Source organism: Varibaculum sp. C0165D1 (genome assembly GCF_056590355.1).
The window spans coordinates 115,344-162,377 of sequence record NZ_JBWPVY010000005.1 but is presented as its reverse complement, the minus strand read 5'-3'; the positions used below and the strand labels follow the sequence as shown (position 1 = coordinate 162,377).

The following is a 47,034-nucleotide window of genomic DNA, read 5'->3' as shown; positions in this document are numbered from 1 at the left end:
CCTGCGGGGATGATCCCTTTGATTGGCCGATTATGAATGTTCCGGGTTCAAGTGCCCCGCACCTGCGGGGATGATCCTAACCGCCCTAGTACCGCTCTTAATAATCTATGAAGTGCCCCGCACCTGCGGGGATGATCCCCCGCCAAGCAGCTGCGGCAACCGCCCAATTAGAAGTGCCCCGCACCTGCGGGGATGATCCCGAGGCGTGACCAGTTGACCGCGGATCATATCAAAGTGCCACGCACCTGCGGGGATGATCCCATTCTCTGTAGAAGTATCCGGGCGCGGGACTGAAGTGCCCCGCACCTGCGGGGATGATCCCGCGCCTTTAGCTTCAGCTCTCCTATAGGCAGCAAGTGCCCCGCACCTGCGGGGATGATCCCGCGCTAGAGACGATATAAGAACTGAAGTCGGCAAGTGCCCCGCACCTGCGGGGATGATCCCCCGGAGCTTTGGGGCTTTCATCCCGCGCTAGGAAGTGCCCCGCACCTGCGGGGATGATCCGATCCCTTTAAATACTTGGAAGATTCCGGTTAGAAGTGCCCCGCACCTGCGGGGATGATCCCCCTTTTACTACACCTAGCGGAACCAATCGGGGAAGTGCCCCGCACCTGCGGGGATGATCCCTAAGGGAAATAACCAAAACCGCGATCTACAAAAAGTGCCCCGCACCTGCGGGGATGATCCGACCTGACCCCTGTAGAAGCCGCCGCAATGGCAAAGTGCCCCGCACCTGCGGGGATGATCCCGATGACGACGCCGCGACTTTATATAAGCGGCTAAGTGCCCCGCACCTGCGGGGATGATCCGGATATTCCTCGGGACGAACTGGTAGCCGCCCTAAGTGCCCCGCACCTGCGGGGATGACCCCCAGAATTACGAAACCAGCAAACATACTCAAAGAACCGGTGGTGGTTACCAGGATCGCCTGCCGGGCAGCGGCGCGAGAGGCGCGTTCCTCAGCCTGATGCCCGATCAAAATAAAAGAACTGAGAGTGGTGATTTCCCAAAAGAAATAGAGGGTCATGGTGTGATCTGCTAAGACCAGACCCGACATGGAGGCCGCAAAACCGAGGAAAGCCGCAATGAATTGACGCAGGCGCGGGGAATCCTCCGAAAAATATTGCGCGCAGTAAACCAAGATGAGGCTGCCCACCAGGTTGATTACGATTAGCATTAGCCAAGATAGGCCAGTGAGGCGAAAACCGATTTCTAGTTCCAACGCGCTGGACCACTGATAAAAGTCAGCTAAACCCGCTGATCCGGTTCCGAAAGCTTGCCGGGTGTGCGAGAGCGTCCAGATCAGGGCGCCAAGGGGCATCAGAGCGGCAAAGTAAAAAGTGCGCTGCCTAAAATACTTAACTAGCTGCGGAATCAGGAGTGTAGCCAAGAAGTAGCACACGATTAGCGGGGCGGCCTGGTCCCACAAGATCATAGCTATTTCCGTTTCACTTTCTTGATTTTCCGTCCCACATGTTCCGGCTGTCACTCAACTGTACCGTGAACTATTTTTTATGGGGGCTAGGCAATAATTTTTTAGACAGATATCTATATGTGAGCGAGAACACTTTCTAGTGGCGCAATAGGCAAAAATATGCGGTACTATAGTCCTATATCTTGATGTCAAGGTACTTAATGAGAGGACGTGCAAGTGGACCTTTACGAATATCAGGCTCGCGACCTTTTTGCGGCTCACGGAGTTCCCGTGTTAGCCGGGATCGTAGCCGAAACTCCCGAAGAAGCAGAAAAAGCTGCCGAGAAACTCGCCCAGCCCCTAGTGGTGGTAAAAGCACAGGTAAAGACGGGTGGCCGCGGAAAAGCTGGCGGGGTTAAACTCGCTCGCAGCCCCCAGGAAGCCCGCGAAAAAGCCGAAGAGATCTTGGGGATGGATATTAAGGGACATACCGTGCACCGGGTGTTGATCGCCGCGGGTGCCGATATCGCTTCTGAATACTATTTCTCGATTCTTCTTGACCGCTCAAACCGCCGCCATCTGGCAATGTGCTCCAAAGAAGGCGGCATGGAAATTGAGCAGCTGGCCAAGGAACGCCCGGAAGCATTGGCGAAGGTACCGCTGCCGGTTACTGGCATTGACGAGGGTATCGCTCGGAACATTCTCAAAGAGGCCGGTTTTGAGGACGAAGAACTCATCGCTAAAGCCGTACCGGTACTTGAGGGGCTTTGGGATGTATATCAAGGCGAGGACGCCACCCTAGTAGAGGTAAACCCCCTGGTATCCAGTGAAGAGGGCGAGATTATTGCCCTGGATGGGAAAGTTACCCTGGACGATAATGCCCGTTTCCGTCACCCCGGTCACGAGGAACTAGTAGATAAACGCACTGAAGATCCTCTGGAAGCCAAGGCTAAAGAAAAAGGTTTGAACTATGTCCACCTAGAAGGCCAGGTGGGGATTATTGGTAACGGTGCCGGTCTAGTGATGTCAACTTTGGACGTGGTGGCCTACGCCGGAGAAGAATACGGAGTGAAACCCGCTAACTTCCTGGATATCGGGGGCGGTGCCTCCGCACAGGTGATGGCCGATGGCCTCGATATTATTCTCGGTGACCCCCAGGTTAAATCGGTGTTCGTAAACGTGTTCGGCGGGATTACCGCCTGTGACCAGGTGGCTACCGGGATCGTGAAAGCAATCGAAATGTTGGGCGATAAAGCCACGAAGCCGTTGGTGGTGCGCCTAGACGGCAACTCGGTTGAGGCCGGTCGCCAGATTTTGAAAGCAGCCAACCTGCAGCAGGTGACCATGGTAGAAACTATGGATGCTGGCGCCGCCGAGGCAGCTAAACTCGCTGCCGGAAAATAAGAATCGGTAAAAGAATAAGGAGAAACAATAATGTCAGTATTCCTTGATTCCTCAGCCCGGATTGTCGTACAGGGCATGACCGGTTCCGAGGGGCGCAAGCACACCCGGCTGATGCTGGGTGCCGGCACCAATGTGGTAGGCGGCACCAACCCTAAAAAAGCAGGGCAAACGGTTGATTTCGATATCGTCCCGCTAGGTGAAGCCGCAGAAAAGAAAGGCGTGAAAGCCGGAACGGTTTCGGTACCGGTTTTTGGCACCGTCAAAGAAGCGATGGAGAAAGAGGGCGCGAATGTTTCAGTAGTGTTCGTTCCTCCTCGTTTCGCTAAAGGCGCGGTGTTAGAGGCCGTCGAGGCCGGAATGCCCCTAATCGTGGTGATCACCGAGGGGATCCCGGTGCAGGATTCCACCGAGTTCGTAAATGCCGCCCTGGAGAAAGGCTGCCGGATTATCGGCCCGAACTGCCCCGGAATTATTAGTCCCGGACAGTCCAATGTGGGGATTACCCCCGCCGATATTACTGGTTCTGGTCCCATCGGTTTGGTATCCAAGTCCGGTACTTTGACCTACCAGATGATGTTTGAGCTGCGCGATATTGGCTTTACTACCTGTATGGGGATTGGCGGTGACCCGGTGGTGGGCACCACCCATATTGATGCTCTCGAAGCTTTCGAAAAAGATCCCGACACCAAGGTAATCGTGATGATCGGTGAAATCGGGGGAGACGCGGAAGAACGCGCCGCCGACTATATCGCAGCTAATGTCACCAAACCGGTGATTGCCTATGTAGCGGGCTTTACTGCTCCTAAAGGTAAAACCATGGGACATGCGGGGGCTATCGTCTCCGGCTCGGCAGGGACTGCCCAAGCTAAGAAAGAAGCTTTGGAAGCTCACGGCGTGAAAGTGGGGAAGACTCCTTCTCAAACTGCTGAACTGGCGCGGGAAGCTTTCAAAGCCCTTAGCTAACTGGCAAAAGCGGCCAGTTAGCCAAGTTACCTGAAGGTGACAGGCTGGAAGCTAAAATCTGAATACCTGTAAATGTTGTGGGGGGCGGCGCTAAGCGCCGCCCCCCACTGATTATTTGGCGTCAGTCCTACCCGGGGGGTTAACAAAGGATCGCGGTGCGCCTAAATGGTAAGAGAGCGAAAAAGTGGACAATAGTAGGGATGTTGCGCCGGCCTAATGTTCCAAAAATTCCTCGGCAATCTGCAGAAGCCAGGAAACCAGTCGCGCATACCGCCACGGGAAAAACCGCCAGTGCGACCAGAAATATCAAGCGGAAGTCGAAAATTCAGCTCCCGGGGCTAAACAAACAACAATCAACCTCAAAAGTTGCTTCTAAAGCTCGCAAACAAGCGGCTAAAGTCGCGAAGAAGGGGAAAGTCGGATGGGCAGAAAAACTGCGCTTACCGACCAAAAAAACTCGTTTAGCCTCTGGTAAAGACACTGGCAAGGCTGCCGGCTCTAAACCGGAGACGAACTCTGCCGAACAGCGGCGAACTTTTACTCTGCGGATTCCTCGCGGTATCACCCGGATGGTGGCCGCTGCCCTCCTCACCTGCATACTTCCCTGGTTCCTATTCTTGGCTGTCAGTGCCGGCGTGTATTTTTCCACCTCGGCTAACCCCTGGATGGCAGATACTGTCTGGACAGATTCCTTAGCGGTAGGATCCAGCATTTGGGCTCTCGGCTTCGCGGTTCCCTTGCGGGCTGGTTTGGGGCAAGCCGCCACCTTATCGGTGATACCCCTGGGGTTATGGATATCCTATCTGTGGTTGGGGGGCCGGATAGCGCGCGCGTTTGTCCTCGAAAGCCGGGCAGTGCTGTGGGTCTACCCCTTTGCGCAGGCGATAGTTGCTTCCCTGGTGGGGTTAGTGGTGAGGGGAGCCTACAGTTTCGGGTCACTGTTCTTTTGGGCATTAATCCACGGCTTTGCCACCGTTGCCTACGCCTTTTACCTATTTGATCGTGACCAGCGTCGAAATGGCGATAAACCTTCGATGCTCCACCCTAAAGCGCGTTTTACCTTTGATTTTGGACGCTTCACCACTTGGGGCCGGACGTTAATCCTCCGTCTACGCCAACCCGACCGCGGCTATAGGCAGGATTTGGAAAACCGGCGTCTGGGGATTGATCGGGACGAACGCAGCTGGGACGGAGCCAATAGCACTTGGACGGTTCCCGGCTGGGTGGTGTCCGGGGTGCGTGCCGGATGGCAAATGTTCATGTTCTTCGGGCTAATCACCTTTATTCTGGTGCTGGCCCAAGTGTTTTCGCATTTCGCGGCGGTAAATAAAATCTATGAACTCTACGGGGTGTCCCTGGGCGCAGGCGCCCTCATCTGGTTGGCGCAACTGCTGTATCTGCCTACCGTGCAAACCTGGGCGTTAGCCTGGATTATGGGGCCGGGATTTCAGCAGGGCAGCGGAACTATCCGTTCTTTAACCCAGGTCAAAGCCGGTCCCATTCCGGCGGTACCTATCTTAGGGGCACTGCCTGAGCAAACTCCCGGGTATTGGGTTCCGGCGTTGATCGTAGGGCTTAGCCTAGTGTTTGGTTACCTGCTGTATACCGCTATGGCGCGAGTAGATTTCTTTTCCCATGTAGCCTCGTTCCTGGTAGGGACGCTATTATTTACATTTTTGACCGTCTGGTTCTGTTTCTTATCCTCCGGCTCCATAGGTGCGGGACGGATGTCCGCCTGGGGAGTAGGACCGCTTACAACCGCGGCAATGGCATTTATATTGGTGTGGATACCTATCCTGCTGGTAGCAACGGTTGCCCACCCTCGTGCTCGCGCCTACCTGGCCGAGAACTTCTTCAAGGCGAGGAGGGCGAGTGTGCGCGTTAGCCGCCAAGGGTTAGCGGCAGCTAAAGAAAAAGCGAAAGAGTTGCAGTCCCGAAATCCCCTCAGTGCCGAGTCTGATGTTAAAGATGAGGACGAGGCACCAGAGGCTGCAGAGTCGCAAGCAGCCCCAACTGGGGAAACCGTAGAAAGCGCAGAAATAGCGCAAACGCACGACGAGAGCGACGCTGACGGGGAAGCAACTCCCGCTGATGATGAAAGTCAGCGCGAGGATGAGGGGGAAGAAACTGCCGAAAATATCCCCGAAGAAAACACCCCCGAAACCGTCGGTGATCCGGAAACCAAATCAGAAAGCGAGCAGGAGAATTCAGAGCCGCCCCCCCAGACTCCGCCAAAACCGCAAGAAACTTTTGCCCGCTCGCGAGGAGCGCTTCCGGCTGACACCGAGGAAATCAAAGATTTAGTGACCGATTGGGCAGAACGCAAAACCGATGAAGTGATTGCGAAAGACCAACAGGAACTGGAAAAAATAAAATCTTCTGCCCAGCGGATTCCGGCAGCGGAACTGGCGCGACCAGCGATAAAGCGTTCACTTTTCAAACGCGGACGCCTCAAAGCCGGCAAGCCGCGCCACGACGCCGACGACACCTCCACCCAAGCCATCGAACTCCCCGACCAAGACTAACTTTCCCCGCTGGAGTGGGCGGGGTAAACTGACACTAACGTGACTGGCGAAAAAAGTGGATTACCACTGGGGAACGCAAAAGGACAGTCGCTCGCCTGGGCTGGACAAAGAATGCAAGAGAAGGATCCCGCGTCATGAGCGAAATTAAACCCATTAAACGTGCCCTGGTCAGCGTGTACGATAAGACCGGCCTGGATAAACTGGCAAAAAGCCTGCAGGCAGCTGGGGTAGAGATTATTTCCACCGGCTCCACCGCCCGCCAGATTGCCGCTGCCGGGGTAGAAGTAACCGAAGTTTCCCAGGTAACTGGGTTTCCCGAATGCCTCGACGGGAGGGTAAAAACCCTGCACCCGCTGATTCATGCGGGGATTTTGGCTAATCGGGAGCTGCCTACTCACGTTGCGCAGCTGAAAGAACTAAAAGTAACCCCGATCGACCTGGTGGTTGGTAATCTTTATCCTTTCGCAGACACCGTAGCTTCCGGCGCGGGGTTTGCGGATTGCATCGAAAAAATCGATATCGGAGGCCCCTCGATGATTCGGGCGGCCGCCAAGAATCACGCCGATGTGGCAGTGATTGTTGATCCCAGTTCCTACGATGACCTTGCTGCTGCCTTGGAGCGTGGCGGATTCACTGCGCAGGAGCGCCGGGAACTGGCAGCGCGGGCCTTTAACCACACCGCTATTTATGACACCCAGATTTCTTCCTGGTTTGCTAAGCAACTCCCGGGCGAGGACGAGTCTACCGCCAGCAACTCCCTGCCCAACTTGGAAGAGTGGAAACCACAGCTCAAGGAACTGCACAGCTTGCGTTATGGGGAAAACCCCCATCAGGAGGCCGCGGTTTACCGCTTCACCGATGAAGAGGGCGGCCTGGCGCAGGCGGAACAACTGGGCGGCAAACCCATGAGTTACAACAACTACACTGATGCCGATGCGGCTTGGCGCGCTGCCACCGACCATAGCGAGCCCTGCGTAGCGGTAATCAAACACGCCAACCCCTGCGGGATTGCGATTGCCGAGGACGTAGCGCAGGCACACCTGTTGGCGCATGGCTGTGACCCGCTGTCGGCCTATGGCGGGGTGATTGCCTGCAACCGTGAAGTGACGCTAAAAATGGCGCAGCAGGTAAAACCGATTTTCACTGAGGTTATTATTGCCCCTGACTATGAAGCAGAAGCCTTAGAGCTGCTGCAGACTAAGAAGAACCTACGGATTTTGCGGATTGACGCGGATGCTCCAGTGGAATGGGAGTTCCGCCAGATCAGCGGGGGAGTGCTGGCGCAAACTCGTGACCGCCTGCAGGCCGAGGGTGATAATCCGGAAAACTGGACTTTGGCCGCGGGGCCGGCAGCAGATGAGCAAACCCTGGCGGATCTGGCGTTCGCTTGGAAGACCGTGCGGGCAGTAAAGTCGAACGCTATTTTGCTGGCGAAGAATCAGGCCACAGTCGGCATTGGCATGGGGCAGGTGAATCGCGTTGATTCTTGTGCCCTGGCGGTTCAGCGCGCCAATACCTTGGGGCAGGCGCCGGAAGGCGAGGCCGCTCCCGAGCGGGCGCGTGGCTCGGTAGCCGCTTCCGATGCTTTCTTCCCCTTCGCTGATGGTCCTCAAACCCTGATCGATGCGGGCGTAAAAGCCATTGTGCAGCCAGGTGGTTCTATTCGCGATGAAGAAACCATCAAAGCCTGCCAGGACGCAGGGGTAACTCTCTACCTGACTGGTACCCGCCATTTCTGGCACTAGGGTGTTTAATCGCGGCTGGCAGCAAGCTGGTCACTGATTTTAAAGCCGCCAGCTGATCGCCAGGCGAGACTGGCAAACGCGAAGCCTGAGCGATAGATCTGACAGCGGTACTGATAACCTGGGGACGCTGACCGGCGTCCCCAGGTTATTTTGATTTTCCAGGTGTGCAGTTAGGAGAGCGTAGATGATTATCGCAGCAACTGATGGTTCTTCCCTCGGCAATCCCGGTGCCGGCGGCTGGTGTTGGTATTTGTCACCTGATTGTTGGCGAGCCGGCGGTTTTACCCGGGGAACTAATAACCAGGCAGAGCTGATGGCGGTAGCCGATCTACTGACCGAAACTGCCGAAATAGACGATGATTTATTGATTCAGGCGGACTCTCAGTACGTGATCAACATTTTGACCAAATGGCGGTTCGGGTGGAAGAAAAAAGGCTGGAAAACTGGAGGCGGCAAACCGGTAGCCAACCTGGAACTGGTGAAACGCCTCGACCAGCTGCTATCTGACCCCCGTAGGCGGGGAAAAGTTAGCTTCGAATGGGTAAAGGGACATGCTGGTCACCCCCTGAACGAACAAGCGGACAGCCATGCGCAGGCAGTCGCGAGAGCCTATCAGTCAGGTACTCCCAGCGAGCAGGACCTGGGGCCAGGTTGGAAAGCCGGGAAGAATATGAACCAGGGCGAATCCTTTGACCTTCCCGCCACCAAGGCCGCTGCGTCTGCACGCAACCAGCAGCCAGGGCTGTCGCAATCTTCGCGCACGGAAAAACCTGCTACCCCCCCGGTGCCACCTGCGCGCCCTCTTTACCCGCATTTAGAACAAAATCCGAACCCTAAAGAATATCGCCAAGGACGCTACCTAATCCGCGAACACGTCCTGACTGTGCCTCTCTATCATCCAGAAGTAGCGTTAAACCTGTTCCCGGACTCGGCAAAAAATCCGGTAGTAAACCTGGCGCGCGGGGCAGATAACCAGGAGAGCGGGGTGCAAAGTGAACTTTTTGCAGTTTCTCCCAGCGAAGAGTCCGCTGCCGAATCGCCGGAAAAACCGGAAATTCCGGAACCGGGCGACCAGTTCCTGCCCCCTTGGGTGGACGCGGAAATTGAGAAAACCAATATCCAGATTTATGCCCGCGAAATTGCCCGCGACGATGATGAAACCCGACCTTACCTAATCTTTTTCCAAGGTGGGCCCGGGTGCAAAGGGTCTCGTCCTGCCGACTGGGCTGAACCCTGGTTCGGAGCGGCGCTCGAAAAATACCGGATAATTATGCTTGACCAGCGGGGAACCGGACGCTCCACCCCGCTCGATAACGTAACTATTCCCGCTTTGGGGTCCCGCGCCGGAGCCTGGCTGCGGCTAATGCGCGCCGACCAGATTGTAGGGGACGCCGAAGCGCTGCGCCGCGCCCTAGGAATAAAAAAGTGGACGGTAATGGGGCAAAGTTTTGGCGGCTTCATTATTACCGCCTATCTCTCCCGTTTTCCCGAGAACATCGAAAAAGCTTATATCACCGGAGGCCTGCCGGGACTAACCAAGGTTAACCGCATCTATGAGCGCACGTTTGCGGCCACCGCCCGGCGCTGCCAAGAGTTCTATGCTCTGCCTGGCATGGAAGAGGCCGTACGACAAACCTGTGCGCACGTGTTAGAACACGATGAATACCTGCCCAATGGAGAAAAACTTACCCCCAATCGGATTCGGCAGGTAGGTCTGGAGCTGGGACGCACCTACGGTCTAGAGAACCTGCGCTATCTCTTCGAGGCGCCGTTTGTGCAGCTGGGAGGCCGGCGGCACCTCACCCAAGAATTTTTAGGACAGGTAGGAAGCCGGGTCAGTTTTGCTTTAGATCCCCTCTACGCCCTCTTGCATGAAACTATTTATGGCAACGCGGTGCCGCAAAGCGAAGTGGAGCCGACTGCCTGGGCGGCAGATCGGATTCGCGAAAATGCTCCCGGGTTCGCGCAAAACGCAAATCCTCTCGACCATGAACAACCCTATTACCTGACCGGGGAACACTTTGGTAGCTGGGCATTTGCGCAAGATCCCGCGCTTAAATCCCTAGCTGACCTAGCAGATGATTTGGCGGCGGAAACTGACTGGCCGGTACTCTATGACCCGCAGAAACTAGCGGAAAACCAGGTGCCAGTACATGCGGTAGTCTACCGGGACGATATTTTCGTTCCCCGCACCCTGTCTCTTAATACCGGCAGGGTTATGGGCGCGAATATCCTAGAAAAAGCCGATCTACACCACGACGGGCTGCGCGCCAGCGGAAACCTGATCATTTCCTGGCTGCTATCGCATTAGCGAAAGCAGAGCTACCGGCAGCTGATAGAGCAGCTACCGGGATGCCCCTAAATTCCGGGTGGTAGAACTGACTAGCAGCCCGCTAACGGTGCACAATTACCGGAGTGCCAACGGGTGCCCAAGCATAGAGGGATTTCGCGTCCTCCGGAAGCATATTTACGCAGCCATGCGAAATCTGTTTTCCGGGTACTCCAAAGAACCATTGGCCATGGTTAGTGCTATAGGCTCCATGCAGAGCATATCCTCCGTGAAAATACATCGCATAAGGAATGCCGTACTCGACATAGTTGCTGCCGCGCATGGTCTTAGATTCGTATTTTCGTTCAATGGCGAATTTGCCTTGAATAGTAGGCGTAGAGGGTTTCCCAATGCCTACTGTGAACTTCCCCTTTGCTGGGGTGGCTCCCTCATAACCAATGACGGAGTAATTAGACAGGTTAACGTCAATCCATTTTTCTCCAGGAGCCGCCATATATACCAGATTCTCTGCCCCCTCAGCGAGGGTTTTATCTTCAATATTCGCTTTATCTACCTGGGATTTATAGGCGAGGGAAGAATCCTTTCCGGCGTTTAGGTTAGCGGCAATTTCCTTGGTGAGTTCCTCACTGTTAGTGACTTTAACTCCGTCCTTCGGCTCAACCTCTGTCTTTAGAACCTTTCCCGCGCTGGTAACATAGCGTTTCCCATCAACTTTCTGTACTTCCACCGCGTCTTTATTCTCATTTACCCAATCAGCAATAGTTTTACTGTCGGCGGTGGGTTTCGCCGTTCTGGTGACTGCCGGAATAGCTACGAAACCAACCTTTGTGGTTTGATCAGCAGCGATTTCCTTATCCCCGGCTTTTATCGTCACCTGGGGCTGAATAAATTTTTGGGCTGCATCTGCCAAATTTTGTGCCAACTTAATATCCACCAGCGGCTTGATCGGTCCCACAGCTAATTTTAGGTTCTGATTCTGTTGCGTAGACACGACCTTATCGGCTGCTTTGATCAGGGCCTCGGTATCTGCCCCAAATCCGTCCTTGCCAGGAACTACTTCAAATCCGTTACCTTGAGCATTGGGCTTGACCGCAGGCTCGATCGCCGGCTTAGCTTTTGGAATTTCTTTGGAAATTTCCTGCGATAGTTTATTGGTAACCGTAGGATCGAACTCATGAAGAATCGGAATTTTGTGAGAAGCAAACAGGCTGGTTACGTAGCTAAAAGCACTGCTGCGCGCAGTTGCTCGCTGCGCGGTTTCTTGCGACTGAACCCGGTAGCCGATTTCTTGGGGAGTAAATGATTCTTGTTTGATTCCCTCTCCCGAAAAAGTTGCTTTATAGGAGGTTTGGGCTGCCTCCAGCTGTTTTTGGATCTGGGAGCTGGTCATCCCGGATACTTTGACCTCGCCAACCATGGTGCCCGGCAGCGCCTTTTTCCCCATCGCGTAGTAGGTAACATAAAGCGCGAACGCTGCTACCAACGCCACCAGCACGCCAACAATAACGGCAACGGTAATTTTTGCTTTCTTAGACATTTATCTGGGCTTCCAAAATGGGTGAATCACAACAACATCTTTATCTTAACCGTGTTTTTCAAACTATCTATATTGAGGTGAAGATAAGACAACCCAAAATAGTGGTCAAACTGCCTTATAAAAGGTATCCCAGCGATTCCAATCGCTGGGATACCTGATTAGAACTGTATCTAGCTGTGAGACACTACCGGGGTTCCGATTGGTGCCCAATCGTAGAAATCGCGCGCCCCGCCCACTGGCATATTCACGCAGCCGTGGGAACCACCCGGGCCTCCCCATCCAAAGGAGCCGCGCCAAGGAGCCCCGTGCAAAGCGTATCCTCCCGAAAAGAACATTGCGTAGGGGACGTTCGGAGATACATAGCGGCTGCCGTCAGCGTTGTTTCCCCGCATGGTTTTAGAGCGATATTTTCGCTCGATAGCGAAGTTGCCCTTAATGGTGGGGGTAGCAGGGGCCCCCGGCACCATAGAGACCGGTCCTTTCACTACGGTGGCGCCCTCGTACCCGGTCACCGTGTAGTTGGAAAGATTGATATCAATCCATTTTTCTCCGGGACCCGCCATATAGACTAGCTTTTCAGCACCATCCGCGATGGTCTTGTCGGTGACCTTAGCCTTATCAACCCGGGTTTCATAGCTGACAGTGGCATCTTTACCGGCCGCAAATTTCTTAGCTATTTCTTGAGTGATTTTTTCAGCATTGCTGACCGTCACGCCATCTTTAGGCTCGGTCTCCGTTTTCACGACTTTGCCGGCACTGTTGACAAAGCGTTTCCCATCAACCTTCTTAACTTCGATTTCTTTCTTATTACCGTCTACCCATGCGCCTACAGCTTTTTGATTCGCTTCCGGCTTCGCATTTTTGCTGATGGCGGGAATAGCTACAAAGCTAACCTTAGTTTTTTGATCAGCGACAATATTTTTTTGACCAGCATTAATAGCTACTTCACTTTCCGTGAGTTTGGTGGCGGCAGCTGCCATTTGCTGGGCAAGATCTGGGCTGGCCAAAGGTTTAACTGCACTTGCCTGTAGGGAAGACTGTTGATCCTTTTGCGTGTCCATAACCTTGTTGGCAGCCATCACCAAAGTTTGAGTGTCCGCCCCGAATCCATCTTTACCGGGAACTACTTCAAATCCGGTGCCCTCTCCATTCGCTTTCACCATTGGTTCGCTAGCAGGTTTGGCTTCGGGAATATCTTTGGAAAGGTTCTGCGACAACTTGTTAGTAACTACCGGATCGATATCGTGAACGATCTCCACCTGGCGGGAGGTAAATAGGCTACTGATGTAGCTGAAAGCGCTGCTGCGGTCAGTGGCGTTCTTCGCGGTGGTTTTTGAGTCCAGCAAATACCCGATTTCTTTCGGGGTGAATGAGCTTTCTTTGAATCCCTGTCCCGAGAAGGTGGCTTTATAGTTGGTCTGCGCAGCTTCCAGCTGGCTTTGGATCTGGGAGCTGGTCATCCCGGATACTTTGACCTCGCCAACCATGGTGCCCGGCAGCGCCTTTTTCCCCATCGCGTAGTAGGTGACGTAAATCGCGAACGCTGCTACCAAGGCCACTAGCACGCCAACAATAACGGCAATAGTTATTTTTGCTTTCTTATTCATCGATATCTGTGCTTCCAAATGGGATTTTTTAATAACATCTTCATCCTAACGGCGTTTATTGGTTCCAACACCCCCCAGGTTGGGTAAGTCTGCTCACAGTGCAGGTAGAGTCGGTTTTCACCTTGCTTGACCAGCGTTAACAGTCAATAAGACTTCCTGGCGTTATGAGATTGTTATCAGATTTATTTTTCGGATGGTGAACTAAGCCATAAACTGGTCCAGCTGAAAGGTCACCCGCACCACATTTTGCCCCAGAACTGGCGCCGTTACTGCGGGAAGTGGCATAATCTAATCCGGTTCCGGTTCACCTTTTGTAACCTGCATTTGGACCCGGCGCCCTGAGAACCTCAAGGAGAAACCATGAAGCAGGGAATTCATCCCGAATATGTCCCCACTACGGTTACTTGTACCTGTGGGAACACTTTTGAAACCCGATCTACCATTAAGTCCGGCACCATGCGGGTAGACGTGTGTTCCGCCTGCCACCCCTTCTTTACCGGCAAGCAAAAGATTATGGATACCGGAGGGCGCGTTGCTCGCTTCGAAGCCCGTTACGGCAAGCGTCAGCGCAACAAGTAAGTTTAGCTTTCAGTGTGGCCGGCCAGCGTGCCGGCCACACTTTTTATTTTTAGCTAGCTCAATTTGCGCCTGGCGCGGCGAAAACTATCACCAATCGACAGTCTTGGTTTTCTAGCCCCGCTCAGGCAACGTAAAGTAGAAGTCAGTTCGCTAAGAGTTATAAGGAGCAACTGTGGGATCGCCGATTGACGAGGAAGCTGTGCAAGCCCTCATCACAGAAAAAACTGAACTGGAAATGAAGATGGGCGATCCTCAGGTGCAAAAGGATCAACAAAAGGCCCGCCAGATAGGTCGCCGCCACACCCAGTTGGCGCAGATAGCGAAAGCCTATGAGACCTGGAAGAGCGCCGAGGGTGACCTCCAGGCTGCCAAGGAACTGGCGAAAGAAGATTCCGACTTTGCCGCTGAGATTCCCCAGATGGAACAGGCCGAAAGTCAGGCGCTAGATAAGCTGCGCAAAATATTGGCTCCCCGGGATCCCGATGATAGTCGCGACGTGATTATGGAAATCAAAGCTGGTGCCGGTGGGGATGAATCTGCCCTCTTCGCGGGGGATCTGCTGCGAATGTATGAGCGTTATGCGGAAACCAAAGGCTGGAGCCTGCAGGTACTAGATTCCACGGTTAATGATCTGGGGGGAATTAAGGACGCGCAGATCGCGATTAAAGCCAAAGGAAACGTAGCTCCTGAGGACGGGGTATGGGCGAACCTCAAATACGAGGGCGGGGTGCACCGAGTACAGCGGGTGCCAGTCACCGAGTCGCAGGGACGCATCCATACTTCTGCCGCCGGAGTGCTAGTAATGCCGGAGGTCGAAGACGCGGGGGAAGTAGAGATCGACCCCAATGAAGTCCGCGTAGATGTCTTCCGGTCCTCCGGACCCGGGGGACAGTCGGTTAATACCACCGATTCCGCAGTTCGCTTGACCCATATTCCCACCGGAATTGTGGTCAGTATGCAAAACGAGAAGTCGCAGATCCAAAACCGGGAGGCGGCGTTCCGGGTGTTGCGGGCGCGCTTAAAAGCGGAAGAAGAGGCGAAGCGGGAGGCCGAGGCGGCCGAGCAACGCCACTCGCAGGTGCGGACGGTGGATCGCTCCGAACGTATCCGCACCTATAACTTCCCAGAGAACCGGATTGCTGATCACCGCACCGGATACAAGGCCTATAACCTTGACCAGGTACTTAACGGGCAATTGCAGCCCGTGATTGATTCGGCCATCAAACTCGATGAAGAACATCGCTTGGCGCAACTCTCCGGGCAGTCGGACAAATAAGCGCAGCGATTCCCCGATGAACGAGGCCGGTTTTTCTCGCCAAGAGGCATTTTCCTGGGCGCGACAGCGTTATGCCGCAGCTGGAATCGAGCCGGCACGTGAAATCATGGCGCTTTATTGTGCGGCCTGTGAAGCCGATGAATTTCTATTTGCTCCCCAGGTTTTATCTCCCTCCCAGGAGCTGGTGTTTCGGGATCTGGTGGAACAGCGCTGCACTCACCAGCCGCTGCAGCATTTGCTAAAAGAAATGTATTTCGGTGCTTTTCGCCTGATTTCCAGCCCAGACGTTTTTATTGTGCGCCCGGAAACTGAATATCTAGTAGAACTGGCGCTGCGTCCCCGAGGCGCCAAGCAAGCGAAACTAGCTGCGGATTTATGTGCCGGATCGGGTGCCATTGCCTTGACTCTTGCCCGAGAGTTGCCCACATCCCAGGTGTTTATGGTGGAGATAAGTGAAAAAGCTTTAGGGGTGGCCCGGAAAAATCTGGAACGTTATCCAGATTTAGCGGATCGAATCACTGTCAGCTGCGGCGATGTTGCTGACCCGGGGCTTTGGGAGGAGCAGGCAGGAACTTTTGATCTGGTCGTAAGCAACCCGCCCTATGTGCCGCCCGGTACTATTACCCAGCCGGAAGCGTTAAAGGATCCGCCACTCGCCCTTTGGGGCGGAGGCGAGGATGGCCTCACGATTCCGAAACGAACCGTTAAACAAGCTTTCCGCCTGCTGGGACAAGACGGGATTTTCGCGATGGAACATGACCCCACCCAAGGGGAAAAACTGCGCGATTATGCTGGGGAAATAGGATTTTCTCGGGTGAGGACGCAGCCGGATCTCAGCGGGCGTCCTCGCTACCTATTGGCACGAAAGTAAAGGCAGGCTTAACGAGTACCTTAAATGATGCTAACGTTAAGGTAAAGTGGCTGCACACTAGGAGAAAGGGGCGGCTATGTCGAGTGGATTTCGCGCGGCAGTAGCAGTAGCTGCCGTGGCGTTGCTACCTGCATTCGTCACCACTACCGCTTTCGCCGATGACCCTACTCCCAAGCCCACTTTGAACTATGTGGAGGCGCCTTTAGATCGCCCTCCCAGCACTACCGCGAAAGAAGTGGTTAGCGCGGCTGGAGCGGAGGCAACCACTCCAGCGCCCTCCCCAAAAAATAGCGATCCTAATCCTGCGCCCGAAACGAGCACTTCCGCCCCGCAAACTGGCGAGCCGGCCGATTCCCCGCAGTTAGCGCAAACCGGAGGCCAGCGTGATATCTGGCTGACCGGATTTTCCCTGCTGTGCATCTGGACGGGAAGTGCTGTCGTTACCTACGGGCGTGAGCGTAACCTAAAACGCTAATATGCAAGTATGCGAACTCCGCTAAGTAAACAAGACATCGCTAGTCTAAAAAAACAGATAGCAGCCGGGAAGCTGCTGGTAGTACCGACAGATACCGTCTATGGGATCGCGGCGAATCCGTTTTCTTCCTCGGCCGTAGATAGGCTACTAACCGCTAAAGGCAGAGGGCGTGACTTTCCCTCCCCGGTGCTGGTCAGCAGTATTTCGCAAGCCAGTGCACTAGTACTCGAAATTTCTGCCTTAGCCAGGACTTTCATGGAGAAATTTTGGCCCGGAGCTCTTACTGTAGTCTTGCCGGCACGGAAAGATTTACCGCTCGATCTGGGGGTAACTGGAGGAACCGTAGCGGTGCGTCAACCCGACCAAAGCGATCTTTTGCAGTTACTGGAGGCCAGCGGACCGTTGGCGGTAACCTCTGCGAATCTGCATGGCTTGCCGCCAGCGCAAACGGTTACGCAAGCGCAGAAATATTTCGAGAATAAAGTCTCCGAATACGTGGACGCGGGGCCCAGCCGGATTGGCGAACCCTCCACCATAGTTAAGGTGGAGGCAGAAGACTATTTTGTGCTCCGCAGCGGGGCGATTCCGCCGACGCAGCTGCGCACGGTGGCCGGGAAAGCAGCGAAGAACTAGGGAGAGAGCGTGAAAGCCTATCTGTTACTGGGGGTAATCGCCTGCGCGATTACTTTCTTGGTGACCCCGATAGTGCGCCGCGTCTCCCGAGCACTCCACGTTTTAACCCCCGTGCGCGAGCGCGATGTCCATACGGTACCCACCCCACGACTAGGTGGGGTTGCGATGCTTTGCGGACTCCTTGGAGCATTTCTGATTTCGCGGCAAATGCCCTATTTTTCCCAGTTTTATGCCGATCCCCAGGTATGGGCGCTAATTTTTGGCTCGATCGCGATTACGCTGCTAGGGGTAATAGACGACATCTACGACTTGAACTGGTGGACAAAACTTTCCGGACAGGTATTGATTGCGGCCGCAGTAGCGTGGCAGGGGATCCAAGTGGTTTCGTTTCCCATTTTTGGAATGACTATTCCCTCCACCCGGATGTCGATTCTGGTAACCGTGCTGATCATAGTGTTTTCTACCAATGCCGTGAACTTCGTGGATGGTCTCGATGGCTTAGCCGCTGGGATTACCATGATTGGGGCGGGAGCATTCTTTATCTATTCCTACCTTCTAATTCGCCTCACCAATGCCCAAAGTTATGCGTCCTTTGCGGCCATGATTGGAATCGTAATCGTGGGAGTGTGTCTAGGGTTCCTGGCCTCTAACTTTCACCCCGCAACTATTTTCATGGGAGACTCCGGTTCGATGTTGCTGGGTCTAACTATTTCCTGCATGTTCATCGTGGTTACTGGGCAAATTGATCCGCTTTCTTTGGGGAGATCTCAGTTTTTGCCAGCAGCAATCCCGGTGCTTTTGCCGCTCGCGGTAATGGCCTTGCCATTTGTGGACATGGTGATGGCGGTGATCCGCCGCCTGGCAAACGGACACAGCCCCTTCAAACCCGATCGCCTCCATCTGCACCACCGGCTATTGAAAATGGGGCACTCGCATCGACGGGCGGTCTTGGTGATGTATCTGTGGGCTTTTTACTTTTCGGTGCTGGCGGTTTGTCTATTAAAGCTGAACTGGATATCAGAGCTTATTCTGGCCCTGGGAGGAGGGGCGCTATGTCTAATAGTGACCATCTCCTTTTTGCCAGGCCTGCGTAACTACTATTGGGTGGGCCCGGATCCCTACCCCCGGCACCTGCGAGAAAAGGAAAAATTGTGAACCAGGACGAGCAAGATATTGCAGGAGAACCGCAGGTAACCGCGCTTAACCGGCATAGTGGGGGCTCCAAGAAGACAGACCCGCAGAGGCCGGATTTCGCTTCTGTCCAGGATCGCTATGGAGCGCGGGCAGCTATCCGGAAAGGAAACCGCGCAGTCGTCTTGATTTTGGTGTTTTCGACGCTGGTTTCGGTACCGGTAGCAGGAATACTCCGTGCTTGGCCAGGGGCGCTAGCGGCCCTGGCAGCGATGGGGATCATGTGGATTGTGGCGGCAGTGGGAATCGGAGCCAACCAATTAGTATTGCGCGATCCCGAGCGCACTTCCATGTATGTGTTTGGAGCCTATTTAGTGAAACTAGTCATAGTTTTAGCGGCGGTGGCGCTACTGCGGCCGGTGTCAAAGCTTGACAGCCAAGTAATTTTTCTGGTGTTAGTAATTACGATTTTACTAACCACCATAGGAGAGGCGCGGGTGGTCGCCAAAACTAATAAATTGACTGTTGGAAGGGTTTAGAACGGGTAAAACTATCGAATAATTCTCACGGGACCCCGGTCCTATGTTAAGTTAAATCTAAGACAGTCGGGCATCCGTTTCAAAACCTGAAATAAAGCGTTAGAATGGAATCCGAGTCACAGTTTTCGGCCACATCGGCAGAAATGAAGGGAACAGATAGTGTCACCGATGCTTAGTGGGTTAACCACCCTGGTACCGCAAGAATTCGAGCCACCTGGCATTGATGAGTTCTTCCCCTCGGTGATTGCCTTGGGTGGCACCCCCTTCGAGATGAATCGCATTACCTTGGTGCGCATCATCTTGCTGGTGGCTTTCCTGATTTGCGCGGTGCTTTACACCCGGCGGGCAAAAATGGTACCCGGTACCGCCCAATCCACGATGGAGTACCTTCTGGATTTTTGCCGCACTAACATCTCTGAGCAGGTAATGGGGAAAGAATACGCGAAGAAATATAACGGTTTCGTGTCCGCGATTTTCTTTACCGTCCTCTTTATGAATATCGGCGGAATCATCCCGGGGCTAAATATCGCCGGTAGCGCGGTAGCAGGGATCCCGTTGTTACTAGCCATCTTCGTTTGGTTCCTATTTATTATCGCCGGAATTCGGGCTCAGGGCGCGGGGGGCTTCTTTAAATCCGCGCTCTTTCCCCCCAATGTTCCTAAGGCGCTCTACATATTGCTGACCCCAATCGAGTTTTTCTCGACCTTTATTGTTCGCCCCTTCACCCTGTTCGTCCGTCTTTTGGCCAATATGATTGCCGGGCACATGTTGCTGGCGCTTACCATCTTGGCCTCCAACTATTTCCTGCTGCTGGCAGCAGGGGGCATGAAGGTGTTCTCGGTGATCACCTTCGTTGCTGCGATTGCGGTAACCGCTTTCGAAATTTTCGTTGCTTTCCTGCAGGCCTACGTATTCGCAGTCCTTACTGCGGTTTATGTAGACCAGTCGGTGCACGCCCACTAAGACTTCCGCTTCCGGCGGGAAAACCCACAAATAAAGAAAAGAAAGAGAAAAAATGACTATAAATATGGCTGTCCTAGCTACTCTCGGATACGGCCTGGCTTGTATTGGCCCCGGTATTGGGCTGGGTATCTTGATTGGTAAGACTCAGGAATCTCTCGCACGCCAGCCTGAACTTGGTGGGCGTCTGACCACCAATATGTTCATCGGTATCGCGTTCGTAGAGGCGTTGGCGCTGATCGGTTTGGTAGCCGGCTTCCTGTTCAAGTAGTAAAAAGGAAACTTAATGTTATACCTGATTCAGCTGGCAAAACCGTCAGGTGGGGCAGAAGAACACAATGTCTTGCTGCCCGCGATTCCGGAGTTAGTCTGGTCCGCGATCATTATCGTGATCTTCTTCTTCGTGATATTGAAGTTCATGTATCCGAAGTACAAAGAGATCACCGAAAAACGGGCCACCACCATTAAAGATGGTTTAGAAAAGGCGGAGCAGGCGAAGAAAGAAATCGCCGACGCCAACACCCAATCGGAACTGGCTTTGCGGCGGGCTCATGAGGAGGCTGCCCAGATCCGCTCCGAGGCGCAGGATAGCGCGAAGCGGATCGTGGCAGAAGCCAAAGCGCAAGCAGTCGAGGACGCTGACCGCATCAGTTCCAATGCGCAGCGACAGGTGGAAGCTAACCGGCAGGCCGCAGAGATTTCTCTGAAAACTGAAGTCGGAATGTTGGCTGCAGAACTGGCAGAGAACATTGTGGGCGAGCAGCTGACTGACCGGGAACTATCCGCGAGGGTAATTGAGCGTTTCCTGGATCAGCTGGAGGCGTCCTCGCAAAAGGAAAGTGTTAGTAAATAATGCGCGCATCCAGTAGGCAAGCCCTCCAGCGGGGCAAAGAGGTTCTAGCCGAGCAAACCGGCAGAGATGCCGAAACTTGCTACGACTGGGCAGATGACCTTTTTGTCCTCTCTGACCTGGTGCAAGGCTCCTCTCGGGTTGCTTTGGCGCTTACCGACTCTGCTCGTAACCTTGGGGACCGAGCCGCGTTGCTAGACGCCTTAGCAGGAAACCTGTCAGCAGTGGCGAGGCAAGCGGTGAAGGCTGCCATCAGCGAAGTGCCCAGCGAGCGGGAACTGGCCACTGTCATTGAGCGCCTAGGCGAATATGCGGTGCAAAATGGTGCGCAGGTGCAGGGCAAAGCGATCGAGGTCGCCGACGAAGTGTTCTCATTGGAACAATTCGTGCGAGCTAATCCGCAGGTGCGCTCCGCACTTTCGGACCGTAACCGCGACAGTAAATATCGGATCCGGCTGCTAAAGGAGCTAGTCGGTTCGGCGCTTTCGCGTCCGGCAGCTACCTTAGCGGCCCGGGCGATCAGTGCGGTCAGCCGCGACGCCAAGATAGAAGGTTCGGTGTCCCTGACGGGGACGCTGCGCCATATGCGCCGCGATTTGGCAGCCGCTGGTGACAGCTTGGTGGCTACCGTGCAAGTGGCTATGCCACTAGCGGACGCACAAGCTGAGCGCTTGCGGGATATCTTGTCCCGCCGCTATCAGAAAAACATTCACCTTCAGGTGAGCGTAGATCCTTCGGTGATAGGGGGCATGAAAGTTCGGGTTGGTTCCCAGATTTTCGACGGCTCTCTAGCCACCATAATTCAAGAAACTAAGCAGAAACTGGCCGGGTAGTACCGGAACGTTAGGAAAAGGCAATTTCATGGCTGAACTTCAAATCCAACCGGAGAAGATTCGTGACGCCCTCGCGGACTTCGTAAGCTCCTATGAGCCCACTCGCTCCACCCAGGACGAAATCGGGCACGTAGTGATGGCGGCTGATGGTATCGCTCGGATCGAGGGCTTACCGGGGGCGATGGCGAACGAACTTCTCAAGTTCGCTGACGGAACCACCGGATTGGCAATGAACCTGGAAGATCGCACTATTGGCGCGATTGTGCTCGGTGACTTCTCGGGGATTGAAGAAGGCCAGCCCGTGCGTCGTACCGGAGAGGTGCTATCCGTTCCTGTGGGTGACGGATACCTCGGGCGCGTAGTTGATCCCACGGGTCAGCCCTTAGACGGCCTGGGCGAGATTCAAGATATTGAGGGGCGCCGCGTCCTGGAGCTACAGGCTCCCGGGGTAATGATGCGTAAATCCGTGCATGAGCCCCTGCAGACCGGCCTAAAAGCAATCGACTCGATGATTCCGATTGGGCGCGGACAGCGACAGTTGATCATTGGGGATCGCCAGACCGGCAAGACCGCGATTGCGATTGATACGGTACTCAACCAGCGTAAGAACTGGGAAAGTGGTGACCCGAAGAAGCAGGTGCGCTGCATTTACGTGGCCGTTGGTCAAAAAGGTTCGACCATCGCCAGCGTACGCGGTCAGCTAGAGGCTGCCGGAGCCATGGAATACACCACCATTGTGGCGGCTCCCGCCTCCGATTCGGCTGGTTTTAAGTATTTGGCTCCCTATACCGGCTCGGCTATCGGTCAGCACTGGATGTACCAGGGTAAACACGTCCTGATCATATTTGATGATCTTTCCAAGCAGGCAGAAGCTTACCGCAGCGTTTCCCTATTGCTGCGCCGTCCGCCGGGGCGCGAAGCCTACCCGGGCGATGTGTTCTACTTGCACTCCCGGTTGTTAGAGCGGTGTGCGAAGCTTTCTGATGATCTGGGCGGAGGCTCGATGACCGGATTGCCTTTGATCGAGACTAAAGACAACGACGTGTCGGCCTACATTCCGACGAACGTTATTTCCATTACCGATGGACAGATTTTCTTGCAGTCGGATCTGTTTAACTCCAACCAACGACCCGCGGTGGATGTAGGTATTTCGGTTTCCCGTGTAGGTGGAGATGCCCAGGTTAAGGCGATGAAGAAAGTCTCCGGTACCCTGAAGATCACTTTGGCGCAGTACCGTGATATGCAGGCATTCGCCATGTTTGCTTCTGACCTGGATGCCACCACTAAGCGGCAGCTAACTCGGGGTGCGCGTCTGATGGAGCTGTTGCGTCAGCCGCAGTCAACTCCCTATGAGGTCGAGGATCAAGTTTGCTCGATTTGGGCCGGCACTAGCGGATATCTAGATGACATCGAGGTTTCCGATGTTCACCGCTTCGAATCAGAGATGCTCGCTTATCTGCACGCGAATTCGGATGTGCCCAGCAAGATCAAGGAAACGGGGCAGTTTGATTCCGAGACCGAGCAGGCCCTGAAGGAAGCGGTTGAGAACTTCCGGCGCGGATTTGTTTCGTCGCAGGGAGTGCTGGAATCGGAAGTTCATCTTCCCGAAGAGGTTGTCGAAGCCGAGCATGACAGCGAACAACTGGTGGTAGACCGCCATAAGAAAGATAAAAAGGATTAACCTTGAGCGGAAAGCAGCGGATATATAAGCAGAAGATCCGAGCCACGGAAACACTGGGCAAGGTCTTTCATGCTATGGAGCTGATCGCGGCCTCGCGTATCGGGAAGGCTCGCGAAGCTGCCACTCAGTCCACGCCCTTTGATTCGGCGATTACGCAGGCTTTGGCGGCTTTAGCAGCTCACTCTTCGTTCGATCACCCGATAACGCGGGAGCGCACGGATACCGACCGAGTAGCGGTCATGTGCGTGACTTCCGATCGCGGTCTGGCCGGGGCCTATTCAGCCTCGATTCTTCGCGAAACCGAGAAACTGGTGGAAGAGCTGGAAGAGCAGGGTAAAGAGCCGGTGCTTTACGCCTATGGGCGTAAAGCCGAGAGCTACTTCCGATTCCGCGGAGTAGCGGTGGAAAAATCCTGGACGGGTAACTCGGATTCGCCTACGGTAGAGCAGTCTTACGAGATAGCTGATGCTCTCACCGACGCCTTTTTGGCGGATGTGGTGCATGAGGGGGTCTGCGAGGTCTACCTGGTGTTTACCCGCTACGTGAATATGGTCAAACAGGTGCCGCTAGTGCGCAAGATGTTACCGCTGGAGGTTATCTCGGAAGAAGAAGCTGAAGAGATGGATATCAACCTGGATAAACCCCATGGCAAGGTGCCTCCTCTCTATGAATTCGAGCCCAGCCCCGAGGCGGTATTAGACCAGATTCTACCTATGTATGTACGCTCGCGGATCCGCTCGGCGCTGTTGCAAGCAGCAGCCAGTGAGCTCGCCAGCAGGCAAACCGCGATGCACACCGCAAGCGATAACGCTCAAGACATGATTGAGCGCTACACCCGCCTGGCTAATAATGCACGTCAGGCAGAAATTACTACTGAGATAACTGAGATCGTCGGCGGGGCAGAGGCCTTGGCCGCTGGTCGCTAGAGGAAACAAGGAATAAGGAGACTCTAATGAGTGATACCGAACGGACTACGGGCGTGGGACGGGTTTCCCAGGTGATCGGCTCGATTGTGGACGTGGAGTTCCCGCCGGATCATCTGCCCGAAATGTACAACGCGCTGGAGACTATGATCCAGATTGAGGGGGAAGCCGCCCCTCACAAGCTTACCTTGGAGGTGGCGCAGTTCCTGGGTGACGATGTGGTTCGCTGCCTGGCGCTCAAGCCCACTGACGGATTGGTGCGCGGACAAGAGGTTACCGATACTGGGGCCGCCATTTCGGTTCCAGTAGGGGACGTTACTAAGGGCCACGTATTTAACGTGACCGGCGACTGCCTGAACCTGGAAGAAGGCGAAACCCTCGAGATAAAAGAGCGTTGGCCGATTCACCGCGACCCGCCCGCTTTTGACAAGCTGGAATCCAAGACCCAGATGTTCGAGACCGGGATTAAAGTTATCGACTTGCTAACCCCCTACGTGCTGGGCGGCAAGATTGGTCTTTTCGGTGGCGCGGGCGTAGGCAAGACCGTGTTGATTCAGGAAATGATTCAGCGCGTAGCCCAAGATCACGGCGGCGTGTCCGTATTTGCCGGGGTGGGCGAGCGTACCCGTGAGGGTAACGACCTTATTCACGAAATGGATGAAGCGGGAGTCTTCGATAAGACCGCACTGGTCTTCGGACAGATGGATGAGCCTCCGGGGACCCGTCTGCGTATTCCGCTAACCGGTTTGACCATGGCGGAATATTTCCGGGATGTGCAAAACCAGGACGTACTGCTGTTTATTGACAACATCTTCCGTTTCACTCAGGCCGGCTCGGAGGTATCGACCCTGCTCGGGCATATGCCTTCGGCGGTAGGCTACCAGCCGAACTTGGCCGATGAGATGGGTCTGCTCCAGGAGCGGATTACTTCGGTTGCGGGACACTCGATTACCTCGCTGCAGGCCATTTACGTGCCCGCAGACGACTACACTGACCCGGCTCCGGCTACTACCTTCGCGCACCTAGATGCCACCACCGAGCTTTCGCGTGACATTGCTTCGCGCGGCCTCTACCCGGCGGTTGACCCCCTGTCGTCGACCTCGCGTATTTTGGACCCCACCTACGTGGGTGAAGAACACTATGAGGTAGCCACCAAGGTGAAGTCGATTCTGCAGAAGAACAAAGAACTGCAAGATATTATCGCGATCCTGGGTATGGATGAGCTTTCCGAAGAGGACAAGCTTACCGTTAACCGGGCACGGCGAATCCAGCAGTTCCTGTCGCAGAATACCTATATGGCAGAGAAGTTTACCGGGGTGGAAGGTTCTACCGTTCCGCTATCGGAAACCATCGAGGCGTTTAAGCGTATTTGTGAAGGCACCTACGATCACATTCCGGAGCAGGCGTTCTTCAATATCGGTGGTATCGAGGATCTGGAACGTAACTGGGCGCAGCTGCAGAAAGAAGCGGCGTAATGAGTTCGCTTTCGGTTCGCTTAGTTACCCGCTCTGGGGAGCTGTTTAGTGGGCAGGCGGGATTCGTCTCCCTGCCCACTACCGAAGGTTCGTTGGGTATTTTACCTGGTCACTTACCGCTTTTGGCAACCATTACCGCGGGAAAAGTAAAAGTAGGTAAGCAGGAAAACGACCCGGATGCTCGAGAGTTTGAGATAGTTCCCGGATTTGTTTCTGTTGACGAAGATAAGGTAACCATCGTCGTCGATGGGCTATAAACCGAAAAGAATCGTCTATAAGGGTTATAGTTAGGCCATGACGGCGCTAAAAATTTTTCTGCTAATCATTTTGGTGATTGCCGCCCTAGTGGCTTTAGTCGCCGCCTATTTTCTGTGGCGCATGAATCGGCTATATCGCCAAGGGGCTTTTCTCTGCTCCTATCGCCCGGATGTTACCTCCGGGTGGACAGAGGGCTGTGCAGTCTATGAGGCCGAGTCTTTGAGCTGGTATAAAGCGGCGGGCCTTTCTTTTCGCCCTGATAAGACCTGGCCGCGCCGGCAGGTGGAGTTGGGCAAGGTCCATAACTATTTATCAAAAAAGGGTGTGCGCAACGTGGCGGTACCGGTTAGCGTCGGTACTCATCGTTTTTGGTTGTTTCTTTCCGAGGACGACCACGCGGGCCTAGTCTCTTGGGCTGAGGCTGCGCCTCCTCGTGAAATCCCCCAAGCTTGGGGTTAAGGTTTTTCCTTTACAATAGGTTCCCATGCGCGTCCTTTTCGCTAATTGCTCTGTCGAATACAGCGGCCGCCTTAATTCTTTTTTACCGATGGCCCCGCGAATGATCATGGTAAAAGCCGATTCTTCGGTGCTTATCCACTGCGATGGGGGCTCCTATAAACCCCTTAACTGGATGGCGGGCCCGGCCACTATCGAAGAACTGTCAGTGTCCTCCGAGGACGAAGCAGCGGGAGTTCAGCAGATTTGGTTAGTAGAGTCGGCAAAAACTGGGGATCAGCTAAAACTGCGAATCGGGGAGATTTTCTCGGAAACTAGCTGCGAACTGGGGATAGATCCGGGACTACAAAAAGACGGGGTGGAGGCGCACTTGCAAGAGCTGCTAGCTGCCCAAGTCCCGGAAATCCTCGGCACCGGATGGGAGTTAATTCGGCGCGAATACCCCACTCCGGTTGGCCCGGTGGATCTACTGGTTTTTGACCCGGAACTAAACCACGTCGCTATCGAAGTGAAACGGCGCGGGGAAATCGACGGTGTCGAGCAGTTGACCCGCTACCTAGATTTGCTTTCTCGCGACCCGATTATGCCGGAAGTGCGGGGAATTTTTGCAGCGCAAGTAATCAAACCCCAGGCCAGGACGCTAGCCGAGGATCGGGGAATTCGCTGTCTAACCTTGGATTACGATACGATGCGAGGAGTAGACGACGCAGAATCGCGCCTGTTTTAAGCAATGAAAATAGAACTTATCGGGCAGGAGCATTTTAGCTATGAATGAAGTTTTCGCCATCCGCGGACGAGTAGTCACCGCGAATCGCATTATTACCGATGGGGCAGTGGTAGTTTCCGGAGATGCCATTGTGTGGATCGGGGAATCAACTGCGGCAAAAGAAGCTGGTTTTGGTGACGAAATTTTGGCCGCCACCGCCCCTAGCGATGATCGCTACGTGCTTCCCGGTCTGATTGACGTGCACTGCCATGGCGGCGGGGGCGTCTCTTTCCCGGATCTCCAAACTGAAGACCAGGCATTGGCCGCGGTAGCAGAACATCTGCGCTGGGGAACAACCTCCCTGGTAGCTTCGTTGGTTACTCAATCCCCGATGGTGCTGCGGGAAAAAGCAGAGCTATTGGCCGGAATGTGTGAGGCAGGCAAACTCGCGGGCATCCATTTCGAAGGTCCTTTCATTGCGCAGGGGCATTGCGGAGCGCAAGATCCGGCACATATTCAATCCCCCAATGCGCCCTTAGCCCGGGAACTGCTGATTGCTTCGCGCGGCTATGCGGTGTCGATGACCTTCGCTCCCGAAAAACCTTACGCGATGGGACCTTCTGGAGTGGCGGAGACTTTGATCGCGGGCGGAGCGGTTCCTTCTTTCGGACATACCGATACCAGCTCCCAGAAGATGCGGGATGCTCTGGTGGAAGTGCGGCAAACCCTGCAGCATTCTGCGCGCGCCCGCTGCGCGCATGCCACCGTCACCCACTTGTTCAATGGGATGGCGCCGATGCATCACCGTGATCCCGGCCCGGTTCCGGAGATCCTGGCGGACGCTGCGGGTGGAGGCGTCATTGTAGAGATCATCGCTGATGGTGTCCATGTCGCTCCCTCGCTGGTACGCAACGTCTACGAGCTGATTGGGCGGGAACAAATGGTGTTGGTCACCGATGCGATGGCCGCGACCGGTTTGGGAGATGGCGACTACGTCCTCGGGGGGCAAGCGGTAACCGTTAAAGAGGGCGTAGCTAGGCTCAGTCAGCCAGGCGGAGGGCTCGCCGGGGGAACTTCCCACTTGATAAACCAGGTTAAGATCGCGCATCAGGCAGGAATTCCGCTGGTAGATGCGGTGTATTGCGCTTCCACGCAGGGAGCAAAAATCTTAGGTAATCCCCAGTTGGGGGAAGTGGCTCCTGGGAAGTTTGCTGACTTGCTGGTTACCGATGCTGATTTGAACCCCATGGAAGTTTACAAACGCGGATCCCGGGTCTTTTAAAATGGCTAGACGCTCTCGTAAGCGTCCCTGGGGCGAACAGCGGCCTTTAAGGATGGATTCCCTGGCTTCGATGCCCCGCGCGGTTTCGCGCGCGGATGGCGATTTCCAGGTGCAGTATCTTTCGCAGGCACGTAAAACCTATCGTTGCCCTGGGTGTAGTCAAGAAATCCAGATTGGGCAGGCACAGGTGGTGGCTTGGCGAACTGACTCTATTTTTGGTACCCAAGCCGGTCTCGACCAACGCCGCCACTGGCACCGCTCCTGTTGGGAACGCGGCCTCTAACATTGTCCATCCTGGCGGCTTCTGCAAAACCCGAACCTCAAAATCCCCAACTTTCGCGCCGGTTAACGCGAGCAGGCCCGCGAAGCTGTGCGAAGATAGTTTTATGAACGTGGCGATCTTTACGCGTGATGCGCATAGAATGGCGGGCACCCCCGCAGTGGTTTTATTGGCGGCTTTCCCCTATGACCATCGAATGTGGGAGGGAGTAGCCCGTCGTTTCGAGGGTGTGCCGGTGATCGCAGTCGATCCCCCGGGGTTTGGCCATTCTCCGCTCCCGACTGACCCGCCCTCTTTAGAAATCTATGCCGATTATGTAGCCCAGGCAGTGCGCGCGGAGGGGGCCGAAAAAGTACTGGTGTGCGGGAACTCTATGGGGGGACACACCGCGCAAGCGATGATCGAGCGTCATCCGCGGCTGGTAGGTGGAGTGGTGCTGGTAGGTACCAAGGCTGATATTGACACTCCTAAGGCGCGGGCTGCCCGCACGGAGATGGCGGTAGGTGCACTGGTAGGCCGGGCGCAAGAACAGTTAGTCGAGGGCATCCCCACTATGCTCGCCAAAGAAACTCTCACGGATTTCCCTAAGATTCCGGAGTTGATGGAGAAATGGATTAATGAGGCTCCCGGGGAGGCGATTTCTTGGGCGCAGCGGGCCCTAGCGGCTCGTCCTGGGCGCCTGGAAACCCTGGAGCGGGCCCACATACCGGCAATGGTGGTGCGCGGGGAGCAGGATCAAAGTTCTACGGCTGCCCAAGCCGAAGCCATGGCTAAGGCTCTCGGAACTAGGGTGGTTTCGGTGCCGCGCGCGGGGCATCTGGTGCCTTTAGAGGCACCTTCGGCGGTGGCGCGGGCAGTGATGAGTGTTTATCGGCGAATCTCTTGACCTTTGCTGCCGGAATTAACTTCTGGTGAGGGGCGGGGGAGGGGCTGCGTCCTCCCCGGCAGATTTTGCGAGCCAGCATTCTAAAACAAGTTGCTGAAGGCAGCCTGAGAAGTTTGGTATTTACCTGCATAAGCCGGGAAAAATCGACCGCAGAGTGAGACTAGAAAGCACGGGTAGTGCCCTGCCCCCTACCTTAAAACTATGAGTTCGTATTCTGACTTTGACCTAGCGCTGTCTAAGCTACATCCCCATATGTTTGGCAAGTATGTGTTCTTGTCGGAGCAGGATGGTTTACCCGCGGGGTTGGAGTCATTTGCCCAGATCAAAGAGGAAGAAGGACTCACCTTAGTGGTGCCCTTGGAGCAGGCAAAAGCTGCGGGAATGGCTGAGGGAAAAAAGATCTACCGCCGTATCACTCTGGACTGCGACGTTTCCTTAGAAGAAACCGGGCTCACTTTCACGGTGGCTTCCCAGCTGGCCAGCCAATCTATTCCCTGCAATGTTTTATCCGGTCTACACCACGATCATCTGATGGTGCCGGCAGCGCGGGCGCAAGAGGCGCTATCTTTACTGCAGCAGCTCTCTCAACAAGCAAAGGGCTGGCTCCAGTACTAGCGGATTTGCGCTTAGCTAGGGTGCCAAAGCTGCGCTGATTTGGGAAAGGGTCGCGTCCTTGCCCCCTACGAACACATTCTCAGTATTGTGATCCGCTCCCGGTTTACCGACTTTCTTCCCCTGGGGATCATAGATCCCAATTTTTGCCCCCACATAGCGGCGTTGCGAAAACGAGAACTTCTTTACCTGGGCAAACCCGGCCTCTAAGATGGCATTAATCATCTCCTCTTCGCTGATCCAGGCTTCATCGTTATAGGAAACCACGATGGTTTTGGCGCGTACCCGCCCCAGTAGGGAAAAGAAGCTTTGCGCCATGGTGCGCTTGGAGTTAAAAACAGAGCGGTGCTTATCGCCGCGGGCATCGACCCGTTTGCGCGCCACCCCGTAGGTTTCCGGGGCATCCCAGCGCACCAGGGTTTCCCAAATATGGTAATTCGTGAAGTAACGGTGCTGGTTGTAAGGAGGATCGAGGTAGGCAAGGTCGACTTCGCCTACCTGGTCAACTAGCTGTAGGGCATCGCCTTGCAGCGCCTGTCCCTTGCCGGACAACAGCTGCGGTAAACGCAGTTCTAACTGGTTATAGGAGCGCGGCGCCCACTTTTTTAAATATGCCATTTGGACCCCGGTGGTGGAGTCTACCCGGTCGGCGGCCTCTATCAGGGAAGTTAGTAATATCGGGAAGAGAGGATCGCCCGTCAGGGGAACCAGGTACTCCCGGCAAGCATCGATGCGGGCTCCGTTGTGGGGTTGGAAAAACCTGGCCTGCCGGCAAAAAGTTTCGGTGAAATAACCCTCTTTGCCCTCTAAGGCGCTCATTTTTGCTAGATGCGCGCGCAAGGCTTCAAGGTCAACGGTGTCCGCATCGGTTTCGATATAGGTGCGCGCCAATTGGTAGCTATAGGAGGCAAGGTCGCAGGCAGTCGTGAAGATTTCGCGGCGTTTGAACTCTTGGGCAACCCGGGTAGTGCCCGAAAATAGGTCGAGGGCAGTGCGGGCACCGGAAGCGGTAGCAATAGTACCTAAAGCCGGCACCAGGTTCCGTTTGGAGCCCAAATATTTAATCAACTGCCCTCCTTTCCTCCCCGCTCACTATAAACCAGACCCGTAGCATTTGACGCATCTGACTTACACGCGCTGCGGGTCGGCGAAAAATGGGCGCGGACAACTAGGGTGGAAGTATGGCAAAAGAGGAAGCAGCATCGGCACGTGCCCTAGTTAAACTGGCAGATGGAACCGTTAAACAGCGAAATCAGTTGACCGGAACCGAGGTGTGGACTGTTCCTGGTCGCGGGCATCGTCCCCTGTCTAAGCCGCAGGTTAACCCAAAGCCTATTACCGCCAAAGACCACACCGCCAGTTGCGCTTTCTGCTCGGATCGCTATCTAGAAACCCCACCTGAAAAATCGCGGATTGTCCTGGGGGATCAAGAACTTCCGGCAGACAAGACTACTAGCTGCGGAGATTTTCGGATTGTAGAAGGGCTAGCGGCCAATCAACTAGGCCAATACCCGGCAGATTTCCGCCGGATTCCCAACCTGTTCGAGATTGTTGCCTATCAATATTGGAACCTTAATTATGGCCATGAGCCTTCCGATAAGGAACGCCAACATATGGCAGAGTACCTGTCTACGCCTACCGGGTATGACCATGTGCTGCGGGTAGTGCGCGCTAAGCTGCATCAATACGGGATGAATGACGCCGAGATTGATAGCCTGAGCGAACCGGAAATGTTGGGGCAGGCCAACTCGTTCTTTTCGGGTGGGCATGACTTGATCGTGGCTAAGCGACATTTTGTTCCCGGAGCAACTGATTCTTCCCAGCTGGCTTCGGCCGGTACCCTTACTCCCGAGGAACATAATGCTTATACCGCTTTTACTGCCCGTACCTTGCGCGACCTGTACGACTTGGATCCGGCAGTTAAATATGTGGCCACTTTCCAGAACTGGCTAAAACCGGCGGGTGCCAGTTTCGATCACTTGCATAAACAGCTGGTGGCGATTGACGAGTTTCCGGTTCAGACCGCGCAGGAACGCAAGCGCTTGCGTAAAGACCCCGATATTTACCATACGATTTTGAAGATTCGGGCTTCGCGCGGCCTGATCTTGGCGCAAAATGAGGACGCGATTGCGATGGCCGGGGTCGGACACCGTTATCCCACGATTGCAGTCTGGCCACTGGGCAGGCCCTGTAATCCCTGGGATGCAGGTGAAAAGAAAGTGCGGGCAGTATCCGATATTTTGCACGCTATTCATGCTGCTACCGGGGCAGATGTCCCCTGTAATGAAGAGTGGTATCACCGTCCGCTTTCGGTTTCGACTCCCATGCGCTGGCGAATCTTGCTGAAATGGCGGATTTCAACTTTGGCGGGATTTGAGGGCGGTACCCGGATTTACTTAAACACGATTGATCCTTGGGGTATTTCTCGGCGAGTGGTGCCGCGGCTGAAGGAGCTGCGGGCCGCCGGGAAGATCGCGGATATGCGCATTGGGGACGAAACAAAAGTTTCCCCCTCCCAACTGGACTAACTGGGAATTTGTGCTCTGGAAAGTGCAATTTTAGAGCCTAGAGCGGTTTAGGAGACTAGACATAAAGGGATCGGGAGGCGGTTGCCTCCCGATCCCTTTTATATAACTAATTTAAAGTTCAGTTTTCTCTGGATTTACTTATCGCTAGAGAAACCTTCCTTGATTTTTTCGGCGGCAGCCTTCAGGTTTGCGCCGGCTTCTTCGGCCATGTCCTTGGCCTTATCCGAGAATTCGGAAACCTTATCTTTGATTTCCGCACCCACCTGGTCAGCTTTGCCTTCGGCTTCTACATTCTTGTCTCCACTGAGTTTACCGGCAGCTTCTTTAGCCTTGCCACCCAAGTCTTCAGCGGTATTCTTAATCTTGTCGTCTAATCCCATTTTGTTCTCCTTTTATTTCTCGGAATCTACGCGATCCGCAGATCCTAAGTTACTTCGCCAGTTCGTGGTTAGTCGTACCAGAATCGGCATGTTTATTCCTAAAACTTGATCGAGCCTAGCTATTGCCTGGTCAAGCTCAGCCTTTACTTCTCGAGGATTTGCTCCCTTAAAAACCGCGGCGCTCAGCAGCAGTCCGGGCCGTTTCTTGACTTCCCAAGACGCTACTTTCAAAGACGAGATCCAGCGACTATCGCTGATTTCGTCCTCGATAATCCCCTGGAGTAGCCCCAGTTCGGCGGTAATCTCACCCTTTTTTTCTGAATCTTTCCCGGCTGCATTTAAAGCCAACGAGCGAATCTTGCCGCCTCCCTGAGAAAAGATCCAGCTGAGCAGCAAAAGGGCGACAATGATCGCGATCGCAATCAGTCCCACCTGCACCCAGAAAAACTGGTGTCCAGACACCTTAAAGGTTGCTTGCTGAGCTAGCGAAGCGTATTCACCATCTAGGCGCGAGCGATATTTGAGTACCAGCTCGCGCAGCGGCGGATAGGTTGCTGCTCCCACCAGCGCTGCTCCGGTGGCTAAGAAAAGCAGACCGAAAACAAACAGTAAAATCCGGTTTAATGCCCGAGGTAGTTTCCTCATTTTTCTAGCCTCCCCTCTTGGCTGACCTTAATTGCGGTTTTTAGCCGGGGCTGCAGCTGCCAGGAAGCAGCTTCGTCCTTCGCGAGCTTGAGCATTTGCTCTTGGTCAATCGGGCGCCCGGTAGTGGGAGTGATGGTGCTTAGCGAGCGGCGTTTACTAACCGCGGTAGACACCGTTCCCTGGGGGAGCCCGGCTTCTTCGCGCATCAAGCGGGAAATTCCGGAAGCAATTACCGAGTCATCGGCCACATAGGCAACGCGCTCGTCTTTTAACGCGTGTTTACTTAAAGTCCCGGGGAGAATTGCCTTAGCAAGTAATCCCAGGCCGAAGAGCCCCAATACTATCCCTACGATAATTACTAGGGGGCGATATTTCTCCTGCAAAGCGGCAGGGGCGTGCTCCCACAAATCTTGGGGAGTGGCCAGCAGGGGAGGGCGGCCGAGCGCGGCCAGCACTCCTTCGGTAGCTAAATATCCTAGCCCCGCCATCAAAAGCAGCGCCACGATGACGCTGATTAGGGCCCGGGAGGAATGAGTTTCTCGCCGGACTAGATAAGACACATAAGGACCGGATTTGCTGGATTGCTTACTCATTGCAGCTGCCTCCGTTCCTGATGTTTATAGAGTCCAGTTAGCCGCAGGTTTACCCGCCCAACTTTTACCCCCGCGATTTCGCTAACGCGGTTAACAATGTCTTGGCGTGCCTCGCCTGCCAGTGAAAACACCGAAGCGTCCGGGGTTTGCCCAATGGTGTCCAGGGCGTCATAGTCCAGGGGACAAGAAATATCTATCCCCAATAATCCCTGGTCATCATGGGTAGTGACTTTTATCAGCTTATCGGGTACGCTGACTCGGCGTCCGGTTGTGGCGGCCACAATGGTTTGGATTGCTCGCGCAGAAACCGTGGTGATTCCCGCTAGATCCGCCTGTTCCTTATCGGATTGCATTACGCCTCCTTTCTAATCGGAGGTGGTGGTGTGCTTGCCGATCAGGGCTTCACCAACGCCTTTCAGATCTAGCTTCCCAGAAGCCGCCCTGCCTAATACTGCCCCGATGGCCATAAACAGGATGGCGACTAAAAATCCGAAGAATCCGTGAGCTACGGCCATATAGGCCAGAAAAGCGCCACAAAAAATACCGGCTATGGTGGTCATTTTATTTTCCTTTCCGGCGAAGGCTACTTCAGATCCTTGCTTTCTTTGTCTTCTTCTTTTTCTTCGTCACTGTCGGGTACGTGCACATCGGTAACCTTGATGTTTACTTCGGTTACTTCCAGGCCTACTAACCCTTCAACAGACGAGAAAATCGCTTCGCGGACTTTGTCGGCTACTTCGTGTACCGGGTAGGGGTATTCCACGATTAGCACTACGTCCAGCGCGGTTTGGGTCTGTCCGATTTCTACCGAGATTCCCTGGGTGATGCTTTCTGAGGCTCCCACCTTGGAGCGCAAAGCCCCCAGGGCGCGGGCGGCGGAGTTACCAAGATCGTAGACTCCCGGAATCTCTTTAATGGCGAGACCGGCAACTTTGGCCACCACTTGGTCGGCAACGGTGGTTAGCCCCTGGCCCTGATCCTCGGCAACATTATTTGCAGGGATGAGTTCCTTGGCTTCTTCCGTGGTGGGTACTACAGTCGGGGTCTTCTTATCTTGTTTGGTATTTGCCATTATCTCTATCCCTACTTTGTTGGGTGACTATTACTTTCGAAGGCCGTTAACCAGCTATTTTATAATCCTGATTTTCAGCGACCTGTTTCCAAGGTATCGGAAATTTTGCCAGCTCGCGACCGCTGAAACCAGATGAATGAGTATATAACCGGGTATTCCCGGTAGTATCGCCCTATGAGTAATGAAGAAGATAATAAAGAAACGGCTGGGCATGGCTTAGCTGATGCCGATACGAGCGCCGAGGCCCAGAACAAGCTTTCGCCGGCGGCGAACGGGGAGGAAAGTCCCTCGCCACAAACCCCCGAGGAGGACGAGAAACAGGTTTCCGCCCCCACTCTGGAGGGCGAAGATCCGGATACGGAAGCTCAGCACCCGGATCAGTCAGAGGAAGTAGATAATGACACCGCTGACACCGAAGATTCTGATGATTCTGATGACTCAGAAGCCGCCGAAGACGGCGATGATGCCGGAGCTGCTGAAGATAGCGCAGACGCCGCAGATAGCGATGATCTGGAGGATACAGTCTTGCGCAGCGGCGAGGAAAATAGCGACGATCAGCAGTTCCAGGTTCCCGAAATTTTACCTTTAACTGGCACTCAGCCAGAATCGCCGGAACAGCCCGATGAAGCAGGGGAGAATAAAGACGAAGAACGGGTTTGGGGTAACCAAGTTGGCGGACATGTCGACCGGGAGGAAGTTCCGACCCTGCCCGCGGGGAGTTCTTTTGATGTTTCCCAGATTTCGGTAAAGAAATCTAAGCCGGTAAAGAGGACACATTCAAATTCACGCCGGGTCGTCGCCTGGATTTTGGGGGTAGTAGCCGTCATCGCCCTGGTGGTAGTAGGACTATATGCCAGTGGGATTTTACAAAAGATCTTTAATCCCGAAGGTGCCGCCTCCCCCAAGGAGGGCGCGCGGGCCTATTACGGGGCGCTGCTGGACAAGGACGCGGAAACTTTATGTGTGCTTAGCTCTCCGACTGCGCGCGGGGAACTGGTGGCAGCTTTAAGTAAAAAATCCGAAGAAAACAGCGATAGTGTGGAGAAGTGTACCGCTGCCGCTAAAGAAGCGTTTGCGCAGGTTCCGGACAATCCGGCTATCAAGCTAAAAGATATGGTGTTTGCGCCCGAAAAAGCGGCAGATGCCGGGGGCGTAAAAGCGATTCTGATTAAGGATAAAAAAGGTACGCCCCTGCAAATAATGGGGTGGCAGGAAATCGATGGACGCTGGTTCCTGGCGGGGCAAGAGTCCCAGCAAAAGGTGATGATGAAGTACCAGCAATCCTTGGCGGCGGGCGCTGCCGGAAAGAAATAGGCTTTAACGGTCTAGTTCGTCCTCGTCCTCGTCGTCAGCGAAACGCTCATCATAGTTGGGGTCTTGCGTGTCCTCGAGGGCGGGAGACAGCTCTTCCCATTCTTCCTCGTGGTTTTCCCAGTCACCGCTGGGGGAAAGTACCAGCTCCCCGCGGTGATCGCGGAAGGAATCGGGGGTAGCCATATAGGCATAGGCGCGCACGTCTTGGGTAGGGCCTTCCCAGGTGCTGTTCTCATCCGGGAATACCTCTACCCGCACGACTTGCCGGGTGTACATATTGTTGGGGTCACCTTCGCCCAGGTAGCCTTCGTATTCGTCGAGTTCTTCCAGGGTTTCTTCAAAAAGACGCTGTTCAACCAGTAGTACCTGTCCCACGATTCCAGTGCCGCCGATAGAGCGGATCGCCATCGGATAGGACGCTCCGATATACAGGGAGGCTTCCCGCAGATAGGCCGGGGCGAACTCGGTCACTGCGGCTTTCAGACTGGAGCCAAAGCCGCGCGAGCCAAGTTTCAAAGTGCCGTAGACGAATAAAGGTAGGTATCGCGTGCTCATGTCTTCATTTTCTCAGTAGCAAACGCTTTTCGGGCGTCTTTGGGGCGGCGTTTCGGTCTGAGATTTCGGCTCATCCCTAAATGGGGACAGTATTGGCTGCTGAAAAGGACTTTTTTGTTTTTAGGAGCGCGCGGGGAGAAAGAAAAAACTAAAGTTGAGTCTAGGGCGCTTAAGTTTTCGCCTCCAGAATAATTCACTAGCACTTAGGTGCTTAGAGTGCCAAAATAGGAGACGTGAGGCCGAGAAACTCTCGGCGAGAAGATTTCCCGCTTTGCGGGGGTAAGGAGTAATCATGGTTCGCAGGTATGATCCCTTCCGTCAGATGGAAGCAATTTTTGATGACGCCATGCGTCAAGGTCCCTCCCGGGCAGCTATGCCCCTAGATTTGTATCGAGATGGGGAAAAGTTCATCGCCCTCTTCGATCTGCCGGGGGTGGATCCGAATAGCGTAGATATCGATATCGAGGATCGCACCCTCACTATCCGGGCCGAGCGCAAATCCCCCGAAATCGCTGGTGGTCAGTGGCTGACCCACGAGCGTCCCTTCGGCACTTTTGCTCGCCAGCTCACCTTAGGTAATGGGGTGGCTCTTGACCAGGTAGAGGCGGAATATGTCGACGGAGTCCTCAAGTTGGTTATCCCGGTGGCGGAAGAAGCTAAGCCCCGCAAGATTGCGGTGCAGCGCGGTACTCGCCAAATAGAGGGTAGCGGCGAAGTCCTGAATGACGCCGAATAGCAGAGGATTACGCCCCTAGGGGCAGTAGCGCCTGGTAGCAATAAATAATTTTTAAGGGCGGGGACGCGAATTCGCTCGCGTCCCCGCCCTTAGTTAGTTTTACCCTCAGAGGTGATTGCGGGTTATGCCCGCTGTGCTTTCCTCCTGGTCCTGCTGATCACCAGTGCGATGCCAGCCGCAGTAAACAAGGCTGCCGCATAGAGATAAACCAGCGCATTAGCTCCGGTTACCGGACCGGGCGTCACTATCGGTTTATTGGGCTTCTTTTCCGGCGCGGGGGTCACCACTTTTTCTACAAATACCGGGGTGATCACCGTGTCCTCGGTGAACTTATGCCGTTTCATGAAGTCATAATTTCCTAGTTTAGCTTGCCCCTCATTTTGGGCAGCTTTATTAGCTGACCAATGCTTAAACCCGGATGCGGTCTTGTCTTTATCGCTGACTGCAATTTCGGGAATCTCTACCCAAGCCTTGGGGTTAACCCAATAGCTCTTAGGAGGCAGATTGCCCAGGCGACTGGAGGGCTTCACCGTCACCTTTACGTAGTTTTTGCCATCCAAGAGTTTAGCCAAATCGCCATGAGGAGCGGTTGCCTGCTTCAAGAAGCCCGGCATGGCTCCCGGAGGCGCATCGTACCGGTTCTTATAAACCCTTATCGGCAGCTCGATCTCTTCAATCTTTTCTCTACCTTCAAACTTAACTTTCGCTTTGAGTTTCACGGTACGAACAAGTTCGTTTGAATCCGGTTCTTCTTTTACCAGCTTGTAGAGATCATCCTGGGTATTTACTTCGTTACCTTGATCATCTACGAACTTTACCGTCGCGCCCTCAGGCAGCTTCGTTATCTTGGTTTTGTCTTTACTCTGCAGTTGAATAGCTGCTTTCAGCTCATCCAGAGTAGGCACAAAATTATTGATCCAGGTGCCATCAGGAGCCTTAAAGGACTCGGTAGTCGCCACCCCTTTAGTCACCAGATCTGACCAATCGAACTGTGCGGTAAAGGTATGGTTTTCGTTTATCTCCCTGCCCGGCGGTAAAAGTGATTCCTTATCCCACTTAATAAAGCTCTTACCTTCTTCCGGAGTGAGATAGTACTTGTTTTCATCCGGCTGCTTTCCATTCTCCAATTCCTGGGGAACTGGAAGCAGGACAGACTTAAGACCCTTCAGTACATCGTAATTAATTTCTTTGATGGGGTTCCCATCTTTATCGGTACCGAAGGAGCCGCCCTCACTGGCCTTAAAGGTTACTCGGACGTACCCCTCTGGAGTCTTTTCGTCTTTCGGCACCTCGATGACCCTTACATCCTGATAGTAGAAGGTGATTTCATCGGAACCGGTACCATTGATTCCTTTGAATTCATTAGTCTTTTCGTCTACATCGTAGAAGAGCTGCTGTTGGGGATCCGAAGTCAGTTTCCAACCAATTATCGGCTTATAGTTGCGAGCATCGTAATGCCTAGCCCCACTGACGACTGGTTCCTGGTCCAGAATGCGGTATTTCTTTATAATCTCTTTCTTTTCCGCATCGGTAGTGGCTTCCGCTAACTCCGCCTTAGCTCTTTGGTCCACATAGTTGACCTTGTAATTACGGGTCCGGAAGGGACGATAGAAGAAATGGAATTCATTGTTTGGATTATCGGCTAACGTGCCATCCGCTGATTTCTTTTTCGGTTCTACCAGGAGGGTTTGGAAATAGGTGTTATCTTGCGTTGCCCGGTTACCTAGCTCTTTAGCCAGTTTTTGATAATCGTCATAGAGTTTTTTGGTTTCTTCATCCTGGGTATTCTGCAAATCTGCATCGGAAGCCAGAATCCATTTGGCATCTTGCTTTAAACCAGTGGCGGCCACGTATTTACCGGCTCGCTGGTTTCCTATAGTTTCTTTAACGGGATTATCCTTTAGGGTCTTATCAATTGCTAGCTTGTTATCCAAGAAGTGATGGTAAACCCGCACATCCTCCATATCATTTTTTACCCAAATGGCTTTCAGGTAAATGGGGCTGACTACATCGTTACCGTAGGAGTAAAGCTCCGGAACCTTATAGGTATCCCGATAAGAGTTGTCCACTTCCTCGGTGTAGTTACCACTGGCATCCTTCTTATAGTGCAGTACCTCCCAACCCATGAAGCTATAGCCTTTCCGGGTTGGTTTTTTCGGTTCTACCAGTTTTTGCCGCTGCACAACAGTAAAGACTTGCTTGTCCCCTTCGTTGTCACCCTTTATCGCGTAGGTGACTTCTTTTTGCTCGGCGATATCGCCTTCCCTAATGGTTTTCCGGGCGGTGGTAACTTTCTCCTCCGCTATGGGTTTTAACTCGCCCCCATTGGGGTCAAAGGTTACTTTCCACTTAGAGTCTGGTTCCCCCCATTTGGCGTAGAGAATCAGGTTGTGAGTGGGCATAGTTTCCTTGTTTTCCCAAACTAGTTTTTGCCCGGCCGGGTCTAGCGCCCAACCCTTAAACACCATTTCGGGCGCCAGTCCCTTCGGTCTTTTAATCCGATCGTTTCCGTCCTCATCTTTTTCTACCAGATCTGTCAGGCCTAGTTTCACTAAGGTCTCGGGATTATCTAAGTCTAAATCCTTTAATGGGTATTGATAGAAAACATCTGTTTGATTAGTGTTATCGTACTCACTGTCATCCTTAAGCTTTGCGGGATCATTGTTGAACCGCAGCTTGTACTTATTCCGGTGGTACTTAAAGCGAATATAGCCATTTGTATTAAATGCATCGCTGCCATCGGCAACGTCGCCCCATTCGTCGGCACGGTTAAAGAAAGTGTACATAAACTTCATTTTGCCCTTGGTTCGGACATCATCCTCATAGGGGCCAATTACCGTTTCGTTAGGAAATGGGGTTTTCGCTTTCCGCTTCTCGTTCATAGCATCAAGCTCATCCTCGGTAAGCTTCTCCGAGAGTTCGGATGGGGGGTAATTCGGGTGTTCGGATAGGGGGTAAGGGGTAAATCCCTGGACTACCGGATATTTGTGCCCATAGGTTTTCGATGAGGTGTCCGACTTGGTTCGGTAAAGCTTATAGTCAATGATGGTCTCTCCGGGCTTAAACCCATCCATCCAGAAGTCCATGTGGTGAGGCATTGGCTGGTTTCCATCTTTGTCGGGGCCCCTTTGTTCGATACCAAAGGAAAGAGTAGTGAAAGTTCTAGGTCTGGCATTCCAGTTGACGGGCAGAGTGACGCCATTTCCAGCATCAATCTCGTTAGTGTAACCGCCCCGTTTGGTGTAGTCTGCCATATCTAGGAACTCTTCAGCCGAGAGCCGGTAGGGAGGAGTGTCGCGGTATTGCCACTCTGGTGAACCGAAGTTTGGTCCCCACCCATAACTTTGCTTACCCTCCGAAAAACCCTTGGTTTCCAGGGCGTCATTTGGCCACTCGGTCATTAACTGGTTAAACCTGGCCTGAAAGTGGTAGGGATTACCTGGTTCCCCTAACTTTTTACCGTGTCTCCAGATTTCGGGATAGAAGGTCGATTCAGGATCCGTATCCTTAGCATTTGACTTCGTAAAGTAAAGGTCATAGACCTGACGGTCGTAATAGATGTTATAGACAGTCTTTCCGTTGGAAGAAACCGACTTTACTACATTGGAATCGTTAGGATCAGCATTTTCTTTATCGGTTAATTCTTTATTGTATTTATAGAATTTATTAAGGTAAAGGAAGGCGTTGCGGTAAAATCTAGCGTTGTTCCATATTTTATTTAACCGTGCCTGATCTAGATCCGGAAACTCCACCCCGTTTACCGTCTCATTTGCAAGGTCTGGACGAGTACCGGTGGGCTTTTTCTTATATACATGGGTCCCCACGAAGTCATATTTGTCTAAAAGAGAAGCCCCCTCGGGGTGGTCGGCCTTTTCTGTCCAGAACTGAATCGCATAATCTGCCTTCTCGTTATCCTTCCACACCGCGGTAAATTTGACGTTTTCAGCCGGCATGGTTAGCTGAGCTTTTAGATCTTCAACCACATTCCCGGAAGCATCTTTAATAACTTCACCCTTCTTAAAGGTCTTGCCAGCTTCATCTGTTAGATCCACCGAAGGCTTCCAACCTTGGAAGGTAGCTCCCACTTTAGTAGGAATATCTTTTTTCTCGAGGTTGGGGATGACCTGTCCGTAGTAAAGGGTGCGGGAAGGAACTTCCGTACCCCCATCGGGGTCGAAAGTGACGTCATAGTGGTTACGGTTGTAACGGTATTCCACAGTAAATTCCGCGGTATTTAGAGGAACTTGCACCTCGATATCGGTCTCCGGAACGAAACCTTTTATTTCGTCTGCTGGTAAAGGCTGAATTTTCAGCTTCGAGCCTACGCTACCCTCTTGGGTAGTTATCGTCTCCTCTGTCGCCCCAGGTTTATTACCGTATTTATCAAAATCACTTATGTCCTGGAAAACATGCTTGACATTAAATTTCTGCTTTGTGGCATCATACTTAAAGTCTTGAGTCTTCTGGTAAATTTTTCCATACTCGTCGTTTCCACTGGGCTGGGAATCGTTTTTTACGGTGTTGTAGTCGATAGAGAAATTATCCTGTGGTTTTTTATAACCCGGGAAATCCGGCAGCTTAATAGTCTGTTTTACCTTGGCTTTTTCCTCATCGGTAGCGGCTGCCCCTACGGTTGCCACATAGGGCTGATAGTTGATGACATGGTCTCCGTCTCTTTCAACTTTAAAGTCGCTACGAAGAGTGTAAATATCTGGCTGCTCCGGATTCTTGACGAAATCTGCCGTCGTTGTGCCGGCGGGTAGCTTTACTGGTTCCACCTTCAGTTTGTCTGCGTATGTACTTTTTTCCGCGGCGTCAGCTGTCAGCGGCTGGGAAAGTATCACTGCCGCCGGAAGTATCAATGCCAGTGCCAGCAGTAGAGCCAGGGTTTGCTTGAACGAAACTTTCATGGGGGACTTCCCACCTCCGACACCAAAATTTATTTTTGAGGGCAAATATTGGTGTTTCTACCTATTAATTATTTCAGCCATTAAAACATTGTTAATTTAATATAAGTTAGCTGCCCAAAGCAAGTGCTCAGGCCGAACTCACAGCGATTGCGGGCAAATGGTGAGTGTTGCCTCATTCGGGGTGTGGGTGAGAATAATTTGTCTGGATTGAGGTGATTCTGTAGATTTTAGTTCCCTTGGCGTTCTAGTTGCTCGCTGGCGCGGGTAGTGAACTTAATAATCTGACTCGCGACGGTTGCCGGATCGAACACCTGCAAAAGGTGGCGGGAAGAGTCTGCCCGCACCAGCCGGGCATCAATCGCGCGGGCAAACGAGGTCAGCCCCTGCCAGGTTTTGCTGGAGCGGCGGTGAGCTGCGGAAATCACCAGCTGGGGGAGCTGGCGATCCAGCAGGTCAATCTCTTGCAGGTCTTGCCAGGCCATATAAAAGGAAGGTTGCTCGCGGGCGGCACCCCGGTAAAGCCAAGCGAGAATCTTTCGCTCTATTTCTTGATAGAGGGGGCTCGCGCCCTCGTAATTTCCCTCAAAAGAGGGATCTATCTGCACGATTCCCACTGGCCGTACCCGGGAAGGAGTGGGGGACTTTAATAGCTGCGCCGCCCAAACTCGCACCAGCATCGCCCCATAGGAGTGTCCCACCAGCACTATAGGCAGCGGATTATCAAAGGTAGCTCCCAGGTGAGCGGCGGTTTTTTCTCCGCCCGCTCGCATTTCCGCCACTAGGCTTTGCCAAGTTACCTTCGCGTCCTCTTCGGGGCGCAAAATCGGGGAGCGGGTAGAGCGGGCGCAGTAAAAAGCGCGACAAAGAATCGGGAAAGTCAGGTTCCAGCTGCGCATAGATCCCCCCAGACCCGACTCTAACCAAATAAGCGGCGCCGGCCGCGCCGCCGAAGTCTTGCCAATCTGCACCCGCATATAGCTAATTTAAGCTACCCGATCTTCATGCGCGAGCGATTGCATGTTTCCTGGTAGGCAAAGCGGGTTTAATGGCGGGGGCAAAAAATCTCAAAATTTCGCTTGGTAACTCACAGCTTTAGGCATTGTCAATTTATCTCGATGTCGAGTAAAGTTGATGCCGAGGACTTAAAACTACAGCTTTTGGAGTTATTCATGGCAAAGATCAAAGTAGCCGGCCCAGTCGTCGAACTAGACGGCGATGAAATGACCCGCATCATTTGGCAAAAAATCCGTAATGAACTGATTCTTCCTTATCTGGACGTGGATCTTCGTTACTACGACCTCAGCATCGAGAACCGCGACGCCACCAGTGACCAAGTCACGATTGACGCTGCAAACGCGATTAAGGAACACGGGGTAGGGGTTAAATGCGCAACTATTACCCCCGATGAAGCCCGGGTGGAAGAGTTCGGGTTGCGGAAAATGTGGAAATCGCCCAATGGTACTATCCGGAATATTCTCGGTGGGGTAATCTTCCGCGAACCAATCATTATGAACAATGTGCCGCGCCTGGTAGGCGGATGGACGAAACCCATCGTAGTTGCCCGGCATGCTTTCGGTGACCAATACAAGGCTACTGATTTCAAGATTCCCGGTGCGGGCAGCCTGACTATTACTTTCCATCCTAAAGATGGCTCGAAGCCCATTGAACATACCGTGGTGGAATACCCCGAAGGCGGGGGAGTCGCCATGGGAATGTACAACTTCAACGATTCCATCAAAGATTTTGCCCGCGCCTGCTTCCGCTACGGCCTGTTGCGCGGCTACCCGGTTTACCTGTCCACTAAGAACACCATTTTGAAAGCCTATGATGGGCAGTTCAAAGATATCTTCGCCGACATTTATGACGCCGAATTCAAGGCGCAATATGAGGAAGCCGGACTGCACTATGAACACCGTTTGATCGATGACATGGTGGCCTCTTCCCTGCGCTGGGAAGGCGGATACGTATGGGCCTGCAAGAACTATGATGGCGACGTTCAGTCCGATACCGTAGCTCAAGGCTTCGGCTCTCTGGGGCTAATGACCTCGGTGCTAATGACCCCGGATGGGCGCACGATTGAGGCCGAGGCTGCGCACGGTACGGTAACCCGGCACTATCGCCGCTGGCAGCGCGGGGAAAAAACCTCTACCAACCCGATTGCCTCTATCTACGCCTGGACGCGTGGTCTGGCGCATCGCGGCAACCTGGACAACACCCCGGAGGTCACCCACTTCGCCGAGATCCTAGAAGAGGTAATTATTTCTACTGTCGAGGGCGGGCAAATGACCGGAGACCTAGCGCGCCTGATCTCCCCGGATCATCCCTGGCTAGATACCGATGGCTTTATGAATGTGCTGATTGAAAATCTAGCTCAACGCCTAAAGCAAGACGCATAAAATAAAACCCGGTTTACCTGGGAGTTTAAAGAGGGATTTCCTCTGATGATGCCCCCGGGTGAACGATTCTGTCGGGGCGGACGCAAAAATGAAGCGTCCGCCCCGTTTCTTCACGCTGGTTGGATCGTTGGAATAGGCTAGTATTGACTTTAGAACAAGCATTCAAAACCTAGAACAGGTAACGATCAGGGCGGGGAGGGAAGCCGTGGCGAAGAATCAACAGGTAGATGTGGAACGCTGCCTGTTTGTAATTCCCCCGATGCCGCATAATGCGCCATTGCTGACCACGGTTATGCGAGTAGCGTTTGAAGCTGCCAAACTGGGGATTGACTTAATTCCGGTCCAGTTAAACAGCGATCAACTCGATGTTGATGCCCTAGCTGACAGTGCAAAACTTATCGGCCCGATTTTACCTCTAGTTCCTTTTACCGCAGAGCAAAACAAACAGTTAGAAAGCCTGGGGGCAACGGTAAAGAAAGCAGTCTTTGCGACTGATTCCCCGATGTATCCGGTGGTGGCCGCCCTCTACGGTGCCTCTGGTAGGGCAATGGCTTCGCGGATGGTTTCCTCCGGGCATCGCAACTTGGTTTACCTATGTTCCGATAGCGTCCTCCTTAAAAACCTAAATCAATTGCGTTACGCCGGAGTGCTCCAAGGATGCATCCTCGGGGGTTGTCCCACCCCCACCATGCTCACTACTGAATACAATTCTCCGAATCTTTCTGGAGAGCTAGTACAGCTATTTTCTAAGAACCCTGGGGTTGACGGGTTTATCTGCCATAACGATTTCTTAGCGATGGAAGTTATTCAGGCGCTGCGGATGTGCGGACGGATGGTCCCTAACGATTGTGCCGTGATCGGGGTGGGGAATGCGCCCGAAGGGGAACTGTTCAACCCGCCGCTGACTTCTATTGATTTTAGTCCCGAAGCCAGCGGACGGATATATGCTCAGACGCTCGGCAAATTCTTATCTGGAGAAAAGGTGGAAGCGCCAGATCCCGCAGAAGTTGACAAGATGATGACGCTGGTAGCTAGGGGGAGTGCCTAGAAACCAGCCTCAAGAGGAGGAACAATGGGCCAGCCCACGGATCCGGAACCGAAACGACTGGGAGTTTTAACCTCGGGCGGGGATGCCCAAGGAATGAATGCGGCCGTGCGGGCGGTGGTACGTACCGCCTTGAAAATGGGTGCCCAGCCGTACGCGATCCTCGAAGGTTGGCAAGGGGCAGTTACCGGCGGAGAGATGATCAAGCCGATGGGCTGGTCAGATGTATCGAGTGTGCTCAATAAGGGCGGCACGATTATTGGTACTGCCCGCTGCCAGGAATTTCGGGAACGCTCCGGATTGCGTAAAGCCGCTAAGAACCTGGTTCTAAAGGGAATAGACCGACTAATCTCTATCGGTGGTGATGGCTCGTTGGCAGGAACCAATGAGTTCCAAGAAGAATGGCCGAGCCTGCTGGAAGAATTGGTACAGTCCGGGGAACTGACCCCTAAGCAGGTAGCCGGACATGAAAAGTTGCGGGTAGCGGGCCTGGTGGGCTCGATCGACAATGATTTAGTCGGTTTTGATATGACCATCGGCACCGATTCTGCCTTGCAGCGAATCCTGGTAGCCCTAGACGAGCTATCTTCTACCGCCGCCTCCCACCGGAGGACTTTCGTAGTAGAAGTAATGGGGCGGCACTGCGGGTATTTGCCGTTAATGAGCGCG

At 53.7% G+C, this 47,034-nt stretch carries 44 protein-coding genes, 1 pseudogene, 1 CRISPR repeat array and 1 riboswitch (1 of these 47 cut by a window edge); of the genes and pseudogenes, 32 read left to right on the top strand and 13 right to left on the bottom strand.

The window, feature by feature from the left end; all coding sequences use genetic code 11:
- Positions 1-49: 49 nt before the first annotated feature.
- Positions 50-870: a CRISPR direct-repeat array (repeat unit 28 nt; unit sequence AAGTGCCCCGCACCTGCGGGGATGATCC).
- 13 nt (positions 871-883) lie between these two features.
- A pseudogene (locus AC1EKS_RS08300) lies at positions 884-1,321 on the bottom strand (proton-conducting transporter transmembrane domain-containing protein); the annotation flags it as partial.
- 330 nt (positions 1,322-1,651) lie between these two features.
- Between AC1EKS_RS08300 and sucC the strand changes: the two are divergent.
- The 5 genes from sucC (at position 1,652) to AC1EKS_RS08275 (ending at position 10,362) form a co-directional block, all read left to right on the top strand.
- Entirely contained in the window at positions 1,652-2,818 is a 1,167-nt protein-coding gene (gene sucC / locus AC1EKS_RS08295; protein ID WP_481009347.1) for an ADP-forming succinate--CoA ligase subunit beta, read from the top strand.
- A gap of 30 nt (positions 2,819-2,848) precedes the next feature.
- Positions 2,849-3,781 (top strand): succinate--CoA ligase subunit alpha, encoded by a 933-nt coding sequence (gene sucD, locus AC1EKS_RS08290; protein ID WP_481009341.1) that lies wholly within the window; start codon positions 2,849-2,851, stop codon positions 3,779-3,781.
- A 200-nt stretch (positions 3,782-3,981) separates the two neighbouring features.
- Positions 3,982-6,306: a cell division protein PerM gene (locus AC1EKS_RS08285; protein ID WP_481009340.1), complete on the top strand. Its 2,325-nt coding sequence runs from the start codon at positions 3,982-3,984 to the stop codon at positions 6,304-6,306.
- 29 nt (positions 6,307-6,335) lie between these two features.
- A riboswitch (ZMP/ZTP riboswitch) is annotated at positions 6,336-6,414 on the top strand.
- A 26-nt stretch (positions 6,415-6,440) separates the two neighbouring features.
- Entirely contained in the window at positions 6,441-8,051 is a 1,611-nt protein-coding gene (purH, locus tag AC1EKS_RS08280; RefSeq protein WP_481009339.1) for a bifunctional phosphoribosylaminoimidazolecarboxamide formyltransferase/IMP cyclohydrolase, read from the top strand.
- A gap of 184 nt (positions 8,052-8,235) precedes the next feature.
- Positions 8,236-10,362, top strand: coding sequence for an alpha/beta fold hydrolase (locus AC1EKS_RS08275; RefSeq protein WP_481009338.1), 2,127 nt, complete (start codon positions 8,236-8,238; stop codon positions 10,360-10,362).
- Positions 10,363-10,444: 82 nt separating this feature from the next.
- Here AC1EKS_RS08275 and AC1EKS_RS08270 read toward each other — a convergent pair whose 3' ends face one another.
- Both AC1EKS_RS08270 and AC1EKS_RS08265 read right to left on the bottom strand, forming a co-directional pair.
- Complete coding sequence (locus tag AC1EKS_RS08270) at positions 10,445-11,878, bottom strand: L,D-transpeptidase family protein (protein ID WP_481009337.1); 1,434 nt, start codon at positions 11,876-11,878, stop codon at positions 10,445-10,447.
- 170 nt (positions 11,879-12,048) lie between these two features.
- Positions 12,049-13,485: a L,D-transpeptidase gene (locus AC1EKS_RS08265; RefSeq protein ID WP_481009336.1), complete on the bottom strand. Its 1,437-nt coding sequence runs from the start codon at positions 13,483-13,485 to the stop codon at positions 12,049-12,051.
- A gap of 360 nt (positions 13,486-13,845) precedes the next feature.
- On the opposite strand from AC1EKS_RS08265, the gene rpmE reads away from it, so the two are divergent.
- The 21 genes from rpmE (at position 13,846) to AC1EKS_RS08160 (ending at position 30,194) form a co-directional block, all read left to right on the top strand.
- Positions 13,846-14,064: a 50S ribosomal protein L31 gene (rpmE, locus tag AC1EKS_RS08260; RefSeq protein WP_481009335.1), complete on the top strand. Its 219-nt coding sequence runs from the start codon at positions 13,846-13,848 to the stop codon at positions 14,062-14,064.
- Positions 14,065-14,236: 172 nt separating this feature from the next.
- Entirely contained in the window at positions 14,237-15,340 is a 1,104-nt protein-coding gene (prfA, locus tag AC1EKS_RS08255) for a peptide chain release factor 1 (protein WP_481009334.1), read from the top strand.
- Entirely contained in the window at positions 15,294-16,211 is a 918-nt protein-coding gene (locus AC1EKS_RS08250) for a N5-glutamine methyltransferase family protein (RefSeq protein WP_481009333.1), read from the top strand. The genes prfA and AC1EKS_RS08250 overlap by 47 nt, the downstream gene beginning before the upstream one ends.
- Before the next feature lie 76 nt (positions 16,212-16,287).
- Positions 16,288-16,686: a hypothetical protein gene (locus tag AC1EKS_RS08245; RefSeq protein WP_481009332.1), complete on the top strand. Its 399-nt coding sequence runs from the start codon at positions 16,288-16,290 to the stop codon at positions 16,684-16,686.
- Positions 16,687-16,695: 9 nt separating this feature from the next.
- On the top strand, positions 16,696-17,319 hold the full coding sequence (locus AC1EKS_RS08240; protein ID WP_481009331.1) for an L-threonylcarbamoyladenylate synthase: 624 nt from the start codon (positions 16,696-16,698) through the stop codon (positions 17,317-17,319).
- 9 nt (positions 17,320-17,328) lie between these two features.
- Positions 17,329-18,474, top strand: a complete 1,146-nt coding sequence (locus AC1EKS_RS08235; protein ID WP_481009330.1) for a glycosyltransferase family 4 protein — start codon at positions 17,329-17,331, stop codon at positions 18,472-18,474.
- Positions 18,471-18,989, top strand: a complete 519-nt coding sequence (locus AC1EKS_RS08230) for a Cg1360 family ATP-synthase-associated protein (protein WP_481009329.1) — start codon at positions 18,471-18,473, stop codon at positions 18,987-18,989. Before AC1EKS_RS08235 ends, AC1EKS_RS08230 begins: the two co-directional genes overlap by 4 nt.
- A 168-nt stretch (positions 18,990-19,157) precedes the next feature.
- Positions 19,158-19,952, top strand: a complete 795-nt coding sequence (gene atpB, locus AC1EKS_RS08225; RefSeq protein ID WP_481009346.1) for a F0F1 ATP synthase subunit A — start codon at positions 19,158-19,160, stop codon at positions 19,950-19,952.
- Positions 19,953-20,004: 52 nt separating this feature from the next.
- On the top strand, positions 20,005-20,220 hold the full coding sequence (gene atpE, locus AC1EKS_RS08220; protein WP_238127598.1) for an ATP synthase F0 subunit C: 216 nt from the start codon (positions 20,005-20,007) through the stop codon (positions 20,218-20,220).
- A gap of 15 nt (positions 20,221-20,235) precedes the next feature.
- Positions 20,236-20,802: a F0F1 ATP synthase subunit B gene (locus AC1EKS_RS08215; protein WP_481009328.1), complete on the top strand. Its 567-nt coding sequence runs from the start codon at positions 20,236-20,238 to the stop codon at positions 20,800-20,802.
- Positions 20,802-21,632: a F0F1 ATP synthase subunit delta gene (locus tag AC1EKS_RS08210; RefSeq protein ID WP_481009327.1), complete on the top strand. Its 831-nt coding sequence runs from the start codon at positions 20,802-20,804 to the stop codon at positions 21,630-21,632. Before AC1EKS_RS08215 ends, AC1EKS_RS08210 begins: the two co-directional genes overlap by 1 nt.
- Before the next feature lie 28 nt (positions 21,633-21,660).
- Positions 21,661-23,313, top strand: coding sequence for a F0F1 ATP synthase subunit alpha (gene atpA, locus AC1EKS_RS08205; RefSeq protein ID WP_481009326.1), 1,653 nt, complete (start codon positions 21,661-21,663; stop codon positions 23,311-23,313).
- Between the two features lie 2 nt (positions 23,314-23,315).
- Positions 23,316-24,239, top strand: a complete 924-nt coding sequence (locus AC1EKS_RS08200; protein WP_481009325.1) for a F0F1 ATP synthase subunit gamma — start codon at positions 23,316-23,318, stop codon at positions 24,237-24,239.
- Positions 24,240-24,265: 26 nt separating this feature from the next.
- Complete coding sequence (gene atpD / locus AC1EKS_RS08195; RefSeq protein ID WP_481009324.1) at positions 24,266-25,711, top strand: F0F1 ATP synthase subunit beta; 1,446 nt, start codon at positions 24,266-24,268, stop codon at positions 25,709-25,711.
- Complete coding sequence (locus AC1EKS_RS08190; RefSeq protein ID WP_481009323.1) at positions 25,711-25,968, top strand: F0F1 ATP synthase subunit epsilon; 258 nt, start codon at positions 25,711-25,713, stop codon at positions 25,966-25,968. Before atpD ends, AC1EKS_RS08190 begins: the two co-directional genes overlap by 1 nt.
- A 37-nt stretch (positions 25,969-26,005) precedes the next feature.
- Positions 26,006-26,428 carry a DUF2550 family protein gene (locus AC1EKS_RS08185; RefSeq protein ID WP_481009322.1) on the top strand — a complete coding sequence of 141 codons (423 nt, stop codon included), beginning with the start codon at positions 26,006-26,008 and terminating at the stop codon, positions 26,426-26,428.
- 25 nt (positions 26,429-26,453) lie between these two features.
- Complete coding sequence (gene nucS / locus AC1EKS_RS08180; RefSeq protein WP_481009321.1) at positions 26,454-27,152, top strand: endonuclease NucS; 699 nt, start codon at positions 26,454-26,456, stop codon at positions 27,150-27,152.
- Between the two features lie 40 nt (positions 27,153-27,192).
- Complete coding sequence (locus AC1EKS_RS08175) at positions 27,193-28,413, top strand: N-acetylglucosamine-6-phosphate deacetylase (protein ID WP_481009320.1); 1,221 nt, start codon at positions 27,193-27,195, stop codon at positions 28,411-28,413.
- Between the two features lies 1 nt (position 28,414).
- Positions 28,415-28,696 (top strand): ATP/GTP-binding protein, encoded by a 282-nt coding sequence (locus tag AC1EKS_RS08170; RefSeq protein WP_481009319.1) that lies wholly within the window; start codon positions 28,415-28,417, stop codon positions 28,694-28,696.
- A gap of 109 nt (positions 28,697-28,805) precedes the next feature.
- Entirely contained in the window at positions 28,806-29,579 is a 774-nt protein-coding gene (locus AC1EKS_RS08165) for an alpha/beta fold hydrolase (protein WP_481009318.1), read from the top strand.
- A 201-nt stretch (positions 29,580-29,780) separates the two neighbouring features.
- A complete protein-coding gene (locus AC1EKS_RS08160; RefSeq protein ID WP_481009317.1) occupies positions 29,781-30,194 on the top strand; it encodes an ACT domain-containing protein in 414 nt (137 codons plus the stop codon).
- Positions 30,195-30,209: 15 nt separating this feature from the next.
- On the opposite strand, the gene AC1EKS_RS08155 is transcribed toward AC1EKS_RS08160, so the two are convergent.
- Positions 30,210-31,259 carry a DNA adenine methylase gene (locus AC1EKS_RS08155; RefSeq protein WP_481009316.1) on the bottom strand — a complete coding sequence of 350 codons (1,050 nt, stop codon included), beginning with the start codon at positions 31,257-31,259 and terminating at the stop codon, positions 30,210-30,212.
- A gap of 113 nt (positions 31,260-31,372) precedes the next feature.
- Here AC1EKS_RS08155 and AC1EKS_RS08150 point away from each other — a divergent pair, with 113 nt between their 5' ends.
- Complete coding sequence (locus AC1EKS_RS08150; RefSeq protein ID WP_481009315.1) at positions 31,373-32,719, top strand: DUF4921 family protein; 1,347 nt, start codon at positions 31,373-31,375, stop codon at positions 32,717-32,719.
- A gap of 134 nt (positions 32,720-32,853) precedes the next feature.
- On the opposite strand, the gene AC1EKS_RS08145 is transcribed toward AC1EKS_RS08150, so the two are convergent.
- From AC1EKS_RS08145 to AC1EKS_RS08120, 6 genes are read right to left on the bottom strand one after another with little or no spacing between them, the layout of a single operon-like run.
- Positions 32,854-33,099 carry a CsbD family protein gene (locus AC1EKS_RS08145; RefSeq protein WP_481009314.1) on the bottom strand — a complete coding sequence of 82 codons (246 nt, stop codon included), beginning with the start codon at positions 33,097-33,099 and terminating at the stop codon, positions 32,854-32,856.
- A gap of 12 nt (positions 33,100-33,111) precedes the next feature.
- A complete protein-coding gene (locus AC1EKS_RS08140) occupies positions 33,112-33,744 on the bottom strand; it encodes a hypothetical protein (RefSeq protein ID WP_481009313.1) in 633 nt (210 codons plus the stop codon).
- A complete protein-coding gene (locus AC1EKS_RS08135) occupies positions 33,741-34,337 on the bottom strand; it encodes a hypothetical protein (RefSeq protein WP_481009312.1) in 597 nt (198 codons plus the stop codon). The genes AC1EKS_RS08140 and AC1EKS_RS08135 overlap by 4 nt, the downstream gene beginning before the upstream one ends.
- Complete coding sequence (locus AC1EKS_RS08130; protein ID WP_481009311.1) at positions 34,334-34,690, bottom strand: hypothetical protein; 357 nt, start codon at positions 34,688-34,690, stop codon at positions 34,334-34,336. The genes AC1EKS_RS08135 and AC1EKS_RS08130 overlap by 4 nt, the downstream gene beginning before the upstream one ends.
- A 12-nt stretch (positions 34,691-34,702) precedes the next feature.
- On the bottom strand, positions 34,703-34,897 hold the full coding sequence (locus AC1EKS_RS08125; RefSeq protein WP_024059343.1) for a hypothetical protein: 195 nt from the start codon (positions 34,895-34,897) through the stop codon (positions 34,703-34,705).
- A gap of 23 nt (positions 34,898-34,920) precedes the next feature.
- Positions 34,921-35,409: an Asp23/Gls24 family envelope stress response protein gene (locus tag AC1EKS_RS08120; protein ID WP_481009310.1), complete on the bottom strand. Its 489-nt coding sequence runs from the start codon at positions 35,407-35,409 to the stop codon at positions 34,921-34,923.
- A gap of 174 nt (positions 35,410-35,583) precedes the next feature.
- Here AC1EKS_RS08120 and AC1EKS_RS08115 point away from each other — a divergent pair, with 174 nt between their 5' ends.
- Positions 35,584-36,723, top strand: coding sequence for a hypothetical protein (locus AC1EKS_RS08115; protein WP_481009309.1), 1,140 nt, complete (start codon positions 35,584-35,586; stop codon positions 36,721-36,723).
- A gap of 3 nt (positions 36,724-36,726) precedes the next feature.
- Here AC1EKS_RS08115 and AC1EKS_RS08110 read toward each other — a convergent pair whose 3' ends face one another.
- A complete protein-coding gene (locus AC1EKS_RS08110; protein WP_481009308.1) occupies positions 36,727-37,278 on the bottom strand; it encodes a gamma-glutamylcyclotransferase family protein in 552 nt (183 codons plus the stop codon).
- Between the two features lie 292 nt (positions 37,279-37,570).
- On the opposite strand from AC1EKS_RS08110, the gene AC1EKS_RS08105 reads away from it, so the two are divergent.
- Complete coding sequence (locus tag AC1EKS_RS08105) at positions 37,571-38,014, top strand: Hsp20/alpha crystallin family protein (RefSeq protein WP_481009307.1); 444 nt, start codon at positions 37,571-37,573, stop codon at positions 38,012-38,014.
- A gap of 122 nt (positions 38,015-38,136) precedes the next feature.
- Here AC1EKS_RS08105 and AC1EKS_RS08100 read toward each other — a convergent pair whose 3' ends face one another.
- Positions 38,137-42,924, bottom strand: a complete 4,788-nt coding sequence (locus tag AC1EKS_RS08100) for an InlB B-repeat-containing protein (protein WP_481009306.1) — start codon at positions 42,922-42,924, stop codon at positions 38,137-38,139.
- 227 nt (positions 42,925-43,151) lie between these two features.
- Positions 43,152-43,898: an alpha/beta fold hydrolase gene (locus AC1EKS_RS08095; RefSeq protein ID WP_481009305.1), complete on the bottom strand. Its 747-nt coding sequence runs from the start codon at positions 43,896-43,898 to the stop codon at positions 43,152-43,154.
- Positions 43,899-44,093: 195 nt separating this feature from the next.
- Here AC1EKS_RS08095 and AC1EKS_RS08090 point away from each other — a divergent pair, with 195 nt between their 5' ends.
- The 3 genes from AC1EKS_RS08090 to AC1EKS_RS08080 form a co-directional block, all read left to right on the top strand.
- Positions 44,094-45,320, top strand: a complete 1,227-nt coding sequence (locus AC1EKS_RS08090) for an NADP-dependent isocitrate dehydrogenase (protein ID WP_481009345.1) — start codon at positions 44,094-44,096, stop codon at positions 45,318-45,320.
- Between the two features lie 205 nt (positions 45,321-45,525).
- The gene (locus tag AC1EKS_RS08085) at positions 45,526-46,368 is read left to right on the top strand and encodes a substrate-binding domain-containing protein (RefSeq protein WP_481009304.1); all 843 of its coding nucleotides are present in this window, start codon (positions 45,526-45,528) and stop codon (positions 46,366-46,368) included.
- Positions 46,369-46,392: 24 nt separating this feature from the next.
- Positions 46,393-47,034, top strand: partial view of a 6-phosphofructokinase gene (locus tag AC1EKS_RS08080; RefSeq protein WP_481009303.1) — the 5' end (the start) only. The gene runs 1,623 nt beyond the window's last position; only the first 642 of its 2,265 coding nucleotides appear in the window; its start codon is at positions 46,393-46,395; its stop codon lies beyond the right edge, outside the window.

Bases quoted from the DNA above. Each gene is read 5' to 3' on its own strand.
- sucD (WP_481009341.1), top strand. From the start codon at position 2,849: ATGTCAGTATTCCTTGATTCCTCAGCCCGGATTGTCGTACAGGGCATG.
- AC1EKS_RS08285 (WP_481009340.1), top strand. From the start codon at position 3,982: ATGTTGCGCCGGCCTAATGTTCCAAAAATTCCTCGGCAATCTGCAGAA.
- purH (WP_481009339.1), top strand. From the start codon at position 6,441: ATGAGCGAAATTAAACCCATTAAACGTGCCCTGGTCAGCGTGTACGAT.
- AC1EKS_RS08275 (WP_481009338.1), top strand. From the start codon at position 8,236: ATGATTATCGCAGCAACTGATGGTTCTTCCCTCGGCAATCCCGGTGCC.
- AC1EKS_RS08270 (WP_481009337.1), bottom strand. From the start codon at position 11,878: ATGTCTAAGAAAGCAAAAATTACCGTTGCCGTTATTGTTGGCGTGCTG.
- AC1EKS_RS08265 (WP_481009336.1), bottom strand. From the start codon at position 13,485: ATGAATAAGAAAGCAAAAATAACTATTGCCGTTATTGTTGGCGTGCTA.
- rpmE (WP_481009335.1), top strand. From the start codon at position 13,846: ATGAAGCAGGGAATTCATCCCGAATATGTCCCCACTACGGTTACTTGT.
- AC1EKS_RS08250 (WP_481009333.1), top strand. From the start codon at position 15,294: ATGAAGAACATCGCTTGGCGCAACTCTCCGGGCAGTCGGACAAATAAG.
- AC1EKS_RS08245 (WP_481009332.1), top strand. From the start codon at position 16,288: ATGTCGAGTGGATTTCGCGCGGCAGTAGCAGTAGCTGCCGTGGCGTTG.
- AC1EKS_RS08240 (WP_481009331.1), top strand. From the start codon at position 16,696: ATGCGAACTCCGCTAAGTAAACAAGACATCGCTAGTCTAAAAAAACAG.
- atpB (WP_481009346.1), top strand. From the start codon at position 19,158: ATGCTTAGTGGGTTAACCACCCTGGTACCGCAAGAATTCGAGCCACCT.
- atpE (WP_238127598.1), top strand. From the start codon at position 20,005: ATGACTATAAATATGGCTGTCCTAGCTACTCTCGGATACGGCCTGGCT.
- AC1EKS_RS08215 (WP_481009328.1), top strand. From the start codon at position 20,236: ATGTTATACCTGATTCAGCTGGCAAAACCGTCAGGTGGGGCAGAAGAA.
- AC1EKS_RS08210 (WP_481009327.1), top strand. From the start codon at position 20,802: ATGCGCGCATCCAGTAGGCAAGCCCTCCAGCGGGGCAAAGAGGTTCTA.
- atpA (WP_481009326.1), top strand. From the start codon at position 21,661: ATGGCTGAACTTCAAATCCAACCGGAGAAGATTCGTGACGCCCTCGCG.
- atpD (WP_481009324.1), top strand. From the start codon at position 24,266: ATGAGTGATACCGAACGGACTACGGGCGTGGGACGGGTTTCCCAGGTG.
- AC1EKS_RS08190 (WP_481009323.1), top strand. From the start codon at position 25,711: ATGAGTTCGCTTTCGGTTCGCTTAGTTACCCGCTCTGGGGAGCTGTTT.
- AC1EKS_RS08185 (WP_481009322.1), top strand. From the start codon at position 26,006: ATGACGGCGCTAAAAATTTTTCTGCTAATCATTTTGGTGATTGCCGCC.
- nucS (WP_481009321.1), top strand. From the start codon at position 26,454: ATGCGCGTCCTTTTCGCTAATTGCTCTGTCGAATACAGCGGCCGCCTT.
- AC1EKS_RS08175 (WP_481009320.1), top strand. From the start codon at position 27,193: ATGAATGAAGTTTTCGCCATCCGCGGACGAGTAGTCACCGCGAATCGC.
- AC1EKS_RS08170 (WP_481009319.1), top strand. From the start codon at position 28,415: ATGGCTAGACGCTCTCGTAAGCGTCCCTGGGGCGAACAGCGGCCTTTA.
- AC1EKS_RS08160 (WP_481009317.1), top strand. From the start codon at position 29,781: ATGAGTTCGTATTCTGACTTTGACCTAGCGCTGTCTAAGCTACATCCC.
- AC1EKS_RS08150 (WP_481009315.1), top strand. From the start codon at position 31,373: ATGGCAAAAGAGGAAGCAGCATCGGCACGTGCCCTAGTTAAACTGGCA.
- AC1EKS_RS08145 (WP_481009314.1), bottom strand. From the start codon at position 33,099: ATGGGATTAGACGACAAGATTAAGAATACCGCTGAAGACTTGGGTGGC.
- AC1EKS_RS08140 (WP_481009313.1), bottom strand. From the start codon at position 33,744: ATGAGGAAACTACCTCGGGCATTAAACCGGATTTTACTGTTTGTTTTC.
- AC1EKS_RS08135 (WP_481009312.1), bottom strand. From the start codon at position 34,337: ATGAGTAAGCAATCCAGCAAATCCGGTCCTTATGTGTCTTATCTAGTC.
- AC1EKS_RS08130 (WP_481009311.1), bottom strand. From the start codon at position 34,690: ATGCAATCCGATAAGGAACAGGCGGATCTAGCGGGAATCACCACGGTT.
- AC1EKS_RS08125 (WP_024059343.1), bottom strand. From the start codon at position 34,897: ATGACCACCATAGCCGGTATTTTTTGTGGCGCTTTTCTGGCCTATATG.
- AC1EKS_RS08120 (WP_481009310.1), bottom strand. From the start codon at position 35,409: ATGGCAAATACCAAACAAGATAAGAAGACCCCGACTGTAGTACCCACC.
- AC1EKS_RS08115 (WP_481009309.1), top strand. From the start codon at position 35,584: ATGAGTAATGAAGAAGATAATAAAGAAACGGCTGGGCATGGCTTAGCT.
- AC1EKS_RS08110 (WP_481009308.1), bottom strand. From the start codon at position 37,278: ATGAGCACGCGATACCTACCTTTATTCGTCTACGGCACTTTGAAACTT.
- AC1EKS_RS08105 (WP_481009307.1), top strand. From the start codon at position 37,571: ATGGTTCGCAGGTATGATCCCTTCCGTCAGATGGAAGCAATTTTTGAT.
- AC1EKS_RS08100 (WP_481009306.1), bottom strand. From the start codon at position 42,924: ATGAAAGTTTCGTTCAAGCAAACCCTGGCTCTACTGCTGGCACTGGCA.
- AC1EKS_RS08095 (WP_481009305.1), bottom strand. From the start codon at position 43,898: ATGCGGGTGCAGATTGGCAAGACTTCGGCGGCGCGGCCGGCGCCGCTT.
- AC1EKS_RS08090 (WP_481009345.1), top strand. From the start codon at position 44,094: ATGGCAAAGATCAAAGTAGCCGGCCCAGTCGTCGAACTAGACGGCGAT.